Source organism: Enterococcus sp. DIV0901a, assembly GCF_051711525.1.
Lineage (GTDB): Bacteria > Bacillota > Bacilli > Lactobacillales > Enterococcaceae > Enterococcus_B > Enterococcus_B faecium.
In genome coordinates, this window is the sequence record NZ_JBIOMW010000001.1 from 288,358 (window position 1) to 346,028 (window position 57,671).

At 38.2% G+C, this 57,671-nt stretch carries 55 protein-coding genes and 2 pseudogenes (2 of these 57 only partly in view); 48 read left to right on the forward strand and 9 right to left on the reverse strand.

All coding sequences use genetic code 11. The features are described from left to right. From IGL70_RS01405 to IGL70_RS01430, 6 genes are all read left to right on the forward strand, one after another. Positions 1-1,107: the 3' portion of a PTS sugar transporter subunit IIC gene (locus IGL70_RS01405; RefSeq protein WP_002287584.1), read on the forward strand. It extends 210 nt beyond the left edge of the window; only the last 1,107 of its 1,317 coding nucleotides appear in the window; its start codon lies off the left edge, out of view; the stop codon is at positions 1,105-1,107. Between the two features lie 15 nt (positions 1,108-1,122). After that, positions 1,123-2,538: a glycoside hydrolase family 1 protein gene (locus IGL70_RS01410; protein ID WP_002324343.1), complete on the forward strand. Its 1,416-nt coding sequence runs from the start codon at positions 1,123-1,125 to the stop codon at positions 2,536-2,538. Positions 2,539-3,001: 463 nt separating this feature from the next. Then, positions 3,002-3,322, forward strand: a complete 321-nt coding sequence (locus IGL70_RS01415) for a PTS sugar transporter subunit IIB (protein ID WP_002287582.1) — start codon at positions 3,002-3,004, stop codon at positions 3,320-3,322. Between the two features lie 25 nt (positions 3,323-3,347). After that, entirely contained in the window at positions 3,348-3,665 is a 318-nt protein-coding gene (locus IGL70_RS01420; RefSeq protein WP_002287579.1) for a PTS lactose/cellobiose transporter subunit IIA, read from the forward strand. 28 nt (positions 3,666-3,693) lie between these two features. Next, a complete protein-coding gene (locus IGL70_RS01425) occupies positions 3,694-4,947 on the forward strand; it encodes a PTS sugar transporter subunit IIC (protein WP_002287577.1) in 1,254 nt (417 codons plus the stop codon). 129 nt (positions 4,948-5,076) lie between these two features. Beyond that, positions 5,077-5,541, forward strand: a complete 465-nt coding sequence (locus IGL70_RS01430) for a GNAT family N-acetyltransferase (protein ID WP_010727264.1) — start codon at positions 5,077-5,079, stop codon at positions 5,539-5,541. Between the two features lie 28 nt (positions 5,542-5,569). Here IGL70_RS01430 and IGL70_RS01435 read toward each other — a convergent pair whose 3' ends face one another. From IGL70_RS01435 to IGL70_RS01455, 5 genes are all read right to left on the reverse strand, one after another. Beyond that, positions 5,570-5,890 (reverse strand): YrhK family protein, encoded by a 321-nt coding sequence (locus IGL70_RS01435; RefSeq protein ID WP_002287574.1) that lies wholly within the window; start codon positions 5,888-5,890, stop codon positions 5,570-5,572. 30 nt (positions 5,891-5,920) lie between these two features. Continuing rightward, positions 5,921-7,054, reverse strand: a complete 1,134-nt coding sequence (locus tag IGL70_RS01440; protein ID WP_002299903.1) for an alcohol dehydrogenase catalytic domain-containing protein — start codon at positions 7,052-7,054, stop codon at positions 5,921-5,923. A 377-nt stretch (positions 7,055-7,431) separates the two neighbouring features. Further along, on the reverse strand, positions 7,432-7,728 hold the full coding sequence (locus IGL70_RS01445) for a hypothetical protein (protein ID WP_428862423.1): 297 nt from the start codon (positions 7,726-7,728) through the stop codon (positions 7,432-7,434). A gap of 99 nt (positions 7,729-7,827) precedes the next feature. Further along, positions 7,828-9,522, reverse strand: a complete 1,695-nt coding sequence (locus IGL70_RS01450) for an oleate hydratase (protein WP_104873856.1) — start codon at positions 9,520-9,522, stop codon at positions 7,828-7,830. 56 nt (positions 9,523-9,578) lie between these two features. Continuing rightward, the gene (locus IGL70_RS01455) at positions 9,579-9,707 is read right to left on the reverse strand and encodes a hypothetical protein (protein WP_002287569.1); all 129 of its coding nucleotides are present in this window, start codon (positions 9,705-9,707) and stop codon (positions 9,579-9,581) included. Between IGL70_RS01455 and IGL70_RS01460 the strand changes: the two genes are divergently transcribed. The 3 genes from IGL70_RS01460 (at position 9,706) to IGL70_RS01470 (ending at position 10,873) form a co-directional block, all read left to right on the forward strand. Further along, the gene (locus IGL70_RS01460) at positions 9,706-9,954 is read left to right on the forward strand and encodes a hypothetical protein (RefSeq protein WP_002321251.1); all 249 of its coding nucleotides are present in this window, start codon (positions 9,706-9,708) and stop codon (positions 9,952-9,954) included. The genes IGL70_RS01455 and IGL70_RS01460 overlap by 2 nt on opposite strands. Positions 9,955-10,145: 191 nt before the next feature. After that, positions 10,146-10,511, forward strand: coding sequence for a DUF1622 domain-containing protein (locus IGL70_RS01465; RefSeq protein ID WP_002287567.1), 366 nt, complete (start codon positions 10,146-10,148; stop codon positions 10,509-10,511). Then, on the forward strand, positions 10,508-10,873 hold the full coding sequence (locus tag IGL70_RS01470; RefSeq protein ID WP_002287564.1) for a DUF1622 domain-containing protein: 366 nt from the start codon (positions 10,508-10,510) through the stop codon (positions 10,871-10,873). The genes IGL70_RS01465 and IGL70_RS01470 overlap by 4 nt, the downstream gene beginning before the upstream one ends. Positions 10,874-10,964: 91 nt before the next feature. Here IGL70_RS01470 and IGL70_RS01475 read toward each other — a convergent pair whose 3' ends face one another. After that, positions 10,965-12,392 (reverse strand): helix-turn-helix domain-containing protein, encoded by a 1,428-nt coding sequence (locus tag IGL70_RS01475; protein WP_104873857.1) that lies wholly within the window; start codon positions 12,390-12,392, stop codon positions 10,965-10,967. A gap of 469 nt (positions 12,393-12,861) precedes the next feature. Here IGL70_RS01475 and tdc point away from each other — a divergent pair, with 469 nt between their 5' ends. From tdc to IGL70_RS01495, 4 genes are all read left to right on the forward strand, one after another. Then, entirely contained in the window at positions 12,862-14,697 is a 1,836-nt protein-coding gene (gene tdc, locus IGL70_RS01480) for a tyrosine decarboxylase (protein ID WP_104873858.1), read from the forward strand. Between the two features lie 304 nt (positions 14,698-15,001). Further along, entirely contained in the window at positions 15,002-16,480 is a 1,479-nt protein-coding gene (locus IGL70_RS01485; RefSeq protein ID WP_002287560.1) for an amino acid permease, read from the forward strand. Continuing rightward, the gene (locus IGL70_RS01490; protein ID WP_002287558.1) at positions 16,446-17,777 is read left to right on the forward strand and encodes an amino acid permease; all 1,332 of its coding nucleotides are present in this window, start codon (positions 16,446-16,448) and stop codon (positions 17,775-17,777) included. Before IGL70_RS01485 ends, IGL70_RS01490 begins: the two co-directional genes overlap by 35 nt. Before the next feature lie 113 nt (positions 17,778-17,890). Beyond that, on the forward strand, positions 17,891-20,443 hold the full coding sequence (locus tag IGL70_RS01495; RefSeq protein WP_104873859.1) for an HAD-IC family P-type ATPase: 2,553 nt from the start codon (positions 17,891-17,893) through the stop codon (positions 20,441-20,443). 6 nt (positions 20,444-20,449) lie between these two features. Here IGL70_RS01495 and IGL70_RS01500 read toward each other — a convergent pair whose 3' ends face one another. Then, entirely contained in the window at positions 20,450-21,889 is a 1,440-nt protein-coding gene (locus IGL70_RS01500) for a helix-turn-helix domain-containing protein (RefSeq protein ID WP_002287554.1), read from the reverse strand. Between IGL70_RS01500 and IGL70_RS01505 the strand changes: the two genes are divergently transcribed. Both IGL70_RS01505 and IGL70_RS01510 read left to right on the forward strand, forming a co-directional pair. Next, positions 21,864-22,046: a hypothetical protein gene (locus IGL70_RS01505; protein WP_002294711.1), complete on the forward strand. Its 183-nt coding sequence runs from the start codon at positions 21,864-21,866 to the stop codon at positions 22,044-22,046. The two genes, IGL70_RS01500 and IGL70_RS01505, sit on opposite strands and share 26 nt — an antisense overlap. A gap of 188 nt (positions 22,047-22,234) precedes the next feature. After that, positions 22,235-22,597: an MmcQ/YjbR family DNA-binding protein gene (locus IGL70_RS01510; protein WP_002287552.1), complete on the forward strand. Its 363-nt coding sequence runs from the start codon at positions 22,235-22,237 to the stop codon at positions 22,595-22,597. 185 nt (positions 22,598-22,782) lie between these two features. On the opposite strand, the gene IGL70_RS01515 is transcribed toward IGL70_RS01510, so the two are convergent. Then, on the reverse strand, positions 22,783-23,640 hold the full coding sequence (locus IGL70_RS01515) for a LysR family transcriptional regulator (RefSeq protein WP_002287551.1): 858 nt from the start codon (positions 23,638-23,640) through the stop codon (positions 22,783-22,785). A 119-nt stretch (positions 23,641-23,759) separates the two neighbouring features. Between IGL70_RS01515 and IGL70_RS01520 the strand changes: the two genes are divergently transcribed. From IGL70_RS01520 to IGL70_RS01545, 6 genes and pseudogenes are all read left to right on the forward strand, one after another. After that, positions 23,760-24,671 carry an ACP S-malonyltransferase gene (locus IGL70_RS01520; protein ID WP_002287550.1) on the forward strand — a complete coding sequence of 304 codons (912 nt, stop codon included), beginning with the start codon at positions 23,760-23,762 and terminating at the stop codon, positions 24,669-24,671. Between the two features lie 6 nt (positions 24,672-24,677). Then, on the forward strand, positions 24,678-26,324 hold the full coding sequence (mdcA, locus tag IGL70_RS01525) for a malonate decarboxylase subunit alpha (protein WP_113792365.1): 1,647 nt from the start codon (positions 24,678-24,680) through the stop codon (positions 26,322-26,324). Positions 26,325-26,425: 101 nt separating this feature from the next. After that, complete coding sequence (locus IGL70_RS01530) at positions 26,426-26,725, forward strand: malonate decarboxylase subunit delta (protein ID WP_002287548.1); 300 nt, start codon at positions 26,426-26,428, stop codon at positions 26,723-26,725. Next, the gene (mdcD, locus tag IGL70_RS01535) at positions 26,715-28,391 is read left to right on the forward strand and encodes a biotin-independent malonate decarboxylase subunit beta (protein WP_104874061.1); all 1,677 of its coding nucleotides are present in this window, start codon (positions 26,715-26,717) and stop codon (positions 28,389-28,391) included. The genes IGL70_RS01530 and mdcD overlap by 11 nt, the downstream gene beginning before the upstream one ends. A gap of 3 nt (positions 28,392-28,394) precedes the next feature. After that, the gene (locus tag IGL70_RS01540) at positions 28,395-28,988 is read left to right on the forward strand and encodes a malonate decarboxylase holo-ACP synthase (protein ID WP_002287544.1); all 594 of its coding nucleotides are present in this window, start codon (positions 28,395-28,397) and stop codon (positions 28,986-28,988) included. Positions 28,989-29,011: 23 nt separating this feature from the next. Beyond that, a pseudogene (locus tag IGL70_RS01545) lies at positions 29,012-29,212 on the forward strand (acyltransferase); the annotation flags it as partial. 9 nt (positions 29,213-29,221) lie between these two features. Here IGL70_RS01545 and IGL70_RS01550 read toward each other — a convergent pair. Further along, positions 29,222-30,181 carry an IS30 family transposase gene (locus IGL70_RS01550; RefSeq protein ID WP_002336308.1) on the reverse strand — a complete coding sequence of 320 codons (960 nt, stop codon included), beginning with the start codon at positions 30,179-30,181 and terminating at the stop codon, positions 29,222-29,224. Positions 30,182-30,274: 93 nt separating this feature from the next. On the opposite strand from IGL70_RS01550, the pseudogene IGL70_RS01555 reads away from it, so the two are divergent. The 27 genes and pseudogenes from IGL70_RS01555 to IGL70_RS01685 all read left to right on the forward strand — a co-directional run. Further along, positions 30,275-31,162, forward strand: a pseudogene (locus IGL70_RS01555) (acyltransferase family protein); the annotation flags it as partial. 24 nt (positions 31,163-31,186) lie between these two features. Then, positions 31,187-32,056: a triphosphoribosyl-dephospho-CoA synthase MdcB gene (mdcB, locus tag IGL70_RS01560; protein WP_104873768.1), complete on the forward strand. Its 870-nt coding sequence runs from the start codon at positions 31,187-31,189 to the stop codon at positions 32,054-32,056. Positions 32,057-32,167: 111 nt separating this feature from the next. Further along, positions 32,168-32,932, forward strand: a complete 765-nt coding sequence (locus IGL70_RS01565) for a TIM44-like domain-containing protein (RefSeq protein ID WP_104873769.1) — start codon at positions 32,168-32,170, stop codon at positions 32,930-32,932. 373 nt (positions 32,933-33,305) lie between these two features. Beyond that, positions 33,306-33,440, forward strand: coding sequence for a hypothetical protein (locus IGL70_RS01570; protein WP_002294705.1), 135 nt, complete (start codon positions 33,306-33,308; stop codon positions 33,438-33,440). After that, positions 33,421-35,514: a BglG family transcription antiterminator gene (locus IGL70_RS01575; RefSeq protein ID WP_104873771.1), complete on the forward strand. Its 2,094-nt coding sequence runs from the start codon at positions 33,421-33,423 to the stop codon at positions 35,512-35,514. Before IGL70_RS01570 ends, IGL70_RS01575 begins: the two co-directional genes overlap by 20 nt. A 24-nt stretch (positions 35,515-35,538) precedes the next feature. Beyond that, entirely contained in the window at positions 35,539-35,841 is a 303-nt protein-coding gene (locus IGL70_RS01580; protein WP_002287534.1) for a PTS sugar transporter subunit IIB, read from the forward strand. A 26-nt stretch (positions 35,842-35,867) separates the two neighbouring features. Next, entirely contained in the window at positions 35,868-37,157 is a 1,290-nt protein-coding gene (locus IGL70_RS01585; RefSeq protein ID WP_002294703.1) for a PTS sugar transporter subunit IIC, read from the forward strand. Positions 37,158-37,175: 18 nt separating this feature from the next. Continuing rightward, positions 37,176-37,583, forward strand: a complete 408-nt coding sequence (locus tag IGL70_RS01590) for a hypothetical protein (RefSeq protein ID WP_002317515.1) — start codon at positions 37,176-37,178, stop codon at positions 37,581-37,583. A gap of 22 nt (positions 37,584-37,605) precedes the next feature. After that, positions 37,606-38,475: a class II fructose-bisphosphate aldolase gene (locus IGL70_RS01595; RefSeq protein ID WP_002294699.1), complete on the forward strand. Its 870-nt coding sequence runs from the start codon at positions 37,606-37,608 to the stop codon at positions 38,473-38,475. A gap of 1 nt (position 38,476) precedes the next feature. Continuing rightward, complete coding sequence (locus tag IGL70_RS01600; RefSeq protein WP_002294697.1) at positions 38,477-39,097, forward strand: AAA family ATPase; 621 nt, start codon at positions 38,477-38,479, stop codon at positions 39,095-39,097. A 571-nt stretch (positions 39,098-39,668) separates the two neighbouring features. Beyond that, positions 39,669-40,274, forward strand: a complete 606-nt coding sequence (locus IGL70_RS01605; RefSeq protein ID WP_002325271.1) for an NUDIX hydrolase — start codon at positions 39,669-39,671, stop codon at positions 40,272-40,274. Positions 40,275-40,407: 133 nt separating this feature from the next. Further along, entirely contained in the window at positions 40,408-40,860 is a 453-nt protein-coding gene (locus IGL70_RS01610) for a MarR family winged helix-turn-helix transcriptional regulator (protein WP_002294693.1), read from the forward strand. 36 nt (positions 40,861-40,896) lie between these two features. Next, positions 40,897-41,394, forward strand: coding sequence for a GNAT family N-acetyltransferase (locus tag IGL70_RS01615; RefSeq protein ID WP_002321138.1), 498 nt, complete (start codon positions 40,897-40,899; stop codon positions 41,392-41,394). 17 nt (positions 41,395-41,411) lie between these two features. Beyond that, complete coding sequence (locus IGL70_RS01620) at positions 41,412-42,122, forward strand: B3/B4 domain-containing protein (protein ID WP_002296773.1); 711 nt, start codon at positions 41,412-41,414, stop codon at positions 42,120-42,122. Between the two features lie 142 nt (positions 42,123-42,264). Then, positions 42,265-42,687: a VOC family protein gene (locus tag IGL70_RS01625; RefSeq protein ID WP_002349820.1), complete on the forward strand. Its 423-nt coding sequence runs from the start codon at positions 42,265-42,267 to the stop codon at positions 42,685-42,687. Between the two features lie 19 nt (positions 42,688-42,706). Further along, positions 42,707-42,931 (forward strand): hypothetical protein, encoded by a 225-nt coding sequence (locus tag IGL70_RS01630; protein WP_104873772.1) that lies wholly within the window; start codon positions 42,707-42,709, stop codon positions 42,929-42,931. Between the two features lie 244 nt (positions 42,932-43,175). Then, complete coding sequence (locus tag IGL70_RS01635; protein ID WP_002328310.1) at positions 43,176-44,489, forward strand: NCS2 family permease; 1,314 nt, start codon at positions 43,176-43,178, stop codon at positions 44,487-44,489. A 327-nt stretch (positions 44,490-44,816) separates the two neighbouring features. Next, the gene (locus tag IGL70_RS01640; RefSeq protein WP_104873773.1) at positions 44,817-46,454 is read left to right on the forward strand and encodes a glycoside hydrolase family 13 protein; all 1,638 of its coding nucleotides are present in this window, start codon (positions 44,817-44,819) and stop codon (positions 46,452-46,454) included. A gap of 147 nt (positions 46,455-46,601) precedes the next feature. Next, positions 46,602-47,036 carry a MarR family winged helix-turn-helix transcriptional regulator gene (locus IGL70_RS01645; RefSeq protein ID WP_010727275.1) on the forward strand — a complete coding sequence of 145 codons (435 nt, stop codon included), beginning with the start codon at positions 46,602-46,604 and terminating at the stop codon, positions 47,034-47,036. A gap of 100 nt (positions 47,037-47,136) precedes the next feature. Then, positions 47,137-48,228: an NADH-dependent flavin oxidoreductase gene (locus tag IGL70_RS01650; protein WP_010727276.1), complete on the forward strand. Its 1,092-nt coding sequence runs from the start codon at positions 47,137-47,139 to the stop codon at positions 48,226-48,228. A 29-nt stretch (positions 48,229-48,257) separates the two neighbouring features. After that, positions 48,258-48,935, forward strand: a complete 678-nt coding sequence (locus tag IGL70_RS01655) for a type 1 glutamine amidotransferase domain-containing protein (RefSeq protein WP_104873774.1) — start codon at positions 48,258-48,260, stop codon at positions 48,933-48,935. A gap of 331 nt (positions 48,936-49,266) precedes the next feature. Continuing rightward, positions 49,267-50,562 carry an FAD-dependent oxidoreductase gene (locus IGL70_RS01660; RefSeq protein ID WP_002319530.1) on the forward strand — a complete coding sequence of 432 codons (1,296 nt, stop codon included), beginning with the start codon at positions 49,267-49,269 and terminating at the stop codon, positions 50,560-50,562. Then, positions 50,552-52,012 (forward strand): helix-turn-helix domain-containing protein, encoded by a 1,461-nt coding sequence (locus tag IGL70_RS01665; RefSeq protein ID WP_002296783.1) that lies wholly within the window; start codon positions 50,552-50,554, stop codon positions 52,010-52,012. Before IGL70_RS01660 ends, IGL70_RS01665 begins: the two co-directional genes overlap by 11 nt. Before the next feature lie 135 nt (positions 52,013-52,147). Then, positions 52,148-53,644 carry a glycerol kinase GlpK gene (gene glpK / locus IGL70_RS01670; RefSeq protein ID WP_002294668.1) on the forward strand — a complete coding sequence of 499 codons (1,497 nt, stop codon included), beginning with the start codon at positions 52,148-52,150 and terminating at the stop codon, positions 53,642-53,644. Between the two features lie 13 nt (positions 53,645-53,657). Further along, entirely contained in the window at positions 53,658-55,481 is a 1,824-nt protein-coding gene (gene glpO / locus IGL70_RS01675; RefSeq protein ID WP_002294666.1) for a type 1 glycerol-3-phosphate oxidase, read from the forward strand. Then, complete coding sequence (locus IGL70_RS01680) at positions 55,482-56,198, forward strand: MIP/aquaporin family protein (RefSeq protein WP_002292560.1); 717 nt, start codon at positions 55,482-55,484, stop codon at positions 56,196-56,198. It begins immediately after the preceding gene. 305 nt (positions 56,199-56,503) lie between these two features. After that, positions 56,504-57,671, forward strand: partial view of an endonuclease MutS2 gene (locus IGL70_RS01685; RefSeq protein ID WP_104873775.1) — the 5' portion only. It continues 761 nt past the right edge of the window; 1,168 of the gene's 1,929 nt are visible here — the first part of the coding sequence; the start codon lies at positions 56,504-56,506; the stop codon falls past the right edge of the window.

Here is a 57,671-nt window from a genome sequence, read left to right on the forward strand (position 1 = left end):
TTTTTAGAAGAATTAAAGCCTATCGCATCTGCCATCAGCTATGTCACACTAAGTTTCTTGACCATCTATGCTGTTTTTCTGATAGGGATCGAATTAGCCAAGCTGAATAAAGTGGATGGTGTATTCCCTGGTATCATCGCAGTGATGTCTTATTTATCTGTTAATCCAACTGTTTATGAATTAGTGAATGAAAATCAGACTGTTATAGTAGAAAACGTATTGGCTAAACAATATACAGACACGAAAGGGTTATTTTTGGGAATGTTGGTCTCCATCCTTTCTATTGAACTTTATTGCTGGTTGAGGAAACAGAAGAAACTACAGCTGAGAATGCCTGATACCGTGCCAACGAATGTTTCTGCTAGTTTTTCTGCTTTATTCCCGACGATTCTGACTGTATCGGGTATCGCGGCTGCGGGATTTATCATCAAAGAACTTACAGGAATGTACCTTTATGATATCATTTACAATGTCGTACAACGCCCATTAGAAGGTGTCGTACAAGGGTTACCGGGTATTTTGCTATTGATGTTTATTGCGCAAGTCTTTTGGGTGATTGGTATCCATGGAAATCAAATGGTGAAGCCGATACGGGAACCGTTGCTTTTAGCGGCAATTGCTGTAAATACGGAAGCTTTTGAAGCTGGAAAAGAAGTACCGAACATTATTACTATGCCATTTTGGGATATGTATATGAGTATGGGCGGGTCTGGAGTCACGATCGGTTTACTGATTGCAGTATTGTTAGTTGGAAAACGGGAAGATATGAAACAAATCACCAAGTTATCCCTTGCTCCTGGGATCTTCAACATCAATGAACCAGTTATTTTTGGTATGCCGATCATGCTGAATCCAATTTTAGCTATTCCGTTTATCTTAACGCCTCTTATCACAGGAACGATTGGTTATTTTGCAACCGCTTTAGGGTTTGCGGCGAAAGCAGTTGTAATGGTCCCTTGGCCAATGCCGCCGATCGTCAATGCTTATCTGGCAACAGCAGGAAATATCGGTGCAGTTATTACGCAACTTGTTTGTATTATTGTTTCTATTTTGATCTATCTGCCATTTGTAAAAGTAGCAAATCGTGTGGAAAATGATGGGATCTAAAAACAGGAGGAAATCATGAAAATTACTATTCCAAAAAATTTTATTCTTGGTGCTGCATCTTCTGCTTGGCAAACGGAAGGTTGGAAAGGAAAAAAAGAAGGACAGGATTCATTTATAGATAGCTGGTATAAAAATGAACATTTTGTTTGGCATAATGGGTATGGCCCAGCCGTAGCAACTAATTTTATGGAACAATACCAGCAGGATGTGGATCTGATGAAATCCATCCATCTGACACATTATCGGACTTCTATCAATTGGGCTCGTTTTTTTACTGATTATGAGAACTGTATAGTAGATGAAGAATATGCTCAGCATATAAGTGAAATGATCGACTCTTTGATCGAAGCAGACGTAGAACCGATGATTTGTTTGGAACATTATGAAGTCCCAGCTTTTCTTTTGGAAAAATATGATGGCTGGTCTTCAAGAAAAGTAGTTGATTTTTATGCTAAGTATGCTCAAATTGCCTTTGATCGTTACGGTGATAGGGTAAAAAACTGGTTTACATTCAACGAACCAATCGTTCCCCAAACGCGTTGCTATTTGGATGCTGTTCGCTGGCCGCATGAACAAAACACAAAAAAGTGGATGATGTGGAATTATCATAAAGTTTTAGCAACGGCTAAAGCAGTAGAGATTTACCGCAGCGGAAATTATGGTGGAAGGATTGGCTGTATTTTAAATCCTGAAATGGTCTATGCTCGATCCAATTCTCCAGAAGACCAAAAAGCTGCTTATATGTATGATTTGTTTTATAATCGAGTATTTTTTGATCCGATGGTAAAAGGGTACTACACAGAAGAGTTCCTGGAGTTGTGTCAAAAACAATCGATTTATTTCGATCCTGCAACAGAGGATTTAGAAACGATTCAGCATCATACAGTAGATTTCCTTGGAATCAATCAATATTATCCTAAACGCGTTCGCGCCCCTCGTTATCAATGGAATGAAGAGACACCTTTCCATCCAGAACGATATTATGAAGTCTTTGATTTACCTGGGAAGAAAATGAATAATTCCAGGGGATGGGAAATCTATCCGAAAATCATGTATGATATAGCCATGTATCTAAAAGAAAATTATCATAATATCCCTTGGCTGATAACAGAAAACGGTATGGGAAGAGAATATGAAGAACAGTATATGGATGAGAAAGGAATCGTGCAAGATGATTACCGTATCGAATTTATCGGACAGCATTTGCGTTATTTGATCAAAGCAACAGAAGAAGGCGCAAATTGCGAAGGCTATATGTTATGGGCATTCACTGACTGTGTGTCACCAATGAATGCATTTAAGAATCGATATGGATTAGTTCGAATCGAATTGAACGATGAACGAAGCAGAACATTGAAAAAATCTGCTTCGTGGTATCAGACTTTGATTGATAAGAGAGAATTGGATTTGCCTGACGAAATCTATAAATAAATAGAAGTTTTTTGTAGATGTTCATTGTATTTACTGGTTATTTGAAATAAAAGAGGTTGTGAATCCAGCGTTTTGAGCTAATACCCAGGGTCAGCTGATTGAACACCGTTTATTGAGAGGTTGTGAAAAAGCTGTCCTGCATCAAGTAATAAGAACAGCAAAGTAAAAACAACATCTTATGTTTTTAACTTGGTTGGACTTATTACCGCAGATGCAAGCTTTTGAATACCGTTTATTCGAAAGAAGTTGTGACAAGTTTTGTGTCACAACTTTTTTTGTGCACGTTAAAAGAAAAAAGGTAATAAAAATTAATTTGTGTGTTTAGTGTGCGCTTTCTTTTTTAGTGTGTATGCAACTTGGTATAGACCTTAAATGTGATGATATCAACTTTTTAAAGCGCTTTTAAAGTTGGCACGCTACTTGCTTATATACAAGTGTAAGTATAGAAAGGAACGTGTTTAAAATGGAAAAGAAAACAATCATGCTTGTATGTTCAGCTGGAATGAGTACAAGTCTCCTAGTCACAAAAATGCAAAAGGCAGCAGAAGCAAAAGGAATGGAAGCAGACATCTTTGCTGTATCTGCTTCAGATGCGGATAATCAACTAGAATCTAAAAATGTAGACGTTTTACTTTTAGGACCGCAAGTACGCTTTATGCAAAATCAATTTGCTGAAAAGCTAGCACCTAAAGGCATTCCTTTAGATGTAATCAATATGGCTGACTATGGCATGATGAATGGTGAAAAAGTACTCGACCAAGCAGAAAAACTAATAAACAAATAATAAAAATTATCGGAGGATACAATAAATGGAAGATCAAAAAAATCTGGAAGCCATCATGGGTCTGATCATGTTTGGCGGAAATGCAAAAAGCGATGCAATGGAAGCGATTGCTGCTGCGAAAAAAGGTGATTTCACTTTAGCAGATGAAAAAATCAAAGATGCAGAGGAATCTTTAGTCCAAGCACATCACTCTCAAACAGAGATGCTGACACAAGAAGCACAAGGAAATCACGTTGAAGTCACGCTTTTGACGGTCCACAGTCAAGATCATCTGATGACATCTATAGCTTTTACAGATTTAGCAAAAGAGATCATTGATCTGTATCGTCGATTGAACGCGTAATCTACAGTAAAGAAAAGAGGGAAGATTTATGGATAAATTTGTTGCATTTATGGAGAAACATTTTATACCTGTAGCATCAAAAATTGGTGCACAACGGCATTTAGTTGCGATTCGGGACTCATTTATGGTGAGTATGCCGTTAATGATCTTAGGAGCATTAGCAGTAATGATCAATAACTTACCGATTCCCGGGTTCCAAGAATTGATGAACTCAATTTTTGGTGGTGAATCATGGAAAGGATTCGGGGCTGCTGCTTGGAACGGTACATTTGCCATTCTTTCTGTCTTGATTGCTTTCTTGCTTGCTTATCATTTAGCTAATGGCTACCGAAAAGACGGTGTTTCCGCAGGTGTTATTTCTTTAGGCTCTTTCTTCGCTTTAGGCGGAGCATTAGGTATGAGCTCAAACGGTTTGTTTATTGCTATTATTGTTGGGATTATTTCAACAGAAATCTTTGTACGTTTAAGCGGAAATGAAAAATTGATCATCAAAATGCCTGATGGTGTGCCACCGGCAGTTGCAAAAGCATTTGCTTCATTACTACCAGCAATGATCACTATCTCTGCGTTTGCTTTAGTTGCTGCAATTTTTGCTGCATTCGGTGTTGATGATATCGTAGGTTCTTTCTATACAGTGGTCCAAGAACCATTTATGGGACTTGCAAACTCTTATCCATCTGCCTTACTGCTTGCATTTATCACACCATTCTTATGGTTCTTTGGTTTACACGGAGCGAATATGGTCGATCCTTTGATGCAAACAATCAATGCGCCAGCCATTGAAGCAAACGTTAATGCAATCGCAGCTGGACATAGCGCACCGTTTATCGTGAACAAACCTTTCTTTGACAGCTTTGTCAACTTAGGAGGAACAGGTGCAACTTTAGGTTTACTGTTAGCTATTTATTTAGTAGGACGTAAAAACAAACCATATATGGTTGTAACAAACTTGTCGATTGCGCCAGGTGTCTTCAATATTAATGAACCAACGATGTTTGGGTTACCTATCGTGTTGAACCCGATCATGTTCATTCCATTTATTTTGACACCAATGGTCTTAGTTAGTGTTGCTTACTTTGCGACTTCTACAGGTTTAGTGCCAGCAGCTACCGTTATGCCTCCATGGGTAACTCCACCAATTATTGGCGGTGTATTGGCAACAAAAAGTATTGCAGGTGGTGTACTAGCCGCTGTCAATTTGGTTCTTTCTATTTTGATCTATCTACCGTTCGTCAAGGTAGCTACGATCCAAGAAAGAAGAAAAGAAGCTTTAGATGCTTGATTAATCAAAAAACGGAGAACAAGTGATTGTTTTTCGTTTTTTTTTACATCACTATTGTTGTCATTGCTAATTTTCATAAAGACTTGTATAATTTTTGTAAACGTTTTATTTTAGTCGGAGGTTTAAACATTGGTTACATATAACTGGATCAAATTAAGAGAACACCCAGAATTAGTAAAACAAAGCGCGAATTGGTTTTCATCAAAATGGGGAGTTCCTGCTGTTGTGTATGAGGAAAGTATTCGTACTGGAATCGCTAATAAGGAAAGTATTCCTCAATGGTATGTGGTCTTAGATGAAAAAGAAACCATCGTCGGAGGAGCGGGCGTCATTGAAAACGACTTCCATAACCGCCCTGATTTGACACCAAATCTTTGTGCCCTGTTTGTTGAACCGGAAAAGCGTAAGCAGGGGGTAGCCAAGCGGATATTAGCGGAAATCAGAAAAGAAATGCATCAACTTGGGTACGAAAAACTTTACTTAATTACAGATCATACCACGTTTTATGAACGATACGAGTGGACATTTTTGACAATGGTCAAGGAAGAAAGTGGGACGACCGCTCGTCTGTATCAAAGTGATACGATAGGGTGAAAAAAGAGGCATGAGATTTGAAAAATTCTCATGCCTCTTTTTTTTTGCTTGTTCTCTTCATTGCTTTTTTTTCGTCGTAAATAAAAATGTTCCTTACGATTCTGAGAATAGGACGAATCGTCAAGAAAATAGCACCAGCCAAATAAAAATAGGTGCCATATCGATCGGGGATTTTAGTTAAGGAAGCAAGGCTTCCAAAAATATAGAAAATCCCGGTTAATAAATCGACAGCCAGTGAGATCAATGTGTAACGATTTTGGAAATAGAAGCGGAAGCGACGTCCTCGTATTTCGATATCTTCTTCTTTTCCTATTTCGATCTCATGGGTATTTCGTTTGATTTTGGGCATAAAGAAAATCACCTGTATTTTTTACTGAATTCAAGGTTTCAAAACAACTTTTATATTTTTATCTTCTTTTTTGTCAAAGATCTCATATGCTTGTGCTGCTTCTGATAGTGGCAGCGAATGAGTAATGATTTGTGTAGGATCGAATAGTCCTTCTGCAATCATTTCGTAAATTTTTGGCATTAGATGGATAATTGGTGCCTGTCCATGCTTGACAGCGATATCCCGCATAAAAAATTCTTGCAGCGGGTAAGAAGAAGCTGGAGTCATATAAACACCAGTTACTTGGACTGTTCCAAATTTTTTGACAGCTTGCGATGCCATCTGTAATGGAGAGATTGTGCCGCTTTGTAAGCTTACTAAATTTTTCGCTTTTTCTTTGACAGGCTCTAATCCGTCCATTCCTACACAATCGATAATGACATCTGCGCCACCTTTAGCCAGTTCATACAATTCTGTTCCAGCTTGTGCCGTGTCTTCTAAGAAATAAGTTTCAACCCCATTGTAATTAGCCGCTTTATCTAGACGGTGCTGTACTGGATCTACTGCGATTACGCGCTCTGCTCCAGCCATAACAGCGAATTTTTGAGCGAATAGACCGACTGGACCAGAACCTAGAATCACAACTGTATCGCCTTTTTTTACTCCTGCGTTTTCAACGCTCCAATAAGCTGTGGGCAAAATATCTGATAGAAATAAAACTTTTTCATCAGGAAGATCATTATCTGGTACAACAAATGAAGTAGAGTCTGCATAAGGAACTCTTAGATATTCCGCTTGACCACCCCAATGATTACCGTTCAACTTGCCAAATCCGAAAAGTCCGCCATATAACTGATCTGGATTTGATTCATCACATTGGCTTTCCATGTGATTCAGGCAGAAATGACAATGACCACAACTAATATTAAAAGGGATAACCACACGTTGCCCTTTTTTCAATGTTTGAACTTGAGATCCCACTTCTTCAACGATTCCCATTGGTTCGTGTCCTACAACATACCCTTTTTCCAAAACTGCTTCACCATGATGGTAAAGATGCAGATCGGAGCCGCAAATGGCTGTTGCTGTGATACGGATGATTGCATCTGTTGGTTCTAATATTTTTGGATCATCTACGTTTCTGATTTCCATTTTCTGTTTTCCTTGCCAAGTGACTGCTTTCATTGGAGATGCTCCTTTCAGATTCATAAAATTGTCTGCATTATTAGTACTACAGATAATTTCATTTTAAAGGAGATCTTACCTTTTTGATAATGAAACGCTTTTTTTCTTAAATGAAACATTCTATAGTCTTATGTATTTGTGTTCGGAGAGGTGTGTTTCCGATTTTTTAGTGTAATGGTAATCATTGAAATAGTTGTATCCGTTAGATGATGTTGGATTGGCAAGAGAGTAAACGTTGAAAAAATGGTTGTTTTCAAAAAGAAACAGACATAAATAAAAAGAGGTTATGACAGAAGGGATCAGTTTCTCGGTATTAAGTCAAATTTATGCAAAAACGTGAGGAACCATTTTCACAAAATTTTTCTTCATACTCGAAACTAAACGCCTTTTTCATAACCTCTTGGTAAACGGTGTTCAAAAGCTTGCATCTGCGGTAATAAGTCCAACCAAGTCAAAAACATAAGAAGCTGTTTTAGCTTGGGTGTTCTTATTACTTGATGCAGGGCAGCTTTTTCACAACCTCTTGGTAAACGGTGTTCAAAAGCTTGCATCTGCGGTAATAAGTCTAACCAAGTCAAAAACATAAGAAGCTGTTTTAGCTTGGCTACTCTTATTACTTGATGCAGGGCAGCTTTTTCATAACCTCTTGGTAAACGGTGTTCAAAAGCTTGCATCTGCGGTAATAAGTCCAACCAAGTCAAAAACATAAGAAGCTGTTTTAGCTTGGGTGTTCTTATTACTTGATGCAGGACAGCTTTTTCACAACCTCTTGGTTATTCAAACATTTTTTTTGCGGCACGAGCTAGAGTAGGAATATCTTTGTCGTAACGCGGTGTTTTGACAAGACGGGACATAGGAATACCCGCAAAATGGAAAGCAGCGATTTCTCCAGAACGTACAGCACTTTGTTCAGTAAAGATCATCTGATAAGGCTGCTCGACAAATTCTCCTGTAAAGGCCAGATTGGTCGAATGTTTAGGAATGACTTTTGGTCGATCGCTTTTGGCACGATTATTGAACAACGCGGAAGCATAAGGCATATAGACAGGGATATTATTTATTACGCTGTCGAAAATTTCTGTTTCTTTTTCACGAATATTCACTGGTCCAGGATCTACTTTTGAAAGTTGTCCAATCAGTTCTTCTAGCATTTCTTTTCCATTCATTTTAATATACTGTTTATCCACAAATTCGCCACGTCGTCTTGGATAAAGGAAATAACCCCAAATAACTGTTTCATTTGGTTTCTGAGACGTAAAATGCGGTTGATGATGCACGACGATAGACATATTGACATCTTTTTGGCCTAACGGCGTGATCGGTGTGGTTGAAATAAATGAATTCAAGGCATTTCCTGGTTCTTGAGTCGTGATACGGGTGATTTCATTCAACAACAAATGGTTTTTCGTCGTCAGGGTAAAGCTGACCCATTCGCTTGCATCTCGATCAGCAAAGAATTTGTCAGGATTTCCCAAGTTGTAGAAACGTTCACTGGCTTTTTTCCAGAGACTAGAAGCTGCACCATAATCCATATTTTCTACAGCTGGTATTTCGTAATCTCCTAAAGTAGCTGAATCTGTAATGGACCCATTAGTGAAAATAACTGCTGTATCTTCATCGACCACAACGTGTTCTTCTTCTTGAGTCAGTGTATTGGTCATTTTCAAACCAGTCACAGTGATTTCATCTTGCATCGGTGTTTCTTTGAATTCCCAGTCAGTGACACGGCGGTTCAAAATGATTTTGCATCCTTGTTCTTTCAAGTACTCGATCAAAGGAAGCATAATACTTTCGTATTGATTGTAACGTGTTCGATTGACGCCCACTAGATGTTCGATTTGAGTGAATTCATAAATCATTTGATGCATATAGCGACGCAATTCTTGAGCAGAACTACGTGTTCTGAAAGCAAATGTTGTTTCCCACATAAACCAGAAGTTTGTTTCAAAAAAGTGTGGATCATCTTTGAAATATTCTTCGATAGTGATATTGTCTAGTTTTTCTTCTTCTGAATCAGGCATAGCAATCAGTTTAGTCAGAAGAATACGGTCTTTATTATTGAATCCCAGTTTTCCGCCATCAATGATTCCTTTGCCACCTTCCATCAAACGTGCTTTGTCAAAGGTTCGGTGTTTTGCATCAAAATCTCTCGTATCTTCTTCAGCAGTCATCCCTGGCTCAGTAACAGAAGGTATTCGACTTAACAGATCCATCAAATCTACATAGGTACGGTAATTAAGCATGCGACCGCCTCGAGCAATATAGCCTTTTTGGTTTTCTAATGGATGGTTTTTATTCCAATATTCATCCACTACAGTGTCGGTCGGTGCACCATCATTTGAACCGTGATCATCCAATGAATAAAAGGTGATCTGATCCCCTTTCCATTTGCCTTCTTGAATCAAATAAACAGCCGCTGCCATATTGGCAATACCGGCACCAATCATTATTGCTTTACTTTTTCTCATTGTGATTCCTCCAATGTCTTCCAAGTATGTCCGTAGTGATTCAACGAAATAGGATGCTAGATTGATTCGAATTCATCATATAAATGACTGTCATCTTCGAATAGTCCTGTCTTTTTTCCTAGATATGCAGCGCCAAGGGCAAGCAAACCTAAACCGATGCCGACTTTGATTAATTTTTTACTCATGAAAAACGCCTCCTTGTTTTCTCTTTCTATATCCAAGGATAGTTCGTTTTTATTAGAATGCCAAATGATAGGACGAGAAGAAAAAGGAAATTTTGACAAAAAAGAAGAAGTGTCTGATTTTCCTGTAAATAAAAATAGGGTAGGTAAGAAGAAAAGATTTGAGGAGGTGTATGGTTCTATTTTTAGAAATTTGGGTACAAAAAAAGCACCGAGACAGTGCTTCTTTGAAAAGCTGATGACGGACTAAGCCTTATTTTAACTTGCTACGTTGTTTTGGATACTTCCACGATTTATGGATGGAGGGAGAAAAATGGGAGAGTGAAAAAGAAAAATTTAAGCGAACCGTTATCATTAGAACAACTTTTAAATAGACGAACAAGGTAACTTTCTTTTACAATAAAAGAATAGGAACAAATTAAAAGAAAGTAGGTAGCGTATATGTTTCGCTCAAATTTAATTGAATTTCTAGAATGGATCATTGCTATTTTAAATATTTGTTCTATCGGTATCTTAATTGTCGGGATCGTTCTTGTTCTATTCAAACTTTTTGATTGGTCTCATGTCAAGAAAAACTATGCAGAACGTAATACTCGTAATGCAGATACAAGAAAACTGCTAGCAAGTTATATTTTGTTAAGCTTGGAAGTACTAGTCGTTGCTGATATCATCGAGTCAGTTATCAAGCCGACTTGGACAGATATTTTGAAGCTTGCACTTATTATTATCATTCGAACAGTCATTTCTTATTTCTTGAATCAGGAAATAGAAGACAAAGAAAAACAAAGAAGAGGAGAGGTAGGATGACGACAGAGTTGATGCAGTTTCTTCTTCCATATTTTGAAAAACTTGTACTGGGACTTGATATCTTTGCTATCTGTTTATTGGTTTGGGGTGTTTGTCTATCAATCAAGGATTTTTTGAAATATTTATTTGTCCATACAAAAGTGCAAAGCGACCGAGTCAGCGAGAACAATGCTATTAAAAAGATGTTGGGAGGCTATATACTTCTAAGTTTGGAAATTCTTGTTTCAGCTGGGATCATCGAATCGATTATCAAACCTACCTTGCAGGATATTTTCCAACTAGCGGCGTTGGTAGTTATCCGAACCATCATTTCTTATTTTTTAAATAAAGAGATCGGACCCGTAGATGTCCAAAATAAGTGAGGTTGTGAGCCTGACGTGTATCAAGAGATTGTTACAGAAATGGGCATCTTCAACAAATAAGAGGCTGTGACATGATCTTTGTCACAGCCCCTTATTTGTTTTGCACAGCTGAAATGATAGCTCGATCGATCGTATTGATCGAAATAGGAATAATATTTTCATATTGGACCGCATCTGGTGTATATAATGTACGTTCACATAATACCCGGTTTGAGGACTGCTGCGCATACTTCTTTATATCAGATATACTTGAATAAATTGTTGGTGCAACTTGAAAATCGAAAGTAGTTACAGCTTCCAAGGCTTCCCGATAAATCAGATAATGAACATCCGAATTTGTGACGATATAGATAGTCAGATGTTCTTTTGTCAGACGGAGAATTCCGCTCAATTCGATCACAAAAGCCCGCATGCAATTAGGATTCAACCGTAGATCATAAGGTAACTGGCTGGACCAGCTGGAAAAAATTGTCTGGACTTCTTTATATAAATTTGTCTGTTCCTCATTTAAAAGATAAAATTTTTCTGGCATGAATAATTGATAGTTATCCCAAGCCGAACGCATCAGATGAATCAGCGCACGTTCGAATGGTTGGTTTCCGAATAATTCTTGATTGAAGTGAGATTCAAAGGTAGCAACTAGTTCTTTTATTTCGGGAGTATTGTCAATAAACACTTGGTGTAGCTGTTGAAAGTCTTCCGCAATCAACTGATAAGAATGGAAACCATAATTACAAAGATTGAATAGTGTCAAAATAAAGGCGAATTCTTCTTTTTTATAATAGGTTTGGAAATCAGTGTTTTCCCATGCTGATTCGACATAATTGTAAATAGGACGTTTTTTGATTTCTTCGATAAATTTTGAATCTATTGTCACAGCACACACTTGCTGGCGTAGGAAACTGATAGCAAAACCAATCGATAAGATTTCTTTATTTTCTTTATCATAAAATCTACCACTATTTTCCGTTACGGATTCAATGAAACGATCGGCACGTTCAAAAAACGATTCAGGTAGCTCCCAAGAATTAAAACCGCCTAAACGATACGACACATTAAGAAGCAGCAGACGTCTTTCCATTTCAGTGAATCGAGGGGAGTAGCGGTCGATTTCGATCCCGCAGTCATTAAAATAAGCTAATACTTGTTTTTTTAATGAATAAGCTTTGCTGACAGAGATGAATTCACATTCAGTTAATTGAAGATAATCAGGTTCATCTTCTTCCAAATAAAGCAGACAAGTTTTTAAAAACAACGAATTTTGAGACAATTGCTGCATGATCTTGCATCGAGGTATATGTTCTGAAAAATATAAAGTGTAACGGTCCTTTTCCCGATGTGTATAAGCAATCTGTTCTTCAAATTCTTTTTTTATGTTATTGATATCATTGAGCAAAGTGGTTTTGCAAACATGCAGGAGATCGGAGAGCTTTTCTAGATTGACTTCTTTATTTACATAGAATTGCCCACATAAAAACAGCTGTCTTAAAATATTTTTCTCAATATATTCTTCAATCATAGTAGAGCCTCCGCCTTGTATTTTTTTGCACAATATGGGAAATATTATGACATGTTTTCTTTTTGAAATCATCAGTTAATTTCTGAAAAAGCATATAAATGCCGTTAAAAAAGGTTTTTTATGTTATAAAATTTGGAAAACAGATAATTCTATTAAAAAATAAATTGTGAATTTTTAACAATATAAAAAAATAAAAATATGTTTAGTGAATGAAGGACAGTCATTTTATTTGTTTGTTCGTTTTTTTTAGGTTATCTATTTTAGAAGACTGGTTTATTGAAAAATTGTTCGTTTTTTTGCGTTGAATTATCAGAAAAATCCGACTTTATTTATTTTTGTTTGTAAAAATCTACGTGGATTTGATGTTATAAAAAAAAATTTCTCATTTTTGGCGCTATAGTGAAGAGGTGTTACAGATAAACACATGTATCTGCGAGACATTGACCAACAAAATATGGAGGGAAGAAAAATGAAAGATATGGATATCAAGGCCGTCTTTATAGGCGACAAAGCTGAAAATGGACCAGTTTATAAAATGTTGTTGAACAAGATGGTAGATGAACATCTTGGATGGAGAGAAAATTATATTCCTTCAGATATGCCTGCAATTAGCGAAGGAGATAAGCTCACTCCAGATTATCTAGCCACCCGCGACCATATGATAGAGGTCTTGGATGAAGTCAGTCAGCGATTACGCGCAGGATCGATCCCATGGCATTCAGCAGGCCGTTACTGGGGACAAATGAATGCTGAAACATTGATGCCTGCTTTATTAGCTTACAACTATGCGATGCTGTGGAACCCAAATAATGTTGCATTGGAATCTTCTATGGCAACTTCGCAAATGGAAGCAGAAGTAGGACAGGATTTTGCTTCATTATTCAATATGACAGACGGATGGGGACACATTGCAGCAGATGGTTCTATTGCTAATCTTGAAGGATTATGGTACGCCCGCTGCATCAAATCGATTCCTTTAGCTGTCAAGGAAGTGCTGCCTGAAAAAGTGAAAAAAATGTCTGAGTGGGAACTTTTGAATTTATCTGTTGAAGAAATTTTGGAAATGACCGAAAGCTTTACGGACGAAGAAATGGATGAGGTCAAAGCAGCTTCTTCCCGTAGCGGAAAAAATATCCAAAGATTAGGGAAATGGCTGGTCCCTCAAACAAAACACTATTCTTGGATGAAGGCGTTAGATATTTGCGGAGTCGGCTTAGATCAGATGGTTGCTATCCCAGTTCAAGAGGATTATCGAATGGATATTAATGCTTTGGAAAAAACAATTCGTGAATTAGCTGAACAAAAAATCCCAATTCTAGGTGTGGTTGCTGTCGTAGGAACGACAGAAGAAGGTCAAGTAGACAGTGTAGATAAAATCGTCCAATTAAGAGAAAGGTTAAAAGATGAAGGGATCTATTTCTATTTACATGTTGATGCCGCATATGGCGGCTATGCGCGTTCACTGTTTCTAAACGAAGCAGGAGAATTTGTGCCGTATGCTTCCTTAGCTGAATTCTTTGAAGAACATCATGTTTTCCACCACTGCGTAACGATTGACAAAGAGGTATATGAAGGGTTCAGAGCTATTTCAGAAGCGGATTCTGTCACGATAGATCCTCATAAGATGGGCTATGTCCCTTATGCTGCTGGAGGAATCGTAATCAAACATAAAAATATGAGAAATATCATTTCTTATTTCGCGCCATATGTGTTTGAAAAATCAGTAAAGGCTCCAGATATGTTAGGAGCTTATATTTTGGAAGGATCAAAAGCTGGAGCAACCGCCGCCGCAGTCTGGACAGCACATCGTGTATTGCCATTGAATGTGACCGGATATGGTCAATTGATTGGGGCTTCAATCGAGGCAGCTCAAAGATTCAGAGAATTTCTCGATCATCTGACTTTTACTGTTAAAGGAAAAACAATCGAAGTCTATCCATTGAATCATCCTGATTTTAATATGGTCAATTGGGTATTCAAAGAACAAGGCTGTACAGATTTGAACGCTATCAATGAATTAAATGAAAAAATGTTCGATCGGTCTTCTTATATGGATGGCGATGTTTATGGTGAACGGTTTATTACTTCTCATACTACATTTACACAAGAAGATTACGGTGATTCTCCGATTCGTTTTGTTGAAAGAATGGGTCTAACGAAAGAAGAATGGAAAAAAGAACAGAAAATCACTCTGCTACGTGCGGCTATCATGACTCCTTATTTGAATGATGATCGAATTTTCAATTTTTATACAAAAAAAATCGCCAAAGCAATGGAAAAGAAACTAAACGAAATCATCCAATAGAACTGATTTTTGTGTGAAAGAATAACAAGAGACATATGGAGAACAGACAATTATTTGCTTCATCAAAACAATTGTATTTCCCCCTGTTTTTCATATATTCCTCGCCAAGATATTCTTTTTTATAAAACGTTCTATAAGTTGGATCGTTCGTTTCATGTATCAAACCCAGTTCACTAAGATCGTTCAATGGATGTTTCGGTGATACTGGGTTTTGTACTGAATCGATGAAACCTTGTCATTTCTGTTCTTGAACAAAAATAAAAGAAAACAAAAACATATGTCGCTATTGAAAGAAGGAATAAAGATGAAAGATACTGGTTCATCAAAGCAAATCACGACCATGACCTTTATCGGAATGACCTGCGCCCTTGTAGCAAGTGTACGAAATATTCCAGATGTAGCAGCAACGAGCTGGACGATGATTTTTTACATGCTGGTTGCAGTATTATTGTACGCTTTTCCAATCTCATTGATCTCTGGTGAATTTGCTGGAATGTTTCCCCAAAAAGGTGGTCCAGAACTTTGGGTATCGAATGCTCTAGGAAAAAAATGGGGGTTCGTTGTCTCATGGCTGTTATGGGTCCAAATGTTTCCTGGGATGGTGATGGTCGCTTCAGCACTCGCTCCGTTGTTTGGTAATATTATCGATAATGTGCCGCTTGGTTTGAACAGCAAATTTACATTAGTTGTCATTTTAGTCGTTTATTGGATCATCACTTTTTTGAATTTGAAATTTGATATGGCAAAAATCGGCGGAAAAGTCGGTGTTTGGTTAGGATTGTACGTGCCTTTGACGATGATGCTCTTATTAGGGTTTGCTGCGTGGATCAAAGTTGGGATCGTACCAACCGGAACATTAGGCAGTTTTTCATGGGACAAATTAATACCAGATACTACGACTGCATCCTCATTTGTTTATTTTGCGCCGATCATGTTTATTTTTACTGGTATCGAAATGTCCTCTGTGTATATCACTCGATTGGAAAATCCAGTTAAAACGTATATTCGCGGAGTATTTGCCGCGTTAATTTTTATATTTTTCGTCAATATTTTGAATGCTTTAGTTGTAGCAAATGTCGTACCAAAAGGACAAATGGAATTGAATAATATCGCGCAATCTATTTCGATTTATTGCCAAATTCTTGGTTTGCCACATCTTATTGTGAATCTGTTTAGTTTACTTGTCTTCATTGGTGTAGCAGTCCAATTATCTGCTTGGGCCTCAGGACCAGCAAAGACAGTGACAGAAAGTGCTAGAAAAGGTGCGTATCCACCAAAATTCAATTTTTGGAAGACGAATCAATTTGACGTATCCAAATCCGTTATTTTGACTCAGTCTGTCATTATCTCAATCTTTGCACTTTTTTATTTGCTGATTCCTGGCGTCAATCAAGCATTTTTGATGCTCGTAAATTCAACTACTGTTATCTACTGTATCGTCTATGTCATCATGGGGATCGCAGTTTTGAGATTGCGTTATACACATGCAAAGTTGAATCGACCATTTAGAATTGGAAAAAAAGAGAAAAAGAGCAATCTTGGAGTTTGGACTGTCGTTATTGTTTTATTTGCGGCAATCGGATTTTCTGTCGGACTGACGATGAAAGCTGGAACATGGATCAATCTAATTGCAGTCACAGCCATCAGTGTCATTTTGTTTGTAGTACCACTCTGTATTGAAAAAATAAAGAAACCTTCTTGGGAACAGGAAGTCGCCATGCTGCTTGAAAAAGAAAAAGGTGAACTTGATGGAAAAACCGGCAATGAAACGGACTCTAACTAATCGAAATATCCAGTTAATCGCATTAGGTGGCGCAATTGGAACAGGATTATTTTTAGGTTCAGCAAAGGCAATTGCATCAGCAGGGCCAGCTGTTATTCTCGTTTATTTGATATGCGGTTTGGCTATTTATGGTTTGATGCGGGCCATGGGTGATTTATTTTTAGCAAATAGTACATTTAACTCTATCAGTGATTTCGTTGACTATTATTTAGGCAAAAAGTGGGCATTTTTTGTCAATTGGACTTATTGGCTTTGCTGGCTTGGAGCTGGACTTGCGGAATTAACAGCAATAGGATTGTATATCCATTTCTGGTTTGTACATGTACCAGCTTTGATAAGCGGAGGTAGCGCACTAATGATCTTAATGGCAGTCAACCTTGTTGCAGTCAAGTGGTTTGGTGAATTGGAATCTTTTTTCTCAATCATCAAGATCTTGGGGATTTTCCTTTTTATCTTATTGGGTATAGGATTGAGTGTCTCAGATTTTCATACCCAGTCTATCGGAATCAAAGAAAATTTTGGACAGATCGATGAATTACTACCGTTTGGCTTTGCTGGAATGGTAGTCTCATTTCCTATGGTTTTATTCAGTTTTGCTGGAATTGAAATGATCGGCTTAACCGTTGGCGAGACAAGTGATCCGCAAAAGAATTTGAAAAAAGCAATCAACTGTCTGCCTTGGCGTATTCTCTTTTTCTATATAGGAACGATTTTGTCGATTTTATTTGTTGTTCCATGGCATTGTTTAGATTTAAAAGAAAGTCCTTTAGTGACTATGCTGCAAGTGATCCATTGCCAAGGCGGAGCAGCAATTGTCAATCTAATGATTTTGGTTGCTTCTTTGTCCTCAGCAAATAGTGCAGTCTACAGTACTAGCAGGATTTTATATCAAACAGCAAAAGAAAAAAGTTTGCCCCATTGGTTTTGTGCGCTTTCTAAGAAAGGCGTACCTTTACACGGTATTTTAATTACAGGAATGTTATTTTTTGCCGGTCTTTGTCTACATTTTTTTGTAGCTGATAGTCGATTGTTTTTTCAGCTTTTGGCAGGCATGACAACGAGTTGTTTTCTATTTGTGTGGTCTTCGATCTTGTGTGCACATGTTCAATTTATTAAAGAAAAGAAACGGAACACTACACAAAGATATAAAGATCTTGCTTTGTTGGTGTTTTTTACTTCAATTGCTTTCAGCTTGTTATTCGAAAGCACGACACGCTTTATTCCTTTTTTATTGGTTATCTGGTTTGTATTCTTAAATTTTGTATATAAAAGAATAAGCAATAGAAATATCAGTTAGGCCCAGATACATTTTGCAAAACGAATTATTTCAGACCCCCCTGAAATAATCGATACGCCTGAAAAAACTTCCCTGCGTATAATAACAGTATCAATTAAACAGGAGGGGATAGGATGAACTGGTACAGATTGACGGTAGAAGATGTATTGAAAAACTATCAAACATCAACAGAAGGCTTGTCGCAAGAAGAACGACAGAAACGCCTGACTGATCAAGGATATAATGAAATAAAAGCAAGGCAGCAGACAAAACGATGGAAAAAAATAGCAAAGCATTTTACTGATCTGCTGATGATCGTGTTGATCATTTCCTCTTTTTTGAAATTTGCTTCTAGTGAATATATTGAAGGAAGTATTATTTTATTCGTAGTGATCGTCAATGGACTCGTTAGTTACTGGCAAGAAAGAAAAGCGGAAGAATCATTGAATGGTTTGAAGCAGCTGATGGGACAAGAAGCGATAGTACTATCAAACGGGATGCAAGAAAAAATCCCTGCGAAAGAACTGGTAAAAGGAGATGTCATTGTCTTACGTGCCGGAGATGTCGTTCCAGCAGATATCCGATTAATCGAAGCACATGATTTATTAGTGGAAGAATCGATTTTGACGGGAGAATCAGAAGCATCTGAAAAAAGTCATGCCGTTTTGACAGAAGAAGAATCGATCGGCGACCAGAAAAATATGGCTTTTTCAGGAACGCTTGTACAATCTGGTTCTGCAGTCGGTGTCGTTGTAGAAACAGGAAACACGACAGAAATCGGTAAAATCAATCAAGCATTGCAATCGGTCGAACAACAAACGACGCCTCTGATTAAAAAAATCAACCGATTAAACAAACAAATTTTTCAAGGCATTCTTTGTTTGAGCCTATTCTTAGTTATTTTTACGACATTTCGATATGGTATGGATTGGCATATCCTTCTTTCGGCTACGATTGCTTTGGTGGTGTCAATGGTACCCGAAGGATTGCCAGCTGTTTTGACCATGATTCTATCCGTTGGAGTACATGAAATGGCAAAAGAAAAGGCGATCATCAAAGGACTTCCTTCGGTAGAAACATTAGGTTCTATGACAGTGATCTGTTCAGATAAGACAGGAACATTGACAAAAAATGAAATGACAGTTGTGGATGTAGCTGCAAAAGAAGAAGCCTGCGTGTTGTCCATTATGAAAAACTGTCAGGAATTAAAAACAAAAGAAGAACAGAAAACAGAAAATTTAAGTGGCAATCCGACAGAAGTTGCGCTGATTCGACACACAGAAACAGCCAATCTACCTTTGAAAAAAATAGAAGCAAAGATTCCGTTCAGTTCTGAATACAAATATATGGCAACGATGCATGCGGAGGAAAAAGGAGCGGTGATTTACGTCAAAGGTGCACCAGAAGTATTATTTGCTAAATCAACTCTTTCTTCTGCAGAACAAGAAGCATGGAGTCAGACAGCTGCAGAATTTGCGAGAAAAGGTCAGCGTGTTTTAGGATTTGCTTATAAAAAAGTAGATTCGAAACAGGAACTCACGCATGAGACTTTAACCCAATTAACTTTTGCAGGGATCGCCGGATTGATCGATCCGCCAAAAGAAAGTGCAGTCAAAGCTGTAAAGGAATGCCAACAAGCAGGGATCTCAGTGAAAATGATTACAGGGGATCACAAAGACACAGCAAAAGCGATTGCGGAACAAATTGGCTTAAAACATACTGCCAAAGTTTTAGAAGGGATCGATTTGGATCTTATGTCTGATGAAGAGTTGATTCAGCAAGTGCCAATAGTCGATGTCTTTGCTCGAACGACACCAGAACATAAACTGCGAATTGTTAAAGCTTTGCAGAGAAATGGAGAAATCGTCGGAATGACCGGAGACGGCGTAAATGATGCACCTGCTTTGAAAAGATCCGATGTAGGAATTGCTATGGGAATCAAAGGTAGTGAAGTAAGCAAACAGGCAGCTGATATGGTTTTAGGAGATGATAATTTCCATACGATTGCAAAAGCCGTAAAAGAGGGCCGGCGGATTTTGGATAATTTGCAAAAAACCATCAATTTCTTCTTGCCAACTGCATTAGCTCAAGGATTGATCTTGATTTGGGCACTTATGCTGAATCGCCCGCTACCTTTGTCCCCAGTACAGATTTTATGGGTCAATATGGTAACGACAATCACTTTATCTTATGCACTAGGGTTCGAGTCGCCAGATCCAGAAATCATGAAGCGCCCACCAAGAGATCCAAAGCAAGGAATCCTATCTGGTTATCATTTGTTTCGGATCATCTATGTCTCCCTACTGATCATGGTTCCTGCCTATTTATTGGCTATGCAGTTTGAAGGGCAAAGCTTACAGCAAACCATTCTTCTGCAAAATATCGTCTTAGCTCAAGCTGTTTACATGATCAATTGCAGAGAGTTGTCCAAGCCGTCATTGAACCAAGGTCTTTTGCAAAACAAAGCGCTTTTTCTTTCATTAGGTATCCTTGCTTTATTGCAAGGGATGGTTATTTTTCTACCAGTCGGCCAGCAGCTGATCGGTACAGTAAGTTTAACGATGACACAACAGTTATTGATTGGAGCAAATGTGATTCTTCTATTCTTAGTTGTAGAAATAGAAAAAGGGATCATGAACAAACTGTTTCGCAAAAAAGAAAAAACAGCTAGAGAATACAGTCGCTAGCCGTTACTATAAAAAAGTTTTGAAAGTGAGTTCAGTCAAACGATTGAGCTCATTTTTCGTTGGAATAGAAGAAATGTATACAATAGGGATATCTAGAGAATCTAGAGGGAAATTGGAAATCAAGATATCTGTTTTTTCAAAAGAAATAGTGGAAAGATCGGTTAGTTCGATAGGTAAGAAGCAGACACGTTTTCCTAAGTAATCTTTTAATTCCTGCTGCAAGAACGCCTTCCATGAAGGTTCTCCTTGGAAAATAAAATAGACATTGAACAAATTCGGTTTGATAGAAAAAATCGTTTGTTGGATCAGTAGAGACAAGAGTTGGAGAAAGTAATTTGGTTCATTGATTTCTATTTCTTTTTTTAGATCGTTCAGTAAATTCTCTTTCTGTTGATACAAGTGTGCATATTGCTGATCATATGTTTCTAAAAAACGATGGTATTGACGGTCCAATGCTTCAATCAATATCGGCGATTCATGATATTTTAATATGAGGAGAGCCAAGTTATCAGTCAGAGATGTTTTTTTTAGTTGATCAAGAGACAGCTCTGAAGCTAGTTCCTCTACAAACGTTTCGAGGACCTCTAAAAATGGAGAATGATGCAGGCAGCGAGCGGTTTCTTGTCCATAGTTATTGTTGTAATTCCAACTTTCCAGAAAGCAGAAAGAAGCAAAAGAAAGCTCAGTGTCTTTAAGATAAATACCTTCCGTTAAATACAATTTTTTCAATGCAGAGTCATACAGGGAGGAGAGTGTGCTGTTGGTATGGATAGAAGAATCTAATCGGCAATTCGCTTTTATACGGATCGTATTGATAAAGAACCAACATGTTCCGAAAATCTCTTCTGTTTCAACCGCTAGTTCAGTTTGACTGAGGTTTCTTAAAAATTGAAAATAATGGGATTCATGGATCGAATAATCCTCGAAAAAATAGTTGTTATGAGTGAAAGGAATCAGCAATCGATGATAAAAAGTACGAATCGCACGCTCTTTTCCAAGAATACAAGCTGTATATTTCGTCAAATCGATCTGCAAGTCGTAACTTGCTAAACGCTGATTGATTTTAGTCACATGTCTTTTCAATGTCCCATAAGAAAGCCCATGGTCGGCTAGAAAATCAGGGACAGCAACTTTTTTTGTAAAAAGCAGATTTTTCAGCAGTTCGACACTGACTGATTGTTTGAAAAAAATCTCCCAAAGGTCATTTGTTAATAAATTTTGCTGGTTTTGCAAACTGATTCCTGCTTGATCGCTGATGATGTCCCAGCCTTCGGGCAGCTGAGAGCGAATAGATTGAAGGTCAGAAAAAATCGTTCGTTCGGTTGTCCCTATGATTTCAGCTAATTCATTTACGGTTATCTTTGTATGATTCAGCAATTGTTCTACTAAAGAAACATGACGTCGAATATCTTTTTCGGTAATGATTTTTTTCATTAGTGAATACATCAATCAGACTCCCTTCTATTCTAAGAATACGGAGAAAATAAACGGTGGTCAAGTTTCAACTGATTTTTCAATCATTGTTTATTTTTCTGGAGCATTTACTGATGATAAGAATTTCATCATGAACTTGAAAAATGATACCACTAAAATCAAAAAATAGGTGGGCAAACAATAATAAACATTTTAATAGTAGATGGTAGCAAGACCAACACAGGCGGATTGAACATTTAAGAGTTGATAAAAAAGAAAAATATCGAAGTATTTGATTAGCAACTACTTGTATTCATTTTTCTATTCTTACGTGGTATCTTTGAATAAAGCGAATCAATAAGAAAGAGATGGAAGCAGATGCTAACGAAAAAAGAACTAATCGATCACATCAATGAAACATACAATTTGTCTCCAGAATATATTTTTAAAAAATTTCCTGATTATTGCGTATTCAGACATCAAAAAAGCAAAAAATGGTTTGGGGTCCTGATGTCTGTTCCAGAAGAAAAAATCTATGATGATGCAAGTGACCATAGGATCATCAATATTCTTGATTTGAAGGTCGATCCTGAACTTGGCGGAATTTTGCGAGGAAAAGAGGGGTATTTTCCAGCCTATCACATGAATAAAGAACATTGGATCTCTATTGATCTACGTAAAATAGAAAAGCTAGATGAACTAGCAGATTTGATTGATGGAAGTTTTAAATCAACGCAATGAATGTCTAGGACAATAGAGAAGAGGTTGTGACAGAAATGTTTAGCTTCAAGAAATAAGAAGGAATTTACGAAAATTGCTTCTCAAATTTTTGGGAAATTTCGGCTTATTTTCTAAGAAATTACTTCTGGAACACCGTTTGTTCGAAAAAAGAGCTGCGACAAGAATTTTGTCCCAGCTCTTTTTTTTTATTTTCCTAAATAAAATTCCCGCATCGTTTTTGCAATCATTTTGATCAAAGGATGATCTTCTGTGAAGCTAGAAGATAAATAAATTGTTCGTGTCAAGGGCAAATCTTTGATTTCCCGCAAGACGAAAGGATCATTTTTATCGTAAGACCAAGAAACTTTTGGGAAAAAGCTAACAGCTAATCCTTGCTTGACAATAGAACGTAATGTCGCAGGATCATCTGTCGTCGAACTGATCGTCAATTCGATACTTTTCGCTTCAAGTGCTGCATCCAGTGTATGACGGAAGGCGTTGCTCTTTGACAGCATCAAGATGGGGGTGCGTTGGATATCTTCTAATTGCAGATGTTCTTTTTTCGCAAGAGGATGTTTCTTAGGAATGGCGACATAAACAGGTTCTTTCATGATAGGAATATTGGTCATGCCAGGCTTCATCTCCGAAGTGATGTACAGTACAGGATCGGTAATATCATCTGGTAAATGATGTTGCATGATCGTTAATTGGATATCAGGATGCTTTTCCATAAAAATTCGGACCAAGTTCGGAATAGAAACAGAGGCTACCTCTAAATACAATATGACGGAAGTAACGATCTTCTCATTGACCGAAGACAATAATTTGATTCCTTCTTCTAATGTGTCTAATGTCTTGACTGCATATGGATAAAATTCTTCTGCATAAACGGTCGTCTCAATGTTTCTGCCGCTATGGTAAAACAAAGGGACACCTAATTCGTTTTCCAAATGTTTGATCGCACGGCTCAAGGCAGGTTGAGAAATAAATAATTCTTTGGCTGCTTGGGTAACATTTTTTGTTTCGAATACTTTTTTAAAATACTGCAGATGAAGCAATTTCATAATTATCCATCCCATCCATACCTTTTTGTTATGGTTTTTTCTTTTTTTGGCATTTTTTATTATAGCAGAAATTGACTAAGATAGCAGTGGAAAAAGTAAGTGCTGAGGAGGCGAGGCTCATGAGTACAGGTTTCTTATTTCCTGGACAAGGCAGTCAGAAGTTAGGGATGTTAGCGGATATCCCTGAAATGTACATGGAACGTTTAGAAAATGTGACGGGGTATCGGTTAGTTGATAAAGAAGAAAACTATCAAGATACGGTTTTTATCCAGCTAGCATTACTGACAAAAGCAGTATTTTATTTAGATGAAATGGAAAAAAACGGTATTCAGCCTGATATTGCAGCAGGACATTCGATTGGTGCTTTTTGTGCAGCTGTTGCTTGTCGATCTTTGAGATTTGAGAATGCAGCGGAACTAGTCTATCACCGCGCAGTCTTAATGAAAGAAGCTTATCCAAGCGGTTATGCAATGGGCGTAGTAGTAGGTGTGACGAGAAGCGAAGCTGAGGAAATTGTAGCAAAAACATTTGATCCTGACCATCCAGTTTATCTGTCAAATGAAAATTGTCCGATGCAACATACGTTATCTGGGAGTATCGAAGGTTTATCCGTTACGTTGGCAGAAGCCAAACGGCACCAAGCGCAAACAGCGAAGCTGCTGAAAGTCCCTGTGCCATCTCACTGTCTCTTGATGAATGATACGGTCAAGAAATTCAAGCCGTATATGCAGTCTGTCCATCTATCTGATGCTAGATGTTTGTATATAAAAAATACGGATGGAAGAGCCACTCAGGACGCAGAAGAGATTCGTAAAGATTTGTTGGAAAACCTAGCTTTCCCTGTGCAGTGGAACCAAATGATGGACTTGGCAAAAGAATTAGGAATGGATCTGACGATTGAATTTCCCCCCGGCAATACTTTGACAAAGCTGATTCATACAAAATTTGGTGTAGATAAAGGGATCCGTACGATCAATCTAGACCAACATGGTATTGATGACGCCACGTTTCTATATCAAAAATGGAGATGACTAATTATGGAAAAACCAAACCGCAACTGGGCTTCTAAACGCGAAAAAAAAGCGCAGCGATTGGAAAAAATCAGCAACTTGCTCAATGGCAAGTATGTAGAAACTGAAAAAATCGTAGAAGTAATGGAAAAACTGATTGCTTCCGGCGACAAAGTTGTATTAGAAGGCGACAATCAAAAACAAGCAAGTTTTCTTTCAGAAAGTCTTGAAAAAGTAGATGCAGAAAAAGTGAATGATCTGCATTTGATCATGTCTAGTATCTCACGACCAGAACATTTGAATATTTTTGAAAAAGGAATCGCAAGCAAGATCGATTTCTCTTATGCTGGTGCACAAAGCTTGCGTGTCGCCCAAATGATTGAAGACGGCACAATGAAATTAGGTGATATCCATACTTATTTGGAACTTTATGGACGCTTATTCATCGATTTGATTCCAAATGTTGTTTTAGTAGCTGCAGATAAAGCAGATAAAGACGGCAACTTGTACACAGGTTTCAATACGGAAGAAACACCAACAATCATCGAAGCTGCAGCTTTCAAAGATGGTATCGTGATCGTTCAAGTCAACGAAGTTGTCGATTCTTTACCACGTGTAGATATCCCTGGTGACTGGGTAGACGTTGTCGTGAAAGCAGATAAACCTTATCAATTAGAAGCTTTATTCACACGAGATCCTCAAAACATCACAGAATTGCAAATTCTAATGGCAATGATGGCAATCAAAGGAATCTACGCAGAACACGGCGTACAATCTTTGAATCACGGTATTGGATTCAATACAGCAGCTATCGAATTGTTACTGCCAACTTATGGTGAATCACTAGGGTTAAAAGGGAAAATCGCGAAGAACTGGGTATTGAACCCACATCCAACGATGATTCCAGCCATCGAATCAGGTTGGGTTGAAAGCATCCATAGTTTTGGTGGCGAAGTTGGTATGGAAAAATATATTGCTGCTCGCCCAGATGTCTTTTTTGTCGGTAAAGACGGCACGATGCGCAGTAACCGAACATTATCACAAGCTGCAGGACAATATGCCATCGATATGTTTATCGGTTCAACCTTGCAATTAGATTACGAAGGAAACTCTTCTACCGTAACAAAAGGACGTTTATCTGGTTTTGGCGGTGCGCCTAACATGGGACATAATCCTGGCGGTCGTCGTCATTCTACACCAGCATGGCAATCACTTCGCGACAATGATGATCCATTAGGGAAAGGCCAAAAATTAGTTGTTCAAATGGTTGAAACATATGGTTCAAATAAAAAACCAGTCTTTGTCGAAGAATTAGATGCACTAGCTGTTCAAAAACAAGCAGGCTTAGCCAATGCACCAGTGATGATTTATAGCGAAGATACTACACATATCGTGACAGAAGAAGGAATTGCTTATTTGTACAAAGCAAAAACAAAAGAAGAACGACAAGCAGCAATTGCAGCAATTGGCGGTGTTACACCTCTTGGAATGACTAGCACGAAAGAATCACTAGATAGCTTGCGTGCAGCCGGCATCGTGAAATTACCAGAAGATCTAGGCATCAAACGTAGTGAAGCGAAACGTTCATTATTAGCTGCACAAACCATCGATGATTTGATCGAATGGTCAGATGGCCTGTATGAACCACCAATGAAATTCAGAACTTGGTCATAAAATTGGCGAGAAAAACCTTTTGTCGCCATTTACCCAGATGGAAGAAGAAAGACGAATAAGCAGAACGTGTATGCTCTGTTTTACAAAAAGGGGAGAGATCCATGGAACAATTAGCTTATAAATATCCAACGAAACAGCCGATCAATAAGAAAATCCATGTAGGAGTGGTCGGTTCAGGAGATTTGGAAATCTTGATGTTTCCAACAGAAAAAACAGAATCTACTGTAAAAATTTGTACAGGAAGCGATGGCTTCGGCGAAGTATGGAACAATGTATTAACGAGATTTTTTGATCGTTATCCAATTTCAGCAGATATCGTGATCAATGACTTCGGTGCTACACCAGGAGTTGTGTACCTACGATTGACGCAAGCAATGGAGGAACTTTCAGATGAAAAATAGTTTTGTAGAATTAAACGCCAGAGAACGAGTGAACGCTCTACTTGACAATGGACGTGAATTGATTGATCCATTCGATCAAATCATCGCGCCAAGTTTACCAGCACAAGGAATCGTCCCTGAAAGTGATGACGGGATCGTTGTCAGCCGTGGCACGATCAATGGCAAACAAGCAGTAGTAATCGCTATGGAAGGAAAATTCCAAGGTGGCGGTATCGGTGAAGTTTCCGGTGCAAAAATCGTTGCTGCACTTGAACATGTGTTAGAAGAAAATAAAAAAGGAAATGAGATCTTTCCAGTCATTGTACTAGATACAGGTGGTGTTCGTTTGCAAGAAGCAAACTACGGACTGTTATCTATTTCAGAAATCGGAAATGTAATCATTGCTCTAAAACAATATGTACCAGTCATCGGTTTGATTCCAGGACGTGTAGGATCATTTGGCGGTATGTCGATTACTTCAGCATTAATGAGTTATTTAATCGCAACAAAAAAAGCGAGAGTCGGTTTGAATGGACCAGAAGTTATTGAACAAGAAGCAGGCGTTCGAGAATTTGATTCTAGTGACAAAGACTTGATTTGGAATACATTAGGATCTCGTCAACGGGTAGAATCAAAAATCATTGATGAATTAGTGATTGATAGTGTAGAAGCAATCAAAGCTGCTGTCATCGCAGCAATGGACGAACGAAAAGACACGCATCGCAGTGAAAGCTCAGCATTTTATTTATCATTACTTGATTCTTTAGATCTTTCAAAACCAATGGCCATTGACGATTACAATGAAGCAATTGCTAACCATCAAGCAAAATCAATTGACTTACCAGAAGTAGCAGAAGGAAATGAACCAGCTGCAGCAAGTGTTGGTTACGATTGGTTTGCGGCACTAACTGGCATGAAAAATCCAACTTCTTCTATTAGTACTGTGTATTATGGTAAATCAAGTAAATTCATAGAAGAAGCCATCGTGACATCAATCGTACCTGATCCTAAAAACCCGATGTACCGTGTACGAAACGGTGAAGTTGGTTTAGTTGAAGGTTTCCGAATGGGACAAATTTTGGATCACGTTTACGAAGAAGATAAAGACAAAAAAGTGAAACGGCCAATCATCGTTGTGATCGATGTACCAAGCCAAGCATACGGCTATAACGAAGAATTGATCGGTATCCATGTGGCTTTGGCTAATAGTGCTGCTGCTTATGCAAAACTCCGTCAAGCTGGACATCCAGTTATTGGATTGATTGCAGGAAATGCTATTTCAGGTGCATTTTTAGCACATGGATTACAATCAAGCCGCTTGATTGCTTTAAACAATAAAGAAATTACCGTCCAAGCGATGTCTAAAGAAAGTGCTGCACGTGTGACAAAACGTTCGGTTGCTGAAATCGAAGCAGCTGCTGAAAAAGTTCCAGCTATCGCTTACGATATCAATAATTATACAAAACTAGGAGCGATCTATCATTTCCTAGAAGATATCACCGACCAAGCTGCTTCAGAACAAAATGTCAGCAAAGTCATCGAAGCAATCAATGAAGCCATTCAAGATGTCCGCAATACAAATGACACGATGCTGACAAATCGATACACAAACGAAACAGCCAAAACGTTCGGACGTGTCGAAACAAATAAAGTCCGTGCCAAAATGGACGAAGAATGGGATGCATAAAAAATGATTCAAGCACATGATATTGTCCTTTTTGATAAACATGAAATAGAAGGGTTCACCTTGCCTGAATGGGTCGTTCTAACTGAAAAGATGTTCGGAACAGTTCGTCGTGCGTCGACGGATCACGCAGAAATACTACCGATTGGTTTACGTGGACCTGCCCGCAATCAGAGATGGTCAACAGAAATCTCAAAACATGCCGTCAAACAAGTCATTCATCCGTGGGACATCATCGAACAAGAATCGTATAGACAAGAGAAAATCATGGATTATCCTGTTTATCAGCAATTTCATGCTGCTAGAAACATATTATCAGGATGTAAATGGGGAATCGGCGGCAGCTTAGGATTTGAATTATCGACTGGGATTCCGGCAGTAAAAGAAACCAGTGATTTTGATTTGCTGCTGTACGCAAATTCACCGATTGAATTGCCAATTCAGGTAATTCAATCGCATCCTGCTTTTTTTGAGCAATTCGATACCCAAGTAGTGACTCGGCAAGGCGGTTTTTCACTAAAAGAGTATTTGAGAGAGCCAGAGAAAAAAATTCTATTGAAAACAGTCGAAGGACCTAAATTAACCAAAGAACTTTGGTAATAAAGAAAAAGAGAGAGAAAGAGATGTTTGAAAACAAAAAAATCAAAATCAACGTAAGTGACTTCCAGAAAGTATCAGCTGTAACGGCTGTTATGATGCAAACGATATTGAGCTTTGCTTTGGCAAACAGCCACAGCGCAACAAATACAGCTTTTCTTGGTACCTTTTACGTCATCGTTAAATACACAGCACCAATGTTTATTTTTGCAATTGTTTATAATATGTCTTAATTGTCAAATTAAGTTAGACAGATCATCAATACTTACGTAACTCAAAAATACTTCCAAAGGTGTTCGATAATCCAGTGATTTTCTAGGAATATTATTTCGTTTAGATGCGACAGATTGAATAAAAAATTCATCTACTGAATTGAAATCCATAGATTTCAATAAACCATCTCTACGTAACAATCCGTTAGAATTCTCGTTTAGGCCTCTTTGAGACGGCGTTCCTGGATCAGCGAAATAAATGGCAATATCATTGACATTACTGATCTGTTTCCAATTTGAAAATTCCTTTCCACAATCAAAAGTGATGGATTTGAATAGGTTTTTCGGTACAGATTCAAACCATTGATTTAATTTTTTTTCAATATCAATCGCTTGTCTACCACACGGTTTCAATGTGATGATAACTTTTGATAATCGTTCAACTAAGGTAATTACAGCACTTTTATGTTTCAGACCTACGATAGTGTCACCTTCAAGGTGACCAAACTCATTTGAGAATTGGCTATAATCCTTTTCACGTTCATGAATAGAGCGGCGGAAAGTTTGTTTTCCACGTCTTTCTTGATGTCCATTCGGTTTACGCTTGCCTTTCATCGGTAAGTCAGAAGAATCAAATAGCCCCTTTTTGAACATACGATAAATGGTACGAGCAGAACAACTAATAGGAAACGCTGCACGACCAACAATCACATCGGGTGTCCATCCTTGAACAACCTTTCTTTGAATATATTCTGATTGTTCCTCGGGTAAAACAAGCGGACGTCTACCACAGTTTGATTTGTTTTTCTTATACTGTTGATAATATTCTAAGGCTGATTTTCCTTGCTTGAAGAACAGATATACTTTATGGATCGTTTGTCTTGAACGATTCAAGCAATGGGCAGTTTTAGCAACAGATTGATTAATTTTGAAATAAGACTCTATTATTACAAGTTCATCCGTTGTAAGATGGGTATAGGTCATTTGTACTCACTCCTTATAATTCTTTGGTCGGAACTATTTTGAGTGTAGCACAAATGACTTTTTTAGTTGTCTAGCTTAATTTTACAATCGGCGATGGTAAAAACAAGTCAGCATTTGTCTTATTGGGAATTTTTGAAAGAAAAGTTTTTTGAACTAGTCGTTCCGTATCTTCTATGGACGACGGCTTATCTTTGGCTATTTCCAGCAGTCCAACAACAAACTCCGTATACGGATACTGCAAGCTTTTTACTGAAATATGTCACAGGTGATGGAGCGCCTCATTTATGGTATACCGTTATGATGCTGCAGATCCAATTGTTCATGCCGTTTTTTGTTTGGCTCGGTTACAAAGTATTTGCTAATAAAAAATATGTATGGCCAGTATTGATTGGTTCAACGATTTTATATGTCGCATGGTATCTGTTCTATCAAACACAAGTATTGACTGGGCCTTATCATGACAGCTGGTACTTATTAGATCGGTTTGTTGCTAGTTTCATGATTTATGGGATTTATGGGGTAGCCGCATTTGTTTATCACGAAAAAGTCTATCAATATTTGGACAGAGTACGTTATCTTTTCTTACCTGTTGCCTTAGTTATCGCGTTCTTTTCTGTCCGTTCATTGCTCGCACATCCAGGAGACTTGAGCTTTGCGAATGCACCTTACTTGAATACGATCCAAAGTTTATACAGTTTAGTCATCATCTTTGCTGTCTTCATAGGCGCTTCCAAAATGATTGTAAACGATTCGCCAAAATTGCCATTGTTCAAATGGTTGTCTGTTTATGCTTATCGTACGTATTTAGCCAATGTATTTGTTTTCCAAGTACTGTTATTATTGTTTAAAGATAGTTGGCTGCAGTTACCTTCAGGAGTCATGATTCTTGTAGCTTATCTAATGACGGCAAGTTGTGCATTTGCTTTAAGCTGGTTACTTCATATCATTTGGGTAGCTATCAAAAAAGGTTTCAGCAAGTAATAGTAGGAAGAAGGAGTGAGTGTCATGATAAATGACGAACGAAAAAAAGCAGTGACTCAGCAACTCGCTGCGTTGGTAGAGGAAGCATTGATCGCAGAAGTAACATTAAGTCCAAAACCTGGATTAGTGGATGCACTGGATGCGGGTGCACATTCCGATATGGACTATGCTTTATTTCTTAAGTCTGCTAAGACGCTAACTCCTTTTTTTGAAGAAATGGCTCAAATAGCATGGCATCATGCTATTGATCAGGAGTTAAGAGAAAGAATTGCTGAGATTGGGCGAAAAGCGGAAAAGGCAATGCTGATTGCTACAAATGGCATCAATACCCATAAAGGAGCGATTTGGGCAATGGGGCTATTGATCAGTGTCATTGCACAAAAAATCAGTATGGAACAGCCTTTTTCTTTATCGAAAATACTTGATGATGTCAGCAAGCTTGCTGCTTTTCCTGATACAAAATATCGTCATAAAAAAACCACTCATGGTCATAGGGTGAAGCAAAAATATGGCGTAAATGGTGCATATGAAGAAGCGATATTAGGGTATCCGCATATCAGGCTTGCAATCCAAGCAGCTAAGGAGCTAGATAATGATTCATATGTACAGAAACAAATGCATATGTTGTTAGTTTTGATGAGTTCGCTAGATGACACATGCGTATTGCATCGCAGTGATCAGAAAACGTTAGTGGAAATGCAAAAACTTGCTCATGCTGCTAGTCAAAGTGCTTTACCAAATCGTCCATTTACAGCACTGTTGCACTTTTGTCAGGAAAACCAAATCTCTCCTGGAGGAAGCGCAGATCTCTTGTCTGCCAGCTTGTTCATGCTGAAGATAGAGGAATTATGGACTGCCGACACATACATCTGTCCGATATTACTCAATGACTAAATAAGTCAAAATTGCTAAAAAAAACAGTTTATGCATCTGGTTATTGACTCTTCCTTTTAGCAAGGCTATGATAAAAATAGTTTTTTGTAATAAAAGATAACGAGGAAGACAATGAAAAAAATCAATTATTTAGCAATCATTTTGTTAGTGGGCCTATGTTTGTTTGCTCTGCCGACCCAAGGATTCGCTGTCGCGGGTGGTCATGGTGGAGGTACATCTAGCGGTCGAAGTTCGGGCAGAAGTTCATTTGGCGGTCGTTCATATGGGGGCAGTTATTTTGGCAGTCGTTCTTACGGCAGAGATTCTTATGGGTATTATGGTCCAAGTACAGGTCCTTCTAGTTATGAGCAAACGGGATTTCTTGCATTAGCTGTTTTGTCAGTAGGAGGGGTTTCTGCTTTTTCTATCGTCAAGAATAAAAGACAAAAGAAAAGGCTGAAATCGGAGATATTGTCCCGCATGTCAGGAACGGCTAAAGAAAAGAAAGCACAGTTTTTGGAAATCCAAAAGATATTCATGAAGATCCAATCCGCTTGGGAAGAAGAAACTCCTGAAAAAGCCAGAAGCTGTTATACAGACAAGCTGTTTGCCGAACATCAGAAAGTTCTGCAAAAAAACAAAGCAGACGGTGTAAGAAATCATACTAAAAAAATAACTATTCAGGAAGTAGGAAATTATCGACAGATCCACGAAAATAGTTTTGCCATCCGAATTGATTTCAGATGCTGTGATTATTCAGTCGATCGAAAAGATGGGCGATTGATCTCAGGAAGTAAGACACAACGACAGTATTTTTCTCAGATATGGTATTTTGATTTTTCTGAGAAAGAAAAAAGATGGCAAGCCGATTTTATTCAACCGATTATGCTGGATTGACAGGAAATATTTATGAACGGAGTTGTGACAAAAGCCTTGTCGCAGCTCCTTTTTCTGAATAAACGGTGTTCCAGAGATAGCCTATCGGCAATAAGGCACGATTTTGTAAAATATGGGAAGCGATTTTTCAAAATCGCTTCTTATCGCTCAAGGCTGAACATCTCTGTCACAACCTCTCCACTAAATGGTGTTCAAAAGCTTGCATCTGCGATAATAAGAACAACCAAACGAAAAATAGGAAGCACTATTTTAGTTTGATTGTTCTTATTACTTGATGCAGGACAGCTTTTTCACAACCTCTTTTTTGTATAGATGGGCAAAATTTTTGTAATAATAGGCGTATGTCTTTTTCGTTGAGGAGATGAAAAAGCATATGGCTTATTTTTTGTTTGCTTTGCTTACTTTCTTTCCACTTCAAGTGGCAGAAATATCTACTTTTTATTATGTAAGCGGAACCATATACTTGAAATCAGAAGGAGATCATTTCTATGAAAACAAGAACAATTGAAATACTTCACAGAATCATGACAGCCCAATATCCAGTAAAAGCAAAACATCTAGCAAGTGAGTTCAATGTCAGTCAGCGGACGATTCGTCAGGAAGTTCTTGAAGCGAATATCTGGTTGAGCAGTAAAAAGCTTCCGGAGATCCGTACAATTCGCAACAAAGGTTTTTTGTTGAAGCTGGAAAAGGAAAAGCAAGCTCGATTAGAAACTGAAATAAAAGATGTGAAAGACGGCTTTTTGAATCGGCGCGAACGTATTTTTGATCTAGTTTTAGCCGTTGCTTACAGCCGAATCCCGATCCATCTAAACAAAAAAGAAGAAGAATTTCAAATCTCTAAAAGTACATTAGATGAAGATATGAGACGGTTACGAGCAACACTGGTCAGTTATGGGATAGAGATCGTCAGTTATGGAAAGCAAGGACTGGTTTATAAAGGTTCAGAACGATCTATCCGTACGATGATCTATGATTTTATCAATCAGAATCTGGGAATGACCGACTTCTTTATGAATCAAGATGCACAATTAACACCGGCTCAAAAAATCTTTCTCCATTATTTTCCTTTGGTGGAAATCAAAAAAATACAGGAGATCTATTCCAATAAGTTGTTGAAACAAGAAGATGATATTTATAAAAAACAAATCCTGCTTTTTACATTGATCTGGATCCAGCGAATCAGGAAACATGAATTTATCTCTGCCATTAATTGGAAAAATACAGAAATAAAAGACAGTAGCTTTTCTGCATTTATTGACCACATGATCGAGGAATTTCAATTGGACAATGTCCCGCAAGTAGAAAGAAATTATCTTCGTTTCACTATTGAGACGTTCAATGCTAGAGATATCTCCAATTCAATCGAGTGGGTACAAGCTCAATTACTAACGATCCAATTGATCCAATTTGTAGAGAACGAGACACACATACCTTTCCATCTAAAGGAAGAAGCTTTATTCGAAAATCTCTATAAGCACATGGCTGCACTGATTGTAAGAATCAAGAATCATATCCAAGTCATGAATCCATTGAAAGAAAACATCCGAACAAATTATTTCCCAATCTACCGCGCAGTCACTCATTTTGTTCCTACGATCGAAGAAGTAATTGGTGGCAAGATACTGGAGGACGAGATAGCTTTTCTTGTCATCCACTTTTCGACGATCGCCAGTGTAATCAAGCGAGACTTGAATTATGTTTATAAATCAGTCGTTGTCTGTAACCATGGGATGGCTACTGGAAATCTGTTAGCAGAGAATCTGAAAGAAAAGTTTCCTCAGATCGAGATTACTGCAGTTTTAAGTTCAAAAGAAATCGAATTAGTAGATAAATTGGATGTCAATCTGGTTTTCAGCACCTTTCAATTGAATTATCGAAATAAGCCGCTTTTAGTTGTCGATCCGATTTTAACTGAGACGAATATCTTGGTTATAGAAGACTTTTTGAAAAGAAATGAAGAACTACAGCGGTTAGAGCCTAACAGTCATGAATCGACGGAGTTATTCACTCAAATAATAGATGTCATGAAAGAAAGTGGTGGCCGAGTAGATCGAATCATCTATGGCAAGTTAGAAAAATTATTCGAAACAAACAATTTAGAAATCAACAAAAGGGAGATCCAGCCTATGTTAAAAGATATTTTGACGGACAGCAATATCATGATCAAAGAAAAAGCCACTACTTGGGAGGAATCGATTGAACTAGCTGCTAGACCATTGGTTAAAGAAAACATTGTCGAAGAGCGCTATGTCGAAGCGATGATTCGTGCAGTGAATGATTACGGACCGTATATCGTGATTGGCAAACACATGGCACTAGCCCATGCCCGACCAGAAGATGGGGTCAATAAGTTAGGAGTCAGCGTAGCTACGATTGAGCAACCAATCGATTTCGGTAATCCTGAAATGGATCCAGTAAAGATTATTTTTTGTTTGGCAGCAGTAGACTCCTACTCGCATCTGAACATCATGAAAGAACTAATTGAATTGATCAACAACGAAGAGAAGTTGGATCGATTGATTGAATGCACAAATATCGAAGATTTCAAACAACTGCTTTTTTCAGTAGTTGAGAAATAATAAATGATACGGGGGAGAACAAAGATGAACAAATTGAACATTTTATTCGTATGCGGTGCAGGTTTAGGAAGTAGTTTTGCAGCACAGATGTCTGCTGAGGATGTTTTGAACAAATTAGGAGTAGAAGCCAAACTGGACCATTGTGATATTTCTTCCGCAGTTTCCATGAAACCAGATGTGATCATCACAGCAGAAAATTTTCGTTCGCAGTTCGAAAAGTTCGCAGTTGATCCTAAAACGGCGATGATCTATTTGAAAAATATTGTTTCAAAAAATGAAATTGAAGAAAAAATCACCCCAGTTCTGCAAGATAAGGGAGTTATCTAAATACAAAAAGAAAAGAGGGTAAAAACATGGGCGTTATCAATTTTATCATCGAAAATATTTTGACTCAGGCATCGATCACCATTGCATTGATTGCTATGTTGGGTCTACTACTGCAGAAGAAATCAGCAGGACAAGTCATCTCTGGCACGTTAAAGACACTCCTAGGATTTCAAGTGTTGAGTGCCGGTTCGAGCATCATCGTTGGAAGTTTAACTTATTTCGGGAAAATCTTTACTGAAGGATTTCATATGCAAGGGATCATCCCTTCTATTGAATCTATCAATGGTCAAGCAATGAATGATTTGGGTTTAGGTAGAGATATTGCACTGACGTTCTTAGCCATTTTTGTATTCAATATTATTTTGGCTCGTTTCACAAAATGGAAGTACATTTTTTTAACTGGTCAAGCAATTTTATGGATGGCAACGATGACGACAGTCTTTGGCTATTTTGCCGGTCTGCGAGGGATCGTATTGATCTTGGTCGGTGGTTTTATCGGAGCTTGTTTCGCCATTGCTATGCCGGCAGTAGCGCAACCGATCATTCGTAAAATCACTGGATCAAATGATATTGCTTTAGGTCATTTTTGTACGATCGGGTACTTATTTGAAGCCGGTGTTGCTAAGCTTTTTGGTGAGAAAGGCGAAAATAAAAAGTCGATCGAAGATATCAAGTTGCCGACACATTTCGAATTTCTGCAAGATACTTATTTGTCTGTCATGGTCGTGATGGTCCCGCTATATATCATCACTGTTTTATTTGCAGGCGAACCATTCGCTTCTGAATTATCAGGAGATCAAAACTATATCATGTTTGCCTTTTTACAAGCCATCCAATTCGTAGTGGGTGTGTATGTATTGCTAGCTGGTGTACGTCTACTGTTAGGTGAAATCGTGCCGGCATTTCGAGGGATAGCTATGAAATTAGTTCCTGATGCGATCCCTGCCTTAGATTGTCCAGTTTTCTTTCCTTATAGCCCAAATGCCGTCATTTTAGGTTTCATTACGACAACGATTGGTACGATTATTGCCATGTTTACTTTGCCCATGTTCGGCTTAGCGATGATTTTACCTGGTATGCTAACCAATTTCTTTGCCGGAGGGACAGCAGGGATATTTGGCAACGCAGTTGGCGGACGCCGAGGAGCGATCATTGGCGGTATTGCTCATGGTTTCTTTATTACATTATTGCCCGCTTTGCTAGTAACGATCTTTAATTCGATGGGATTCATCAATGCTACAGCAACCGATGTAGATACAGTAGCCGCAGCACTCTTATATGCCTGGATCTTAAGCCCAGTTTTGAAAGCATTTTAATTGAAAGTAGGGAAAATGATGTTTGGATTTTTTAAGAAAAAAGAAAAAGAACCGAAAAAAGTTCTGGCAAAAGAAGAAAAAGCCCTATCGCCAGAAGCGACCGAAAAGATTCAATCAGAGATTACACAATTGAAACAAGAGATTTCCACTACCCAAGATAGGCATAAATTAGCGGAACTTTATGAACAAGTTGGACTTAAATTTTCTGAATTGCATGAGAACGATCAAGCCATCCAATATTTAGAAAAGAGCTTGGAAAATAAACAGACGATCGGAGATGGGTATAAAAAACTGATGAGCCTCTATAACCAGAAGCGTGCAGATGCTGCTCGTGCTGGTGATGATCAAGGGATCGATTACTACATGGGCAAAATGGATGAGATGCGACAAATTGCAAAACAAGTAACGATCAAAGGAAACAAATAAAAAGATAAGGTGGCAATAAAAGATGTATACAACATTGAAAGAAGTAACAAAAACAGCAGAAGAGTTGAATTTTACAGTTGGAGCTTTTAATACGCATAACCTAGAAATGCTTCCTGCCATGCTAGGCGCAGCAAAAGAAATGGGTTCGCCAATCATTATTCAAACAAGTGTCGATACCGCTAAATATATCGGCATGCATGTGTTAGTCAATGTAATGACAGCTATTGCAGAAGAAGAAATGGTTGATGCAGTCTTGCACTTAGACCACGCCCGAGACTTTGATGATATCAAAGAAGCAATCGACAGCGGATATACTTCTGTCATGTATGATGGGTCCCATCTGCCTTTCAAAGAAAATATCCTGAAGACAAAAGCAGTAGTAGAATATGCCCATGCGCACGGTGTTTCCGTAGAAGGAGAACTTGGAACAATCGGCGGTACAGAAGAAGGAATCCATGTCGCTGAAAATGACAAGGTATATACAAGACCGGAAGACGCAGTGAAATTTGTAGAAGCTACAGGCGTGGATGCATTAGCTATTGCTATCGGTACGAATCATGGACAATTCAAATCAAAAACAGAAGTAAACATTCCCTTGCTGAAAGAAATCGATGCAGTAGTTGATGTCCCCCTAGTTATCCATGGAGGAACAGGTGTGAAAGAAGAAGATTATCCTGAATTGATCAATAACGGGATCCGCAAATTCAATGTTGGAACGGAGCTTTTAGTCAACTGGACGAAAGTAGCTAAAGAAACCTTTAGTGAAACAGAAATCAACAAGTCTCTTCGCCATAATGTGATTCCAGCAAATGAAGCAGTAAAAGAAATTGTCAAGCATAAGATTGGACTGTTTATGAACTTGGAAAGTCCAATTAACTTAGGAAATAAATGAGATGAAAAAGTATTTCATTCTTCTGGCTGGTAGTCCTGGTACAGGAAAAACATATCTTATGAATAAACTACGGGAACGATTTCCAGATATGTATGCCATCACGCTCGATGAAATCAAGGAATACTATGCAGAATCCATCGGGTTTAACAATTTGGAAGAACGGGCGGAACAAGAAAGGACGAAAGTTTATCCTTTCTATTACAAAGCACTTGATTTGTATATGGAAGCAGGAAAGAAAGTGATTGTGTCCGAGTATCCTTTTAGTGATAAGCAAAAAGCACGACTCCAAGAATTAGCAGATAGATACGGATATCAGGTGATCACGATTCGCCTAACAGCAGACTTTGAAGTGTTATGGCAACGTCGGTACAAACGTGATCGTGAATCAGATCGTCATTTGAGCTATATCATGGATCATTATCACTATGGTGACGTATTGGAAGATCGAACGAAAGGGACCAATCATATTACGAAAGAAGCATTCAAAAAGATCATCGCCGACCGAAAATATGACAAATTCCAGTTAGGAACACTATATGAATTTGATGTAACAGACTATACTCAAGTGGATTACACTCCACTATTGGATAAATTAGAAAAAGAAATCAATGACAATAAGTAACAAAGAAATGGCTTAATATCGAAAAATTGGCTTTTGAACGCCGTTTACCGAGAGATCGTGAGCCTGTCGTTCAGCTCCGAGTCACAAGGAGCAATTTCAAAAAAACAGCTTCTCATGTTTGATGAATATTGTGACTTGTGACTGAGGCGTTGGTAGGAGAACACCGTTTAAGGAAGAGGTTGTGAAGTCAGTGTTTTAATATGAGTATTCACTAAAAAAACGGCAAAATAGCTCCTCATATTTTGCCGTTTTTTTAGTGAATACCGAGCATCAGCTGATTGAACACCGTTTAGTGGGGAGGTTGTGAAAAAGCTGTCCTGCCTCAATTAATAAGAACAGCCAAACAAGAATAGCTCGTCATATTTTTCGTTTGGTTGGGCTTATTACCGCAGATGCAAGCTTTTGAACGCCATTTATTCACAGCCCCAGAGAAGTCGAATGTCTTTTGTTCTCGAGTTTTTTAACATTCTTTTATTTATTGCAGATTTCATTATATTTATTTGCCGTAATTAAACCAGTCTTCTATACTTGATTACATAGTCATACATTTGCTAAAAAAGAAGGGAAGAGAATGAACAAGAAGTTGGCTCAATACAAAAGACTACTCGCACTTTCTCAAGCTGGTCTATATTATGGAAAAGATGTATTTGATAAAGAGCGTTTTGAGGAGATCCGGACGATTTCATTGGAACTGATCAGTGAAATAGGAAAAGAAACTTTCGAAGAAATAAAAGCGCTCACAACGATTGGAGAAGGACATCCAACACCAAAAGTAGATGTTCGTGCCTATATCAAAAAAGATGGCAAGGTCCTACTAATCGAAGATAAACGGGCGAAAGAATGGTCACTTCCTGGTGGATTTGCTGAAATAGGATTGTCTCCTGAAGAAAATGTGCGTAAAGAAGTCTATGAAGAAACAGGATTAACAGTAGAAACTACTCAGTTGCGAGCAGTTTTTGATACGAATAAACAAAAAGATATTCCACAGCTTTTTCAGTATTATAAACTTGTTTTTGCTTGTGCGATCCACGGTGAAGAGGCCAAGTTTATTGAGAATAATGAAACTTCCAACATGGGATTTTTTAGTATAGAAGAGTTGCCAAAGCTATCAGAAAAGCGAACAACGAAGAAACAGTTACTTATTTTAGAAAACAAAAACCAGATCTATTGTGATTGAGCTTTTTCGTAAAAGAAGAAAAGAATATACTTTACTAGTTATTAAAAAAGAACTTGATTTTTTATTGAAAATAGTTGCATTTGCAACAAAAAGAGGTAAACTAGTCTTACAAACAAAATAAAGGTGGGATGAAATGGCTGAAATCCTTCGAGACATCGGAATGATTGCCCGAGCGCTAGATTCTATCAGCAATATCGAATTCAAAGAAGTCGATTTAACAAGAGGACAGTATCTTTATTTAGTACGTATTTGCGAAAATCCTGGAATCATCCAAGAAAAACTAGCAGAAATGATCAAAGTAGATCGTACAACGACTGCCCGAGCAATCAAGAAATTAGAATCCAATGGGATGATCGAACGTTTGGAAGATAAAGAAAATAAAAAAATCAAGAAACTCTATCCGACTAAAAAAGGAGCAGAAATCTATCCTTTCATCATTCGAGAAAACAACTACTCCAATGCAGTCGCATTAAATGGTCTTTCTGACGAAGAAGCAAAACAATTGGAATATCTTTTAAATAAAGTATGCAAGAATGTTAGCGAAGATTGGAATTTTGTCAAAAAAGGCAATAAAAGGATCTATTGAAAGGAAGAAGCCGTGAATAAATACGAAATTCGAAAAATGACGCCTTCAGATGTAGACTTACTACAACAAATTAGTATCGAAACATTTACAGATACATTTGGAAAAGATAATTCACCGGAGCATTTAGCTGATTACTTGACACAAGCTTATGCACTAGAAAAACTTACAGAAGAGCTAAAAGATAAAGAAACCGATTTTTTCCTAGTGAGTATCGATCAAGAGCCTGCGGGTTACCTGAAACTAAATACAGGAACGAGTCAATCTGAGGAAATGGCTGATCATTTTTTAGAAATCGAGCGAATCTATGTACGAAAAAAATTTAAACATCAAGGTATCGGTACATTTTTACTAGATACAGCTATTGAAAAAGCAAAAGAAAAGCAAAAAACAGCCATTTGGCTCGGTGTTTGGGAACACAACGATGTTGCGCTCGCTTTTTATCGTAAAAAAGGATTTATCAAATACAGCGAACATGTTTTTTATATGGGAGATGATCCCCAAACAGACTATCTATTCATCAAGCAATTATTCTAATCAAGAGGTGTGAACATATGAAAAAAGTAATAGTGGATACCAATTTCTGGGAAGTATTTCCTGAAGCAACCATCGAAATCTTATCCGTAAATGGTATCGATAACCACGTAACAAAAGAAAGTGAAGAAACGTATCATCAATTATTGAATGAGGCAGCAAAAGAAGCAAGAAATTACCTTACAGAAGAAACATTCAGCCAAAACGAAGTCATTGCTCAGTGGCGTCAGGCATTTACCACATTCAAGACTAAAAAAGGTGCACGTTCTTCTATTGAAGCTTTACTGAAACGTGCAAATCAAGAACGGGAATTTTTCCCAATCAATCCGCTTGTAGATATCTATAATAGTATTTCCTTGTCTTTTGGCGTACCTTGCGGCGGAGAAGATATCGAAAAGATCGCAGGAAATCTGCATTTAGGAAAAGCCCAAGGTGGCGAATCATTCCTGCCTTTAGGTGCAGATTCCGATGCTCCGGCACTTCCGGAAGAAATCATCTACTATGATGAACAAGGAGCGATCTGTCGCTGTCTCAACTGGCGTGAAGCCCAAAGAACGATGCTGACGGAAGAAACACAAGCAGCGGTGCTGGTCATTGAATCCATCAATGCTGAACAAGCGGCACGTGGCGCACAGGCAATCGAAGCGTTGAAGGAAAAAATCGATCAAACATTTGGCGTAACTAGTGTTAGACACACACTAACCAAAGATGAATCAGAAGCAGAATTATAAAAGAATCGAAAAAAGAAGAGCGGCATTCATTGCCGTTTTTTTTTTTGTAAAAAAAGTTTGTGGAGGAAAGCAACCCTAGAAACTATTGCTTTATTTTTCTTGAATAGTATCAAACACAAGGTGTTTGCGCTTTCGTGATATAATGGAATCAGTTTATAGACAGGAAAGAAAATCAAATAGAAAGAAGGGTCAAACGATGATACAAAAAACACGTGTGATGCTTTATGTCAATGACGTAGAGATGATTTGCCGATTCTTTGTAGAAAAAATTGGTGCAGAAATTTCTGAAACAATCGAATTGCCAGAAGAATTTAAGAGTATTGTACTCAGCATCTCAAAAGAATTAGAATTAGGCGTATTCCCAAAAGTATTTGTGCAGAAGTTTTCACCAGAGGTATTAGGACCACCGCCTTCTTTAGTATTTTTTACGGATGAATTTGAAACTATCTACGAGAACATGGAAGAACCAGGAGAAATCACAGACAACAATGGCGTCTTGACTTTCAATTTTTCGGACCCTGAAGGCAATTATTTTGTTATAGGAAAAGCTGAGTCGTCTGATTGAATAAAAAGGAGGAGAAACAGTGGATCTAATGGGAAGATTAGAAGGTTATTTGAAGTATCGGCGAGCAAAACATAGTGAGAAGCTTCGAGCAAAGAATCTCAAATCAGGAAAAAAGAAGACAAAAGGCTGGGGAAAAATGGTCGATACAGGTTTTGGCGGACTAAATAATCTGAATCCTGTCGATACAAAAGAATTCATCAAAGAAGAAAAGAAACGAAATGGTAAAATCAAATCACACTATTGATTTTTGAGACTAGAATGAAGAAACTTTATTAACACAATAAAGAAATTATTGTAATCCAAAGTGAATGTTCATAAACTTTGAGATAAAGGGATTTAATCAGATGGAACGTTCGGATTTTGCTTAAAATCCGAATTTTTTGTTTACTTATGTTTTGTTTTAGTATATGATAAAACACGTTGTTTTATTAATAAATCGAAATTTTAACGGACTTTATTTATAATGTTCGGATTTAGGGGGATGGAAGATGAAGGAAAAAATACTTTCCTACTTCGAAATAGAAAAATTGAACACCACGGTAAAACGTGAGGTACTGGCAGGATTTACAACATTTATCTCGATGGCTTATATCTTATTTGTAAATCCAACTGTATTAGGTGCTTCTGGAATGGATGAAGGAGCAGTGTTTACTGCGACTGCATTAGCCAGTGCGATCGGCTGTATTTTAATGGGGGTATTAGCCCGTTATCCAATTGGAACGGCACCTGCTCTTGGGATCAATGCTTTTTTTGCTTATTCTGTTTGTTTAGGAATGGGGATTCCATGGGAAACAGCATTAGCCGGCGTATTCGTTGCTTCTTTGATTTTTATTTTGATCACAATCTTCAAGCTGCGGGAAATGATCATTGATGCGATCCCAGCAGATTTGAAATATGCGATTTCTGGCGGTATCGGTCTATTTATTGCTTTCCTTGGTCTGAGCGAAGGTGGGATCATCGTTTCGAATGAATCTACATTAGTAGGATTAGGATCACTCAACGTTGGTTCTACTTGGTTGACGATTTTTGGATTAGTCGTAACTGCTATCTTGCTTGTTCGGCGTGTACCAGGTGGCATCTTCATCGGGATGGCAGCTACAACGATTTTAGGTCTGGTCACAGGTTTGATTCCAATGCCTTCTGAAATTGTTGCCGCAGCACCAAGTTTGAAACCAACATTTTTAGTTGCATTAAAACATGTAGGGGACATCAATTCTCTTCAAATGTGGGTCGTAGTGCTGACATTCTTACTTGTGACTTTCTTTGATACAGCAGGAACTTTAGTTGGATTAGCAAACCAAGCAGGTTTCATGAAAGACAACAAGATGCCTCGTGTAGGGAAAGCTTTAGCTTCTGATTCAACAGCTATGCTTGCGGGTTCCTTATTAGGTACTTCTCCTGTTGGTGCATTTGTAGAATCATCAGCTGGTATCGCCGTTGGAGGACGTTCAGGTATCACAGCTATTACTACAGGGATTTTCTTCTTGTTAGGCTTGTTCTTTTCTCCATTACTATCAGTTGTTACTTCACAAGTAACTGCACCAGCATTGATTATGGTAGGAGTATTGATGGCACAATCTTTGCGACAAATCGAATGGGGAAACTTAGAGATTGCGATCCCTTCATTCTTGATCTTGATCGGCATGCCTTTGACTTATAGCATTTCAGATGGGATTGCATTAGGTTTTATCTTCTATCCAATTACCATGTTAGCAGCTAAAAGAGGAAAAGAAGTATCTCCAATCATGTATGGTCTGTTCTTTGTATTCGTGGGATTCATGTGGATATTGAATGTGAAATAAAGAGGTTGTGAAATCAGTGTTCTGGCCTGAGTATTAGAGAAACAAACGAAAAAATAGTTCCTCATATTTTGCCGTTTTTTGAGCTAATACCGAGGGTCAGCTGAGTGAACACCGTTTATAAAGAAGTTGTGAAATCAGCATTCTTCCCTGCATAAATCAATCCTTTCAAAAAACAGTTGAGGGAATTTCCTCAGCTGTTTTTTTGTTTTATTCTGTTACCGATAACAAGGTGCAATAGCTATTTGAAAGCGTTACAATTTTTAGTGAGAGAGACTAAAATAAATGATTAAGCAAAAAATAGAAACATCCATTTATAGGAGGAAAATCATGGAACAAAAATGGTGGCACCATTCAGTTGTTTATCAAATCTATCCAAGAAGTTTTCAAGATTCAAATCAAGATGGTATTGGAGATTTGCGGGGGATTATTTCCAGGTTGGATTATCTGGCGTATTTAGGTATTGATGCAATTTGGCTTTCTCCAGTATACGAGTCTCCGAATGATGACAATGGGTATGATATCAGTAATTATCAAGCAATCATGGCAGAATTCGGTACGATGGAAGAAATGGAAGAACTGATTGAAGAAGCAAAGAAAAGAAATATCCGTATCATCATGGATCTGGTGGTGAATCATACTTCTGATGAACATCCGTGGTTCATTGAGGCCCGTAAAAATAAAGAAAATCCTTATCGGGACTATTATATTTGGCGTGATCCGGTCAATGGAAAAGAGCCTAATAGATTGCGCTCAATATTCAGTGGTTCTGCTTGGCAGTTGGATGAAAAAACGGGGCAATATTTTCTGCACTTGTATAGCAAGCGTCAACCTGATTTGAATTGGAAAAATAAACAGGTTCGCCAAGAGATTTATCAAATGATGAATTTCTGGATCGATAAAGGTATTGGTGGCTTTCGTATGGACGTGATCGATATGATTGGCAAAGAACCGGATAAAGAAATCACAAGTAATGGACCTAAACTGCATGAGTATCTTCAGGAAATGAATCAAGCAACTTTTGGTGACAAAAATCTGATGACTGTTGGCGAAACATGGGGAGCAACTACCGAAATCGCTAAACTTTATTCCAATCCTAAAAGAAATGAATTATCCATGGTCTTCCAATTCGAACACATAGGATTAGATCAGCAAGAAGGCAAAGACAAATGGGATTTGAAACCCTTGAGTATCTCTGAACTGAAAAAAGTATTATCCAAATGGCAAACATCTTTAGGTGATGAAGGATGGAATAGTTTATTTTGGAATAATCACGATCTTCCGCGAATTGTTTCTCGTTGGGGAAATGACGATGTGTATCGAAAAGAAAGTGCCAAGATGTTTGCTATCTTGCTTCATATGATGAAAGGTACTCCTTATATCTATCAAGGAGAAGAATTAGGCATGACGAATTGCCCAATTGATGATATCGCGGAAGCAAAAGATATTGAGACAATCAATATGTATAACGAAAGGATTTCTTCTGAATTTACAAAAGAGGAAATCTTGGAATCAATCAATGCGAAAGGAAGAGACAATGCTAGGACGCCTATGCAATGGAACGCCCGTGAACATGCTGGGTTTACTACTGGAATTCCATGGCTTCGAGTCAACCCAAATTATAAAGAAATCAATGCAGAAGAAGCGTTAGCAGATCAAGATTCTGTTTTTTATATGTACAAGAAATTGATCGATTTGCGTAGAAAACATGACATCATCGTCTGGGGAGACTATGAATTAGTAGAAGAGACGCCAGAGCATGTCTTTGCCTATTCTCGCATATATGAAGATCAGCGATGGCTCGTTGTTTGCAATATGTCCAGTGAAAAACAGGTGTTCACTGTTCCATGTGAAGCTTTAAGGATTATTGTGTCAAATTATCCTCTGAAACAGTTACCAGACGGCAAAGTCGAGTTACGACCATATGAAGCATTTGTGGTGGAAGTAAATAAAGAAAAGCTTATTTGATTGAAACGTATTACAGAGAGGTTGTGACACATTTTTTGTCACAACTTCTTTTTCTCAAAACTAAACAGAGGAGGCGGACATTATTACGAGTTTTTTGACAAAAAATAAAAATCATACTATGATATGTACGCCAATGGAGGGGATGAAATGGAAAAGCCAATTGAAAAAGCGTTAGATGAATGTCTTTTCTTTAGCGTGAAAAAGCTAGATCGCATGTTGAATAAATTAGCTGATGAAGCGTTTAGAAGGACAGGTCTGGCACCAACTTATGGTTTTATTTTATTGATATTAAAAGAAAAAGACGGAATACCACAAAAAGATATTGCACAAATGCTCTATTCCGCCCCATCAACGATTGCTCGTTTTGTTGAAAAATTAGAATATAAAGGATACGTCAAAACAGTTAGCGAAGGTCGCTTGTCATTAGTTTATCTTACAGAAAAAGGACGCCAATTTGCTAAGGAAGTCGATGGTAGCTGGGAAGAACTTCATCAGTCATACAAAGCAGTTTTGGGAAATGAAGCAAGTAAAGAATTAGCCCAGACAATGAATGATGCAACAGATAAGTTACAAAAAAAATAAAATTTTTTAAGCAAATTAGTTGCATGTACAACTAATCGAGTGGTTTAATGATAGATGATTCTCGATAGGTTAATCAGAGCGAATTATGGGAGGAATGACAATGTCACAATTTGATCAATCAATTACTTTACCTTCAGGAGTTCAATTGAAGAACCGATTGATGCTGTCGCCTATGACGACACAACTCAGCTTTTTCAATGGAGTGATCACCGAAGATGAGATCACTTATTATAAACAACGTTCTAAAGGTCTTGGTGCTGTTATTACTGGTGCTGCAAATGTCCAAGATATCGGAAAAGGCTGGCCAGGTGAACTCAGCATCGCTCATGATGAAATGATTCCTCGGTTAAGTGAGCTAGCGAAAGCAATCCAAGGAGAAGGCGCAAAAGCGATTATTCAGATTTTCCACGGTGGACGAATGACAAGTCGAGCAACTTTATCTGGAGAACAGCCTGTATCTGCAAGTGCAGTTGCAGCAAAACGTCCTGATGCGGAAACACCACGAGCAATGAGTGAAGAAGAAATCGTTGAAACAATCCAAGCATTTGGCGAAGCCACACGCAGAGCGATTGAATCAGGATTTGATGGTATCGAGTTGCATGGAGCAAATACGTATTTGATCCAACAATTTTTCTCTCCGCATTCGAATAGACGAGAGGATCAATGGGGCGGTAGCTTGGAAAGTCGTTATCGTTTTATTGAAGAATTATTAACAACGGTTTTCTCAGCGGTTGAACAATATGCTAAAAAACCATTCATCGTAGGGTATCGTTTCTCACCAGAAGAATATGAAACACCAGGTATCCGTTTTGAAGACACGATCTGGCTTCTTGAACGATTACGTGAGTCAAAACTAGATTATCTGCATGTTTCATTAAATATGTATGATCGAATAGCTCGTTCTGATAAATACAACGATAAATCGATTCTTGAAGTGGTCCATAACACGATTCAAGGAAAGATCCCTTTAGTTGGTGTCGGTGGGATCCGCAATCGCGAAGATGTAGAGCAGGTATTGAAATATGCAGAACTTGCAGCAATTGGACAGCAAATGATCGTCGATCCTGACTGGGCAGAGAAATTATTGGAAAACCGTGAGGATGAATTTGTAACGAAACCCTTCGAAGAAGCATATAAAGAGCTTTATTTGCCAAGTCCATTATATAATTTCTTGAAAGCACGTTATCAATAACGCAATTTTTATAGAAAGAGGATGGGAAAATGAAAGTATTGATCGTATTAACAAATGTAGAAAAGTACGAAAAAATCGAGCGTCCTACAGGTTTGTGGTTAAGTGAACTGACTCATTTTTATGATGTATTAGTAAAAAATGGGATCGATGCAGATTTTGTCAGTCCTAAAGGCGGATATGTACCTTTAGAACCGCAAAGTGTTTTGAATATGGATGAAATCGATTGGGCCTATTATAAAGATGAAGATTTCAGAAATCGGGCCTTGGGAAATACCTTACGTCCTGATGATGTGGATGCAAATGATTATGCAGCGGTTTATTATGCTGGTGGCCACGGAACAATGTGGGATTTTCCAGAAGCAATAGATCTTGGGAAAGTCGCTTCACAAATCTATCGAAATGAAGGGCTGGTCTCAGCTGTTTGTCACGGTGTTGTAGGATTGTTGCCAGTTACAGATGAGTCTGGAAAATCTATTTTAGCTGGACGTACAGTGACTGGGTTCAGTAATGAAGAAGAGGAAGCAAATGGTACAACGAATGAAGTACCATTCTTAGCAGAAGATGCTTTGAAAGAAAAAGGAGCAAACTATCAGTCTGGTGGAGCTTTTTCAGAAGTGGTTCAAATTGATGGGCGGCTTCTTACAGGGCAAAATCCTCAATCTGCTCATCAATTAGGCGAAGCAGTTGTTGAAGCATTAAAGAATTAAAAATAAATGATGTGTCTATTCTAACTATTACATTACACACGCTAAAACTCGTCTTTTCGTTCTTTTCTGTTTCCTATTTGGACAGAGGTACGTAAAAGGCGAGTTTTTTTCTTTTATAAGAGTACATTTTTTGAAACATCTCTTCAGAAATGATACTCTTCAATTAGGTCCACTAGTATATTATTAAGAAGCAGACCTAGAACACGGTATGATGGAGAGGGTTGATTCTGCTGCATCGCTATGTATCACAAGGTTGAAAGCGAGTTATGAATACTGTGTTTTCTGATTGAGAAGTTAGCAGTAGAACACCTTATAAGAAAGAGGAATGCAGATGAACATTGTAATTGTCGGCGGGTCGTTTGCAGGGATTCATGCGGCTATTTATCTTCGCCAATTGATGCCAACAAGTGAAATATATTTGATTGAAAAGCAATCGAAGTTAGGATGGATTCCCAGCGGGTTCAATTTGATATTAAAAGGAAAGGTTACCAGTGAAAAACAACTTTCTTGGATCACGAAAGAAGAACTGACTGACCGCTATCGAATCCATGTTTACACAGAAAAGACAGTAATAGGATTGAAAGAAAAAAAAGTCGTTTTAGCAGGAGGAAAAAAATTGGATTTTGATCGTTTGATTCTAGCGACTGGTTCAAATCAAAAGTTTCGAAATATTTCTGCAGAATCAACGCTTATTCACCCAGTTAAAAAGATACAAAACGTAACGGCTCTTCAGCAAAAGATCATGAATGCAAAGAAAATTGCAATTATTGGTGCAGGACAAGCAGGAATCGAAATAGCTGAAGGTTTGGCATCAAGAAAAAAACAAATCCATCTTTACGAAAGCCGAAAGTCAATTCTTTTTCGTTATCTAGATCCTGAAATGACAGAACCGTTAGTAAAGGAAATGAAAAATCAAGGGCTTTCACTTTTTTTAGAAGAACAAGTTGTGTCTTTGACCGAAAATGAAACCGCTATTGTAGAGACGGAAAAAAGAAAGGAGAACTATGATCTTGTTTTGCTGGCTAATCATTCTCGCCCCGACAATCAGATGTGGGAAGAACAATTAACATTGAATGATGATGGAACGATCTGGGTAGATGACTACTTGCAAACGTCTCAAAAAGACGTCTATGCGATTGGCGATGCGATCCAAGTAACTTTTCGTCCAACAAATGAAAAAATGTATGTTTCTCTAGTAAATAACGCTGTCCGTACAGCACGAAATGTCAGCAAGACAATTAGTGGCTCACAGACAAAGGATCAGGGAACCTATCGTCCAGTCGGCAATCAGTGGTTTGGCTATTTCTTAGGAAGCGTAGGTTTGACAGAAGAAGAGAGCATTTTTTATCCCCAAAAAATTGAAACAGGATACGTAGAATACAAGCTTACAGCAATAAATCAAAGCAAAGTTAAACTCAAATTTCTATTTGATTCTGAAAAAAAGATTCTTGGAGCACAGCTCCAAAGCAAAAAAGAGATGTTCCACCTTCTTGACCAACTGACAATTGCAGTAGAAGAAGGATGGACGTTTGAACAGTTAGAAGAACATGAGCTATTTTTCCAGCCAGAATACCGTGTGCCAGATATGGTGTGGTCAAAGGTGGCGAATACTGCCTATGAAGATTGAAGCATTATTAGAAAGAAAAGAGCAGTTACAGATCCTGATTTTGCGAAACCTTGTTCTGCAAGGGGGAACAGCCTCTATCAATGGTTTGAGAGAGCATGTCCAACTGTCAAAAGCCTCGTTTGATCAATATTTGGAAGATATTGAATTGATTGGCCGAATGATGGAAAAAAAAGTAGAAGTACAGCGAAATGAGTATCAGGCGCTGCTTGTGTTGGACGAAGATGTAAGTTTGGAAAAAATTCTATTGTTTTTATTGCAAGAAAGCTTGAAGTTTAAGATGCTCGTCTATTTATTAGAACATCAGCAAGTATCCATCGTTCGATTAGCGACAGCGTTTAATATCAGTGAGTCTTCTGTTTTTCGAAAGATCAAAGAATTGAACCAGCTCTTAGAGGAATTTGGATTACAAATCAAAAACGGTCAATTATACGGAGAAGAGCTACAGATACGATATTTTTATTATGAACTATTCCAATATATCCCGGAAGATCAGCGACCGCTTTTTTTGCAAAATACACCAGAAAAAAGACCGTTCATTCTAGGATTGGACCGTGTATTAGAAACAACGTTTACGGCATCAGCAGAAGCACAGATTGCTTGCTGGCTCGGGATTACGAAAAAAAGACTATTGAATGAAAAAAGTACGTACGCAACTTTGAAAGAAAAGAAATTACTCTATCAGTCGGACCGGCTTTATCAAGCAATCGATCCAATCATCGTGATGCATCTTAGTCGAACAGCAGCAGAACTGAATGTATACGAAACAATGATGTTTTACAGCTTTTTTGTTTCTTTTTCGATAGTAGACGAAGAAATATTTTATCAGTATGATTTGACACGGAGCAAAAAGTTACCAACCGCTGTTTTAGATACTTACATTCGGGAAACGATGTTATGGCATTATCGTCCTCGTCGTTTGAAAATCAAAGAAGAAAAGGCAGTAGGCTACCAAATTTCCCAGATCAACAATGAATGGTTTTTCTTTGTTGGAAAGATCGAAGTCTATGAGCGTGATCGGCTTTTGGAACAGCAGCAGAAAATGCTCGGGCATTCCTTAACACAGTTACTGGCGAAATTACAGGAAACAGCGGTGCAGCAATTGCCGAGGAAAAGAGCTGAAGATAGTGAGCTTAGTTACCTGATGATCCAGTATGCCAATGTTCTTTTGATGATCGATTTTTATATTGCAAAACCAGTAGTGATTGGAATCGATTTAGAAAGTCTGCCGATTTATCGTATTGCTTTTCAACAATATCTGATCAGAGAACTGAGGGGAATCGGCGGTATTGAGATTGGAAGTTATGAAGAAGGTAAAGAATATGATTTGGTGATCACATTTTGCCAGAGAAACAAAAAACAGTGTGAATATTATCTGTCAGAATTTGCGTCACCTTACGACATTATTCGATTGAAAAGAAGAATAGAGACGCTGAAAAAAGAAAAGAATTGATTAAAAAATAGCTTCATAATAAAAAACTGTCAAAAAAAGAAAAAAAGAATAAAATTTTGACAGTTTCTTTTTTTAAAACAGTAGTATGATAAGAGTAGTTAAAGAAAGCGTTTGCATATAATGGAGGGAATCACAATGACAGAATCAACGTATATCATGGCGATTGACCAAGGTACAACTAGCTCACGAGCAATTATCTTTGACAAGAAAGGAAGACACATCGGCAGTTCTCAAAAAGAGTTCACGCAATATTTCCCGCAAGAAAGTTGGGTGGAACATGATGCAAATGAAATCTGGAATTCTGTACAGTCAGTTATTGCCGGAGCGTTCATCGAATCAGGGATCAAACCAAATCAGATTGCTGGGATTGGCATAACGAACCAGCGTGAAACAACAGTAATATGGGAAAAAGATACAGGACGTCCAATCTATCATGCAGTTGTTTGGCAATCCAGACAGTCAGCTGGAATTGCAGATAACTTAAAAAATGAAGGCTATCAAGAATTTTTCCACGAAAAAACAGGGTTAGTGATCGATGCCTATTTCTCAGCAACGAAGATACGCTGGATTCTTGATCATGTAGAAGGCGCGCAAGAACGAGCTGAAAAAGGCGAATTGATGTTTGGAACGATCGATTCTTGGTTAGTATGGAAACTGACCGATGGACAAGCACATGTTACTGATTACTCGAATGCCAGTCGGACGATGTTGTTCAATATCCATCAGCTAGATTGGGATCAGGAGATTTTAGATTTACTAAATATTCCTCGAGTGATGTTACCAAAAGTCACTTCTAACTCAGAAGTTTATGGTTATACGCAAGGTTATCATTTTTATGGAAGCGAAGCACCAATTTCAGGGATGGCAGGAGACCAGCAAGCCGCATTATTCGGACAAATGGCATTCGAACCAGGCATGGTCAAGAATACTTATGGTACAGGTTCATTTATTGTCATGAATACCGGTGAAAAACCGCAATTATCCAAAAATAATTTATTGACGACAATTGGTTACGGCATAAATGGAAAGGTTTACTATGCTTTAGAAGGAAGTATTTTTGTGGCTGGTTCTTCGATTCAATGGCTGAGAGATGGACTTCAAATGTTGCAAAAAGCTAGCGATTCAGAAGACGCAGCGAAACGCTCTACAAGCGAAGATGAGGTTTATGTTGTTCCTGCATTCGTTGGGCTAGGTGCTCCTTATTGGGATCAGGCAGCACGAGGGGCTATGTTTGGCTTGACACGTGGTACGACAAAAGAAGATATCATTAAAGCTACTTTACAGTCGATTGCTTATCAAGTGAGAGATATCATCGATACGATGCAAGATGACACTGGAATCAAGATTCCTGTATTGAAAGTAGATGGCGGTGCAGCAAACAATGAATATCTGATGCAATTCCAAACAGATATCTTGAATGTACCGATCCAACGAGCAGAAAACTTGGAAACAACGGCGCTAGGGGCAGCATTTTTAGCAGGATTAGCTGTCGGTTATTGGAAAGATACAGACGAGATCCGCGAATTTTATGAAGCTGGCAAGCTATTTGAAGTTCAAATGGAGGAAGAGCGCCGAGAAAAACTTTACAACGGTTGGAAAAAAGCAGTAAAAGCTACCCAAGCATTTGAATAAGGAGGAAATCCATATGTTTTCAAACAAGACAAGACAAGATAGCATTCAAAAAATGCAGCAAGAAGAATTGGATCTGTTGATCATCGGTGGCGGAATCACTGGTGCCGGTGTGGCAGTCCAGTCAGCAGCATCAGGAATCAAAACAGGATTGATCGAAATGCAGGATTTTGCAGAAGGGACTTCCTCTCGCTCGACCAAACTTGTTCATGGCGGTATTCGTTATCTGAAGACATTTGATGTGGAAGTAGTAGCTGACACAGTTGGTGAACGTGCAGTCGTACAAAGTATTGCCCCACACATCCCAAAACCAGATCCAATGCTTTTGCCAATCTATGAGGGCGAAGGAGCAACAACCTTCAATATGTTCTCGGTCAAAGTAGCAATGGACCTTTATGACAAACTGGCAAATGTGACAGGAACCAAATATGAGAATTATACGCTGACACCAGAAGAAGTATTGGAAAGAGAACCGTTTTTGAAAAAAGAAGGGCTAAAAGGCGCGGGTGTCTATCTAGATTTCCGCAACAATGATGCCCGTTTAGTGATTGATAATATCAAAAAGGCTGCCGAAGATGGGGCTTATCTAGTAAGTAAAATGAAAGCGGTTGGCTTTTTATATGATGGCGATCAAATCGTTGGCGTCAAAGCTCGTGACCTGCTGACAGATGAAGTGATCGAAATCAAAGCAAAATTAGTGATCAATACGAGTGGTCCTTGGGTAGATAAAGTACGAAACTTGAATTTTACGCGTCCAGTCTCTCCTAAAATGCGTCCAACTAAAGGGATCCATTTAGTTGTAGATGCGAAAAAACTGCCTGTACCGCAACCCACATACTTCGATACAGGAAAGCAAGATGGGCGGATGGTTTTTGCTATTCCAAGAGAAAACAAGACTTACTTTGGTACGACAGATACGGATTACCAAGGAGATTTTACGGATCCGAAAGTCACACAAGAAGATGTAGATTATCTATTGGATGTGATCAATCATCGCTATCCAGAAGCAAATATCACATTGAATGATATCGAAGCAAGCTGGGCAGGACTTCGTCCACTGTTGATTGGTAATTCTGGTTCTGATTACAATGGTGGAGATAATGGATCGATTTCAGACAAGAGCTTCAATAAAGTTGTCGATACAGTAAGTGAATATAAGGAAAACAAAGTTTCTCGTGCTGAAGTAGAAGACGTGTTGAACCATTTGGAAAACAGCCGTGATGAAAAAGCACCTTCTACGATTTCCAGAGGTAGTTCTTTAGAAAGAGAACCAGATGGTTTGCTGACTTTATCTGGTGGGAAAATCACCGATTACCGTAAGATGGCAGAAGGAGCTTTGCGATTGATACGCCAATTATTAAAAGAAGAATACGGAATAGAGACGAAAGAAATCGACTCTAAAAAATATCAGATTTCAGGTGGAAACTTCGATCCAACTAAATTAGAAGAAACAGTGACAGAATTAGCAAAAGAAGGAGTAGCAGCCGGTTTAGAGGAAGAAGATGCTACTTATATCGCTGATTTTTACGGGACTAATGCCCGACGTATCTTTGAATTAGCAAAAGAAATGGCACCTTATCCTGGTTTGAGTCTCGCTGAGTCAGCTCGGTTACGTTATGGTTTAGAAGAAGAAATGGTTTTGGCCCCAGGCGATTATCTCATTCGTCGTACAAATCATCTGTTGTTTGAACGAGATCAGCTTGATGAGATCAAGCAACCTGTGATCGATGCAATTGCTGGATATTTTGAATGGACAGAAGAGGAGAAGGCGCAACAGACTAAACGTTTAGAAGCATTGATTGCAGAATCAGATCTGCGGGAACTAAAGGGGGAGAAATAAATGAACAGTGATATGACTCAAATCATGGGGGAGTTTATTGGGACACTGATCCTAGTTTTGCTTGGAGATGGTGTGTGTGCGGCTGTGAATTTAAACAAAAGTAAAGCACAGGCTTCTGGCTGGATTGTCATCGCATTTGGTTGGGGACTCGCTGTAACAATGGCTGTCTATATTTCTGGATTCATGGGCCCAGCTCATTTGAATCCTGCAGTCTCTCTAGCTATGGCGATGACAGGGGCAATTAGTTGGAATCTTGTCGTTCCTTTCATCATTGCGCAAGTTTTAGGAGCTTTTGCAGGGGCCATTCTTGTTTGGCTTTCTTATTTGCCACATTGGAATGCAACGAAAGATGAAAGCGCGATTTTAGGAACGTTTGCAACAGGTCCTGCTATACGGAATTATCCAGCAAATGTGATCACAGAATTAATTGGTACATTTGTATTAGTTCTTGGGTTGCTAGCTTTTGGACAAAACGAATTTGCACCTGGAACGAACGTATTCGCTGTAGGTGGATTGATCTTAGCCATCGGTCTTTCATTAGGAGGGCCAACAGGATATGCAATCAACCCTGCTCGGGACTTTGGTCCTCGATTAGCACATGCGGTATTGCCAATAGCTAATAAAGGAACTTCAGATTGGGCATATTCATGGGTACCAATCGCAGGTCCAATGATCGGAGCAATTATCGCGGTAGGTGTCTATTCATTAATGGTGTAAATCTATAAAACATACTAAAGTTTGACAACCAAAATGTGTCTTGCTATAGTTAAGTGGAAAATAAATAAGACCTAGAAGAATGGGGTATGTTTTGTGAGTGTAGCTGGTATCTAATCAGTAAGTCGAATAGCCAATAAACAAAGTTTATTTGGTGTGCTTATGAAACGGTACCTGTCAGGAAAACAATATCTTTGTATTCTAATAAGGATAGGACATGACTTTTTTAAGCTGTGTTCTATCCTTTTATTTATCTCTAGGCCCTTATTTATTTTGGGACAGGTATCTCTTCAAGAAAAGGAGAGAATATGGACAACGAAATGATTAGTCAATTACAATTTGATCGGATCAAAAAGGAAATCCAAGCAAGAGCAATTGGAAACTATAGCAAAAAACGAATCAGCGATATGACGGTCTCGACAAACCTACAAACTGTCTTGGATCGTCAAGAAGAAACAAGAGAAGCACGCTTGATCTTAGAAAGCAGTCAGCATGTTCCATTTATGGGGTTGCCGAGGATCGATGCACTGACAGAACAAGTCAAAAAAGGGTTGATTCTGCAGCCAACCGATTTGATCGAATATGCGGATTTTCTTAGAAGCAGTCGGATGATCACAAAGTTTTTTGATAAGAATCAATACCAGACACCCTTGTTGTTTGCTTATAGCAAACATCTTCCTGATTTGATAAATGTAGAAGAGTTGATTGACCAGAAAATAAAAAATAATAAAGTCAGTGACGACGCGTCACGTAATTTGCGTAAAGTACGCAAACAATTACAACTAATCGAAAAAGAAATCCAGTCAAAATTACTGAAATTCTTGCGTCATCCGAAAAACAAAGAAATGATCCAAGAAGCAATGATTGTTCAAAAAGGCGAATACTATACGATTCCTATCAAAGCCAGCTATAAAAATAAAATAGATGGAACGATTATCGATGAATCAAATAAAAGAACGACGGTTTTTATTGAACCAACTGTGATTTCTAAATTGAATGAACACTATCAGTTGTTAAAAGCTGAAGAAATCAGTGAAGAATATCAAGTTCTGGCTGCATTGACTGGTGCTATTGCAGAAAATGAAGAAGCAATCGACTTATTGATCGAAACGATGACGGTATTAGATATCATTTTTGCTCGGGCAAAATTTAGCCGAGAAATCAATGGGATCACGCCTAAAATCAATAAATCAGAACATATCGTCATCAAACAAGGCAGACATCCATTTTTACCTGATCATGCGGTACCATTGGATGTTGAAATCGGTAAAGACTATCGAGGCTTGATTATCACCGGAGCAAATGCCGGCGGCAAAACAGTCGTGTTGAAGACGGTCGGTTTATTGACTTTGATGGCGATGTTCGGCATGCAAGTTCCGGCAAAAGAAGGGACGGAGCTTGCAGTCTTTGATGAGGTTTTCGTCGATATCGGTGATCACCAAAATTTAGAAAATGCGTTGAGTACATTTTCTGGTC

Coding starts and splice junctions, on each gene's coding strand:
- IGL70_RS01410 (WP_002324343.1), top strand. CDS start 1,123: ATGAAAATTACTATTCCAAAAAATTTTATTCTTGGTGCTGCATCTTCT.
- IGL70_RS01415 (WP_002287582.1), top strand. CDS start 3,002: ATGGAAAAGAAAACAATCATGCTTGTATGTTCAGCTGGAATGAGTACA.
- IGL70_RS01420 (WP_002287579.1), top strand. CDS start 3,348: ATGGAAGATCAAAAAAATCTGGAAGCCATCATGGGTCTGATCATGTTT.
- IGL70_RS01425 (WP_002287577.1), top strand. CDS start 3,694: ATGGATAAATTTGTTGCATTTATGGAGAAACATTTTATACCTGTAGCA.
- IGL70_RS01435 (WP_002287574.1), bottom strand. CDS start 5,890: ATGCCCAAAATCAAACGAAATACCCATGAGATCGAAATAGGAAAAGAA.
- IGL70_RS01440 (WP_002299903.1), bottom strand. CDS start 7,054: ATGAAAGCAGTCACTTGGCAAGGAAAACAGAAAATGGAAATCAGAAAC.
- IGL70_RS01445 (WP_428862423.1), bottom strand. CDS start 7,728: ATGCAAGCTTTTGAACACCGTTTACCAAGAGGTTATGAAAAAGCTGCC.
- IGL70_RS01450 (WP_104873856.1), bottom strand. CDS start 9,522: ATGAGAAAAAGTAAAGCAATAATGATTGGTGCCGGTATTGCCAATATG.
- IGL70_RS01460 (WP_002321251.1), top strand. CDS start 9,706: ATGAAAAACGCCTCCTTGTTTTCTCTTTCTATATCCAAGGATAGTTCG.
- IGL70_RS01455 (WP_002287569.1), bottom strand. CDS start 9,707: ATGAGTAAAAAATTAATCAAAGTCGGCATCGGTTTAGGTTTGCTTGCC.
- IGL70_RS01465 (WP_002287567.1), top strand. CDS start 10,146: ATGTTTCGCTCAAATTTAATTGAATTTCTAGAATGGATCATTGCTATT.
- IGL70_RS01470 (WP_002287564.1), top strand. CDS start 10,508: ATGACGACAGAGTTGATGCAGTTTCTTCTTCCATATTTTGAAAAACTT.
- IGL70_RS01475 (WP_104873857.1), bottom strand. CDS start 12,392: ATGATTGAAGAATATATTGAGAAAAATATTTTAAGACAGCTGTTTTTA.
- tdc (WP_104873858.1), top strand. CDS start 12,862: ATGAAAGATATGGATATCAAGGCCGTCTTTATAGGCGACAAAGCTGAA.
- IGL70_RS01485 (WP_002287560.1), top strand. CDS start 15,002: ATGAAAGATACTGGTTCATCAAAGCAAATCACGACCATGACCTTTATC.
- IGL70_RS01490 (WP_002287558.1), top strand. CDS start 16,446: ATGGAAAAACCGGCAATGAAACGGACTCTAACTAATCGAAATATCCAG.
- IGL70_RS01495 (WP_104873859.1), top strand. CDS start 17,891: ATGAACTGGTACAGATTGACGGTAGAAGATGTATTGAAAAACTATCAA.
- IGL70_RS01505 (WP_002294711.1), top strand. CDS start 21,864: ATGATTTTTTTCATTAGTGAATACATCAATCAGACTCCCTTCTATTCT.
- IGL70_RS01500 (WP_002287554.1), bottom strand. CDS start 21,889: ATGTATTCACTAATGAAAAAAATCATTACCGAAAAAGATATTCGACGT.
- IGL70_RS01510 (WP_002287552.1), top strand. CDS start 22,235: ATGCTAACGAAAAAAGAACTAATCGATCACATCAATGAAACATACAAT.
- IGL70_RS01515 (WP_002287551.1), bottom strand. CDS start 23,640: ATGAAATTGCTTCATCTGCAGTATTTTAAAAAAGTATTCGAAACAAAA.
- IGL70_RS01520 (WP_002287550.1), top strand. CDS start 23,760: ATGAGTACAGGTTTCTTATTTCCTGGACAAGGCAGTCAGAAGTTAGGG.
- mdcA (WP_113792365.1), top strand. CDS start 24,678: ATGGAAAAACCAAACCGCAACTGGGCTTCTAAACGCGAAAAAAAAGCG.
- IGL70_RS01530 (WP_002287548.1), top strand. CDS start 26,426: ATGGAACAATTAGCTTATAAATATCCAACGAAACAGCCGATCAATAAG.
- mdcD (WP_104874061.1), top strand. CDS start 26,715: ATGAAAAATAGTTTTGTAGAATTAAACGCCAGAGAACGAGTGAACGCT.
- IGL70_RS01540 (WP_002287544.1), top strand. CDS start 28,395: ATGATTCAAGCACATGATATTGTCCTTTTTGATAAACATGAAATAGAA.
- IGL70_RS01550 (WP_002336308.1), bottom strand. CDS start 30,181: ATGACCTATACCCATCTTACAACGGATGAACTTGTAATAATAGAGTCT.
- mdcB (WP_104873768.1), top strand. CDS start 31,187: ATGATAAATGACGAACGAAAAAAAGCAGTGACTCAGCAACTCGCTGCG.
- IGL70_RS01565 (WP_104873769.1), top strand. CDS start 32,168: ATGAAAAAAATCAATTATTTAGCAATCATTTTGTTAGTGGGCCTATGT.
- IGL70_RS01570 (WP_002294705.1), top strand. CDS start 33,306: ATGGCTTATTTTTTGTTTGCTTTGCTTACTTTCTTTCCACTTCAAGTG.
- IGL70_RS01575 (WP_104873771.1), top strand. CDS start 33,421: ATGAAAACAAGAACAATTGAAATACTTCACAGAATCATGACAGCCCAA.
- IGL70_RS01580 (WP_002287534.1), top strand. CDS start 35,539: ATGAACAAATTGAACATTTTATTCGTATGCGGTGCAGGTTTAGGAAGT.
- IGL70_RS01585 (WP_002294703.1), top strand. CDS start 35,868: ATGGGCGTTATCAATTTTATCATCGAAAATATTTTGACTCAGGCATCG.
- IGL70_RS01590 (WP_002317515.1), top strand. CDS start 37,176: ATGTTTGGATTTTTTAAGAAAAAAGAAAAAGAACCGAAAAAAGTTCTG.
- IGL70_RS01595 (WP_002294699.1), top strand. CDS start 37,606: ATGTATACAACATTGAAAGAAGTAACAAAAACAGCAGAAGAGTTGAAT.
- IGL70_RS01600 (WP_002294697.1), top strand. CDS start 38,477: ATGAAAAAGTATTTCATTCTTCTGGCTGGTAGTCCTGGTACAGGAAAA.
- IGL70_RS01605 (WP_002325271.1), top strand. CDS start 39,669: ATGAACAAGAAGTTGGCTCAATACAAAAGACTACTCGCACTTTCTCAA.
- IGL70_RS01610 (WP_002294693.1), top strand. CDS start 40,408: ATGGCTGAAATCCTTCGAGACATCGGAATGATTGCCCGAGCGCTAGAT.
- IGL70_RS01615 (WP_002321138.1), top strand. CDS start 40,897: ATGACGCCTTCAGATGTAGACTTACTACAACAAATTAGTATCGAAACA.
- IGL70_RS01620 (WP_002296773.1), top strand. CDS start 41,412: ATGAAAAAAGTAATAGTGGATACCAATTTCTGGGAAGTATTTCCTGAA.
- IGL70_RS01625 (WP_002349820.1), top strand. CDS start 42,265: ATGGAATCAGTTTATAGACAGGAAAGAAAATCAAATAGAAAGAAGGGT.
- IGL70_RS01635 (WP_002328310.1), top strand. CDS start 43,176: ATGAAGGAAAAAATACTTTCCTACTTCGAAATAGAAAAATTGAACACC.
- IGL70_RS01640 (WP_104873773.1), top strand. CDS start 44,817: ATGGAACAAAAATGGTGGCACCATTCAGTTGTTTATCAAATCTATCCA.
- IGL70_RS01645 (WP_010727275.1), top strand. CDS start 46,602: ATGGAAAAGCCAATTGAAAAAGCGTTAGATGAATGTCTTTTCTTTAGC.
- IGL70_RS01650 (WP_010727276.1), top strand. CDS start 47,137: ATGTCACAATTTGATCAATCAATTACTTTACCTTCAGGAGTTCAATTG.
- IGL70_RS01655 (WP_104873774.1), top strand. CDS start 48,258: ATGAAAGTATTGATCGTATTAACAAATGTAGAAAAGTACGAAAAAATC.
- IGL70_RS01660 (WP_002319530.1), top strand. CDS start 49,267: ATGAACATTGTAATTGTCGGCGGGTCGTTTGCAGGGATTCATGCGGCT.
- IGL70_RS01665 (WP_002296783.1), top strand. CDS start 50,552: ATGAAGATTGAAGCATTATTAGAAAGAAAAGAGCAGTTACAGATCCTG.
- glpK (WP_002294668.1), top strand. CDS start 52,148: ATGACAGAATCAACGTATATCATGGCGATTGACCAAGGTACAACTAGC.
- glpO (WP_002294666.1), top strand. CDS start 53,658: ATGTTTTCAAACAAGACAAGACAAGATAGCATTCAAAAAATGCAGCAA.
- IGL70_RS01680 (WP_002292560.1), top strand. CDS start 55,482: ATGAACAGTGATATGACTCAAATCATGGGGGAGTTTATTGGGACACTG.